We start from the raw sequence: 57,671 nt of genomic DNA, 5'->3' as shown, positions 1-57,671 counted from the left end.
GATAGTCGTCGGCGCCCATTTCGAGGCCGACGATACGATCGACGTCTTCACCCTTGGCCGTCAGCATGATGATCGGCGTACGGTCGTTGCTGCCGCGCAAGCGGCGGCAGATCGACAAACCGTCTTCACCGGGCAGCATCAGATCGAGCACCAGCAGATCGAAGCGCTCACGCACCCAGAGCTTGTTCATGGACGGCGCGTTCTCCGCGACGTAGACATTGAAGCCCTGTTCGCCGAGGTAGCGGCGCAGCAGATCGCGCAGGCGTGGATCGTCATCGACGACGAGGATTTTCGAAGGGTTTTTGGTTTCCATGGTCGGCATCTTAGCGCGATTAGAAAGTAGTGCGCGGCTGCATCGTTTACGGGGTTACAGTCAGTTACAAAATTTACCCGCACTGTGGCACGACGTAAAGCGGGGGCAGTTAGACTCCTTTACTGAATGCGGCTGTTCGGTGGATACTTCACTCGACAACAACTCTCGCACCCGGCTCGTTACCGGGGTTTGTATACGCATTTGAGGTAGCCGGTTGCCGCGCCACGAAGGGAACAACATGAAGGGAGGGGTTTGGCCGAATGTGCGCCTGAGCGTCATTGCACTGGCAGTAGCCGGTACGCTTGCAGGCTCACTGGGACCAACGCTCGCCCATGCCCAGCCTTCCGCCGACAGAGCTGCGAGCGCGCGCGCGCCCAGACCCGGCAAGCCCCGGGCTAACCACCGCAATACCCCGAGTACCGATCGCCCAGCATCAGACGTGATGTTGCGCACCGCAGTTCCCCCCGATCTTGATCAACGTCGTCGCGATGGTCATATGACGCCCGACGAACGGCGTCTGTTACGGCAGCACATCGAAGATGCTGTCCGTGAACTTTATAAGCGCTAGCTTTTTCGTGCTCGTCCTCGGCGCGCATGTCACGCAGCCTCCTCGCGTGAAAGATCCCGTTGCATTTCCATCGTCAACTTCCCCATCCAGTCTGCCGTTGAGCGGTCAGAGCGACGCGCGTATTCCCGCGCGAGTTTTTTTGTGACGTCCCGCCAACCCGGACGATCGATGATGAAATTGTCGCGACGTGGTAATCGCAGCCGATGGCTTGTAGCTTCGGCCACTGCGCTGAGCGCGGCGCTGTTCGGATTGCCGGCCGCCGCCGCGCCGCAGAGCGTCGCTCATGTTCCGCATGTCAAGCATCGTTCGGCGGTGGCGAGGAGTGCGGTTGCGCAGAGCGAGCAGAGCATCCTCGACGCCGACGATGCGCGTTTTTTCCTGACGCGGGTCGGCTTCGCGCCGGATAGCGCCGAGCTCGCGCAATACGCCGGACTCTCGCGGGACCAGGCCGTCGACAAGGTGCTGGCGAGCGCACGAACCGAAGCTGTCACGCCGTCGCCCGACTGGGTGCCCGCGCCCATCCCCACGAGAGAAATGCGCAAGGCCTGGACCGACGACCGGCGTCGTGAACAGCAGCGCATGCGGGGTCAGCGTTACGAATCATTACGCGCATGGTGGGTGCGCGAGATGTTGAGCACGCCGTCGCCGCTGACCGAGCGCATGACGCTGTTCTGGCATAACCATTTCACGTCGGGGCAGGACAAGGTTCCGTATCCGCAGCAGATGGCGCAGCAGAACATGTTGTTGCGCCGGGACGCGCTCGGCAATTTCGGCGCGTTGCTGCACGACATCGCGAAAGATCCGGCGATGCTGCAATACCTCGACGGCGCCAGCAATCGCAAGGGCAAGCCCAACGAGAATTTCGCCCGCGAGGTGATGGAGTTGTTCACGCTCGGCGAAGGGCATTACACGCAGCGCGACGTTGCGGAGGCCGCACGTGCCTACACGGGATGGAGTCTCGATCCCGACACGCAGACGTACGTGTGGCGCGCCGACCAGCACGACGACGGCGAGAAGACCGTGCTCGGTCAAACTGGGCCGTTCGATGGCGATCAGGTGCTCGACATCCTGCTTGCGCGGCCGGAAACGGCCACCTTCGTCACCGCCGGTCTGTGGCGCGAATTCGTCTCCGACACGCCGGACCCGGCGCGCATCGCGCCGATCGCCGCGCAGTTTCGCGCGAGTCACTACGACATCAAGGTCGCGCTGCACGGGCTATTCCTCAGCGACGCGTTCTGGGACGACCGCGATCGCGGCGTACTCGTGAAGTCGCCGGTGGAGTTCGTGGTCGGGACGCTGCGAGCGTTCGATATCGGCTATGACGACACCGCGCCGTTCGCCGCGCAGATCCGCACGCTCGGCGAGAACCTGTTCTACCCGCCGAACGTCAAAGGATGGCCGGGCGGCACGATATGGATCAATAGTTCGACGCTGCTTGCACGCAAGCAGTTCGTCGAGCAACTGTTTCGCGCAACCGGGGCCGCCGCGCCTTCGCGCATGAGTAGTCCGGCCAGCACCAAGATCGCGGCGAACGGTGCGCCTTCGTCCAGCATGCCGACAAAGGCGCCGCCGCAGCGCGCAACGGCGCGGGCCGCTCAAGGTGGCATACGCTTCGATGTTGCGGCCTGGCTCGCGCATTACAACACTTCGCCGATCGCGAAGCCGGGGCTGTCGGCCGAACTGCAGTTGCAGCACGCGGTCTTGCCGTTCACGCCGGTCGACGCGATCGCCACCGATTCGACCGCAAGCGCCTACCTGGAAGCATTGCTGATGGACCCGGCTTATCAGTTGAAATGAACGGACCGTCGGCGGCGGCACGGCTCGTGCCATCACAATCGAACGAGGTGCAGGATGAAACGACGCAGCTTTCTGTCGATGGGCGCAGCCGCCGGCGCGACGCTCTGGTTGCCGCGCTCGTTCGGCGCGCAGGTGGCAATGCCTCACGCGTCGTCAAGTCGTGGCTACGACAACCTGCTGATTCTCGTCGAACTGAAAGGCGGCAACGACGGTTTGAATACCGTGATTCCGTTTGCCGACCCGACCTATTACGAGCTGCGCAAGAACATCGGCATCAAACGCGAACAGGCGATTCAACTCGATGAACGCACCGCGCTGCATCCCTCACTGCAGCCGCTGATGCCCCTTTGGCGCAGCCAGCAACTGGCGATCGTGCAGGGCGTCAGCTACACGCAACCGAATCTCTCGCACTTCCGTTCGATCGAGATCTGGGACACCGCGTCGCGTGCCGATCAGTATCTTCGCGAAGGGTGGCTGACGCGCGCGTTTGCGCAGATGCCGGTGCCCGCCGGTTTTGTCGCCGACGGCGTGGTGATCGGCAGCGCCGAAATGGGGCCGCTCGCGAACGGCGCACGCGCGATCGCGCTGGTCAATCCGGCGCAGTTCGTCAACGCGTCGCGGCTTGCGACGCCGGTGTCGCTGCATGAGCGTAATCCCGAACTGGCGCACATACTCGACGTCGAGAACGAGATTGTCAAAGCCGCTGATCGTCTGCGTCCCGCGCAAGGCCAGGCGCAGTTGAAGACGGCGTTTCCCGGCGGCGCGTTCGGCAGCTCGATCAAAACGGCGATGCAGGTGCTCGCCGCCAGCGACGCTCCGAAGGAAGTCCCCTTGCGGGGCGCCCCGACGACCGAAGGAAGTCCGCGTGGGAAGGAAGCCCGCTTGGAGGACACGCCGCAAAGACCGCCGAAGACCGGGCAGGGTGTCGCCGTGATCCGTCTGACGCTGAACGGCTTCGATACGCATCAGAATCAGCCGGGTCAGCACGCCGCGTTGCTCAGGCAACTCGCTGAAGGATTGGCGTCGATGAGGTCGGCACTCGTCGAACTTGGCCGCTGGGACGACACACTGGTGATGACCTATGCCGAGTTCGGGCGTCGTCCGCGCGAGAATCAGAGCAACGGCACCGACCATGGCACCGTGGCGCCGCATTTCGTGATGGGCGGACGCGTGCGAGGCGGTTTGTATGGCGTGCCGCCGACGCTCGCGCGGCTCGACGGCAACGGCAACTTGCCGGTCGGCGTCGATTTTCGACAGCTATATGCCACAGTGCTTGGGCCTTGGTGGGGGCTCGACGCGTCGGCGATTCTGCAGCAGCGGTTCGAGCCGTTGCCGCTATTGCGCGTTTGATGACGGATTGAACTGGACCGTTGCGAGACGTCCGAGGCGATGCGTTGGATGACTGATCACATGATCGGGCGCAGCCCGAAACGCCGCGCCGCTTCAGTCCATCCCATCTATTTCGCGCGCCACGCGATCCAAAGTTTGCGGATCGGCGTCAACGCGATGCGCTGATGCAGCACGTGATAGCCGTCGCGTTCGATTTCATCCAGCAGCGCCAACGCCAGCGCCGCGAGCGCGAGCAGCGTGCGCTGCGCGCGGCGCTCATTCGCGGGCACCGCCGCAAGCGCGGTCTGCAACGCGGCGCGGGCGCGGTTGGTCTCGAAGCGCATCAACTCGGTGAACGCGTCGGTATATTTTCGATTGATCAGATCGGCAGCGGTGACATTAAAGCGCTGCATTTCGTCGATAGGAATGTAGATGCGGCCGTGGCGTGCATCATTGCCCGTTTCGACGACGAACTGCGCGAGCAGCAGCGCCTCTCCGAGCGGCGCCGACCAGTTCGATGCCTGCGCGGCGTCCTTCGCGGTGGCGCGCGCCACCAGTGACGCGAAGGAGCCTCCCACGCCCTGCACATAGCGCCGCAGATTCGGATAGTCGAGGTAACGCGCCTGGTCGAGGTCGATTTCGAAACCAGCGAGCAACGCCTGCAACGCCGGATATTCCGCCTTCACGTCGGGCAGATAGGCGGCCAGCGCGTTGGAAACCGGATGCGACGGCGAGCCCGATGCCAGTGCGGCGATCTCGTTTTGCCACCACGCGAGTTTCGTGCGGCCGATGGCCGGATCGCTCGTTTCCTTGACCGTTTCCTCGAACTCGCGGCGCAACGCGAACAGCGCGGTCAATTGTGGCTGACTTGCTGTGGGCGCCTGCCGAAGCGCATAGTAAGTGCTCGATCCGGGCGGCGCCGCTTTCTGCTGGCAATATTCGTCGAAATTCACTGGATTGGAAATGTGGGGAAGAGCAGGCGAAGAAGGGGCACGGGTTAGGTGCCTTACGTGCATCGAGCCCAAAATTCTAGCATCGGCGCCGCCTGACAGATGCTGAGCAGATGCAGACAAGCGTGAATCAATCAGTTAGAATCTCGCGCTTACGCTTTCGGGCGCGTGTTTCAGCGCGGCCGCGAGCAGGCAGGACATCGGGCAGAACGGACAGCGGCTTGCCCGGCTGCGAGGGTGGCGAAATTGGTAGACGCACCAGGTTTAGGTCCTGACGCCCGCAAGGGTGTAGGGGTTCGAGTCCCCTCCCTCGCACCATCTATCTGTAGCGAAGAACCCCGTTAAGTCTTTGGACTGACGGGGTTTTTTGTTTCTGGCGAGCATGTCGGGCAGAGTCTGCCCGACATCGCTCAGACGCCCGGCGTTGCGGATTGCGCCTGCGCGCCTGGCAGTTCTGCCTGAGCCGCGCCTTCGAGGAAACGGCGGGTCGATTCGAAAGCCTGCAGCATCTGATCCGGCCACGGCGTTTGCAGCATGGCCGCCTGATGGTTTTCAAATGCCGACGACAACAGTATTGCCAACTCGGGCGAGCGAAGATGACGCAGCAATACGCTGACCGCGATCGCCGTCGCCTGGCTCGCGCCGGCGGTCTGGAGTTCTGAAGCGGTGAGGGCCGCGACCTGTTTGTTGATGTCCACTGAAACTTCCTTGAATGAAAAGTGGGAGTGTGAAGGCTCGGTGGCCGAGCCCGAATTTTGACATGGTTGACGGGTTGTCGCGAATCAGAGGGTGTGGCCGCGTCGGCTGCGCGTGAGAATCGCAATGGCGTTTTAGCGCAGTTAGTCGATTGGGCGATACGCGTGCGTCGTTGGTACCTGTCCGCATTAACGGCGAAATGCAAATCGTCGACGCACGGATCAAACGCTCCTCACAGACGTGATTGGCGCAATCTGTGAATTTTGCTTGCTACCGTAATCGGCGTAGTCAGGCTGCGATATCCTCCGTGATCCGGTTTGCCGTATTGATGCTCGTGCGGCGAGCATGATGACGCTGCCGCAACTCGGCTTCGCCATTCCGCGCAATCAACAGATTAATGCGATGCCATTTCAACGGCGTCATGCGGGCGGAAAAATGCGCAAGCATTGCGGATGTGCCGTTGCAGGTGGCGGCAGGCACGACCGGATTCATCTGGCTCAACGCGCTGCTGCTGCGCACGCTGCATCATTGGATCGGCGTACCGTACCAGTTCGACACCATGTCGCATTCGATGCTCGTGCAGGCTTCGGTTTCGGTATTCTGGACGCTATGCGCGCTCGCGATGATGATCTGGGCGACGCGCCGGGCGAGCCGGCTGGTCTGGTTCATCGGCGGCGCGCTGCTGGCGGCGACCGTCGTCAAGCTTTTCCTGTTCGACCTGTCGCACGTCACGGGTATCGAGCGGATCGTATCGTTTATCGGTATCGGTTTGATGTTGCTGCTGATCGGCTACTTCTCACCGTTGCCGCCCAAGGTTGTGGTTCCGGAAACTGAACGATGAAGCGTGCGTTGAAACTGACCGGCTGGTGCTTTGCAATCGTCGCCGTGTGGATATCGGGACCCGCGGTCGCGGCCAATGATTTCGCGCAGCGTTTCGCGCTCCAACTCGACGACGGCGCCGCGTACTACAGCGTGACGCTGCCGGCGGCCGTCTACGCGGCGAGCAAGCGCGGCGATCTCGGCGACGTGCGCGTATTCAACGGCGCCGGCGAACCCGTGCCGTACTCGCTCGACGCGCCGCGCGAACCCGCGCGCACTCCGCCGACGCTGCGTTCGGTGAGCTGGTTTCCGTTGCCGCCCGCCGTTGCCGGCGGTAATGGCGCGCCGCTCGGGGTGACGATCGCGGCCGACGGATCGCTGCGCGCGACCTCGGCGCCGCCGCCGCGCGCCCAACACGACGTGGACCTGATCGATGTCGGAAGCGTGTCGCGCGCAGGGCGGCTCGGCGCGTTGCTCGTGCACTTGCGCGATGACAACTACCAGGGCCGTGTGAGCGTCGAGGCCAGCGACGATTTGCGTCACTGGCAACCCGCGGGCGATGCGCAACTGCTGAAAGTCAATTACAACGGCAGCACGCTGAGCCAGGATCGCATCGAACTGGACGGCATCCACGCGCGTTACCTGCGTTTGCACTGGCTCGACGGCGCGCCGTTTGTCGATTCGATGGACATCGAGGTGTACGCGGCCGGCGCAGAGCATGCGCCACGGGCCGACGCGCAGCGCGACTGGCGCGAAGGCATCGTCGCTCACGCGGGGCCGAAAGCCGGTGAGTACTTCTTCTCGACGGGTGGCCCTTATCCGGTCGACCGTTTGCGTCTGAATCTGCCTCAGCCGAATACGGTGGTGCCTGCGGTCGTCTACTCACGATCGGGTCTGGACGCGCCGTGGCGCGAGGTCTCCAGCGCGACGCTGTTCCGCCTGCATAACGGCACGGTGGAGCAGAACAATCCTTCGCTCGAAATGAAGCCCGACACCGATCGCCAATGGCGCGTGGTTGTCGATACGCGCAACGGCGGACTCGGCAGTGGGGCCTTGACCGTTGCGGCGGGCTGGCAGCCAGCGACGCTGACCTTCGTTGCGCGCGGGACTGCGCCGTTCACGCTGGCGGTGGGTAGTGCGGCGACGGTGTCGTCGGCGGTGAGTCGCGAGGCGCTGCTGATGGGTGCCTCGTCGGTTGCCGCGACGGCGCGATTGGGTGATGTGTTGTCTGTCGCGCGAGAGGCGAGCACGGGGTCTGCGGGCAGTGATCCGGATGCGTCGCGCCGCTATCTGCTGTGGGCAGCTTTGGTGCTGGCGGTCGGTTCGCTTGGAGCAATTGCCTGGCGGCTCGCGCACGTTGCGCAGTCGCGCGCGGGTGAGGTGGGCGGTGGTGTGTCCGGCGGTACTGGCGCAGCGAGCGCTGCGGGTGACGATGCGGGACCTGCCGATGCCCATGCCGATGGAACACGCAACGAGAAGGAGTGATTTGAGCGAGCGGATCGTTTGGCGCCAGCCAGTTACCAATGCAGAGGGCGCGCCGAGCCCCGCAATGTGTAGGGCACGGGCTGTGCGTGGCGGTGGTCCATGTGTTGAGTCGCACGGTTCCGCGTCAAGCCTTGGGCCGAATCGGGCGGCGCAGGAACGCAGCGAGCGTACGTCGCTTGCTACGAAGAGCGCGTTGTGCCTGGCGGTGGCGGTGCGCTGAGTCGCCGGGTTCGCATATCGCGAGTCGCGCGCAGAATCAGGCGCCGTGACGAACGCCAGAGGGCGCCGCTACGAGCAGTACGAAGACCTGGTTAGATGTGCAGCGGCCAGTTCACCGAGCCGAACGATTGCCGGGTCGAGCGCGCTGAGCGTTGAATCAAGTAGCGCGAAGAGCGAGCCGTATGCAACGCAGAACGACGCCAGGCATGCGCCGCCCACTCCACACGCCACGCCTCACTCCTCCCGCGCCGCCATCGTCTCGATGATCTTGTCGAGCGCATCGCCGAACGCAGCTTTTTCCCGCTCGTCGAGACAGTCGAACAAATCGCCGTTCCACTTGCGCGCGATCGGCATCACTTTCCTGTACAGCGCACGGCCTTCCGGCGTCAGCGAAACCAGCACCACGCGGCCGTCTTCAGCGCTCGGCTGGCGCTGCACAAGCCCTTGCCTGATCATCGCTTCGGCCGCGCGGCTCGCCTGGCTTTTGTCGAGATTGGCATGCCTCGCCAACTCCATGATCGAGAACGGTCCGAACGACCCCACCGACGCAATCACCCGCGCCTCAGGCAAGGTTACGCCGAGCTTGGCCTGATAGCGTTCGCTGATGCCACGCTCAGCGAGTTTGTTCAGCACATGCAGACGGTACGTGAGGAATTGTTCGAGTCCGGCTTTAACGGAGTCCTTCATGGTCATCCCGTAGTGAGTGGAGCGGTTGTGGCGATGTGATTGTTGCCGCAACCGTTCCGCCGGTCAACGCGCGCCGTATTTGAGGCGCGTCAATTGTTCGGCCGCGTCGGCGAGCAGGCGTGCCGCGTCGCGAATCGCGACTTCGAGAGTGATCGGTCCGGGCGCCGGCGAGAAGCAGCCACTGAAGTATTCGGCGAGGCGTGGCAAGGCCGCCGAGTCCACTGCGCCGGACAGCAGTGTGGCGGGCACGCCGGCCGCGCGCGCATGACCGCAGGCGATGAAGGGCGCCTTGCCGTGCAGCGTTTGCACATCCGAGCGGCCTTCGCCCGTGATCAGCCAGTTCGCACCTTCGAGCGCCGCATCGAGACCGATCTGCCGCGCGACGGTTTCCGCGCCCGGTTCGAACTGCGCGCCGAGCATATGCAGCGCAAAGCCGAGCCCGCCAGCCGCGCCTGCACCGGGTTGATCGCGTGCCGTGCGTCCGAGCGCGGCCTCCAGCAGGTCGGCAAAGCGGGTGAGGGCGGTGTCGATCGACGCAACCTGGTCCGGCTTGACGCCCTTTTGCGGACCGAACACCGCAGTCGCGCCATGCTCGCCGGTCAGCGGGTTGTCCACGTCCGACATGCCCACGAACTGCGTGTCCGCGAGCCGGGCGTCGAGCTGCGAGACGTCGACACGCGCAACGCGCGCGAGCTGTTCGGGCGTCCCTTCGAGTTCCTTGCCTTGCGCGTCGAATAGTTTGAGGCCTAGGCCGGCCAGCAGGCCGGCGCCGCCGTCGTTCGTGCTGCTGCCGCCCAGCGCGACGAAAAAGCGCCGCACGCCGGCGTCCAGCAGCGCGCGAATCGCCTCGCCCATGCCGTGCGTGCTGCGCGCTTCGACCGGCACGCCCATTCCGACCGGATCCGTAATGCCGACAATCTCAGCCGTTTCGATAATCGCGCTGCCGTCCGCGAGCAGACCCGTGAGCGCTTCGCGCAGCGAACCGGCCGCGCCGCGCACGCTCAGCTTGCGGCGTTCGCCGCCACTTGTGAGCATGGCGTCGAGCGTGCCTTCGCCGCCGTCGGCCATCGGGCAGACGCGCACGCTGGCGTCGGGGCGGGCGCGCTGGATACCGGACGCGATCGCCTGCGCGACCTGTTCCGCGCTAAGCGAGCCTTTGAAGGAATCTGGAGCAACGACGACGACGGGCGAGGACGGCGAATTCGGCATGGTGTCTCTTGATGGTTGGAATCGTTGCAAGGGCAGGTGAAAAGATCGGATGAGGGCGCAGCCCCGAGCGCGTCCACTAGCTTATCAGCATGGACGCGCGGACTGAATAGGTCGAACGGCATAGCCGGAATCGTCTGCGGTGCCGCGCGGGCCGCCCGTCGCTTGCCGGCGAGGTGTCGCCACTGCGAAGCGAGCGAACAGGACCCTCAAGCTGGACGCGCAGCAACCCGCTGGCAACACAACGGCCTGATCGCGAAAACAGCACGCAGCCTGGACGGAAACCGCGCTGAAACAGCCCGGAAAGCAGCCGGAACGCCGATAAAGACGCGCGCAATCATCGAATCCCGGCTAGGCGCGCAAATAGTTTGCTAAAATATTCGGCTCTTTGGACCCAACCGTGCTGCCGGCGGCCTGCAAGCCCGCGGCGCAGGCGCGCAATCGATGCTAAACGACGTAAGCGAACGTACGCGAGCGACATCGAAAAGCGGCACGGAGAAGATAACTGATTCGCTCGAATAATTTTAGGACGATTGAAGCCATGGCTAACGTTGTTGAAAACCTCGGCAAGCTCGAACGCCGCGTAACGATTTCCCTGCCGAAGGACGCCGTGCAGAAGGAAGTGGACTCGCGTATCCGTCAACTCGCGAAGAACGTGCGTATGCCGGGTTTCCGCCCGGGCAAGGTGCCGCTCAAGATGGTGACGCAACAGTATTCGGGCCAGGTGGAAGCCGAAGTGCTGAGCGACAAGGTCGGCAAGGAATTCTTCGACATCAGCCGCGCCGAAAACCTGCGCGTTGCCGGTCAGCCGAGCTTCGCGCCGAAGGCCGACGCCGTTGAAGGCGACTACGCGTTCGACGCGACCTTCGAGGTGTACCCGGAAGTGCAGCTGGGCGACGTCGCCACGGCGGAAATCGAGCGCACCACGACCACCATCAGCGAAGCGGAAATCGACCGCACGCTGGAAATCCTGCGCAAGCAGCGCGTGCATTTCCACGCTCGCGGCGAAGCCGGCGAGCACGGCGACGGCGGCGCGGATACGGCCGCGAAAGAGGGCGACCGCGTGACGGTCGACTTCGTCGGCAAGATCGACGGTGAAGTGTTCCAGGGCGGCAGCGCTGAAGACTTCGCGTTCGTGCTGGGCGAAGGCCGCATGCTGCCTGAATTCGAAAAGGCAGCGCTGGGCCTGAAGGCCGGCGAGGCGAAGGAATTCGATCTGGCGTTCCCTGAGGACTATCACGGCAAGGACGTGGCAGGCAAGACGGCGCAATTCACGATCACGATGAAGAAGATCGAGTGGCCGCACCTGCCGGAAATCGACGCCGACTTCGCGAAGTCGCTCGGTATCGAAGACGGCGACCAGACCAAGATGCGCGCCGAGATCAAAGACAATCTCGAACGCGAAGCGAAGCGCCGCACGCAAGCCATCGTCAAGAACCAGGTGATGGACGCGCTGCTGAAGATTTCGGAACTCGACGTGCCGAACGCGCTGATCGAACAGGATCAGGAACGCCTCGTCGCGATGGCGCGTCAGGATCTGGAGCAACGTGGCGTGCCGAACGCCAAGGACGCACCGATCCCGGCCGCGATGTTCAAGGAACAGGCAGAGCGCCGCGTCAAGCTGGGCCTCGTGCTGGCCGAACTGGTCAAGGCTAACGAGCTGCAAGCCAAGCCGGAGCAGATTCGCGCCGAAGTCGACGAATTCGCGAAAAGCTACGAAGACCCGAAGGAAGTCGTCCGCTGGTATTATTCGAACCAGCAGCGTCTTGCTGAAATGGAAGCGTACGTCGTTGAAGCCAACGTCGTCGATTTCGTCCTCAGCAAGGCCAAGGTGACGGACAAGGAAGTGAGCTTCGAAGAACTGGCAAGCGCAACGGCGCAAGCGTAAGCGTCGCTGCAACGGCGTGCCGGCTGTCGGAGTGACGGCCCGCACGCCGTTTTTTTTGTGCTGTTAGTGTGCGCTGCGTTTTGCATTCTGTTGCACAACGCGGTCGTACTGATCGCGCACTTGAATACGGGCTCGCCGCACACACCTGTCTAGCATCTAATATCTAGAATATCTCCAGACAAGGATCCATTGCATGACCTTTCGCGCTCAAATGCTGGACACGTTGACCTCCCAGTCGTCGCGGGATCTCGAAGCGCAGGCGCTCGGACTGGTGCCGATCGTCGTGGAAACGAGCGGCCGGGGCGAGCGCTCGTATGACATTTATTCCCGTCTGCTGAAGGAACGCATCGTGTTCCTGGTCGGCGAAGTGAACGACCAGACGGCCAATCTCGTCGTCGCGCAGATGCTGTTTCTCGAAAGCGAGAATCCGGACAAGGACATCAGTTTCTACATCAACAGCCCGGGCGGCTCGGTGTCGGCCGGCATGGCGATCTACGATACGATGCAGTTCATCAAGCCGGACGTCTCGACGCTGTGCATGGGTCTCGCGGCCAGCATGGGCGCGTTCCTGCTGGCGGCGGGTGCGAAGGGCAAGCGTTTCGCGCTGCCAAATTCGCGCGTGATGATTCACCAGCCGCTGGGCGGCGCGCGCGGTCAGGCGTCGGACATCGAAATCCAGGCGCGCGAAATCCTGTATTTGAAGGAACGGCTGAATCATCTGCTCGCGCACCATACGGGCCAGCCGGTCGAGCGTATTGCGCGCGACACCGACCGCGACAATTTCATGTCCGGCGATGATGCGCAAGCTTACGGTCTGGTTGACCAGGTCGCGCACAAGCGTCCTTGATCTGGTGCGGTTTTGCCCCGAATTGGGGCAAAACCGTGGCCGGATCGGTTGTGAAATAATCAATATTCGTCCGAGTGCCTGCGGCAAACGCCGTCACCTTGGCTCAAGCTCCGCCGCGCCCCAACTGCGAGGCGGGGGCAAACGGCGTATCATGTAATTGAGTGTCCGGAGGCTCACACATCTATGGCGGACAAGAAAGGTTCTAACAGCGAAAAGCTGTTGTATTGCTCGTTTTGCGGCAAGAGCCAGCATGAAGTCAAGAAACTGATTGCCGGCCCGTCCGTGTTCATCTGCGATGAATGTATCGACCTGTGCAACGAAATCATCCGCGACGAAGCTGCCGGCGCGGGTATCGAGGCGGGCTTGTCCAAGTCCGATCTGCCGAGTCCGCAGGAAATCCGTGAAATCCTCGACCAGTACGTGATCGGCCAGGAACGCGCGAAGAAAATTCTCGCGGTCGCGGTGTACAACCACTATAAGCGCCTCAAGCATCTCGACAAGAAAGACGAAATCGAGCTGTCCAAGAGCAACATCCTGCTGATCGGCCCGACCGGCTCCGGCAAGACGCTGCTCGCGCAGACGCTCGCGCGCCTTCTGAACGTCCCGTTCGTGATTGCCGATGCAACCACGCTCACGGAAGCCGGCTATGTCGGCGAGGACGTCGAGAACATCATCCAGAAACTGCTTCAGAACTGCAATTACGAAGTCGACAAGGCCCAGCGCGGCATTGTCTATATCGACGAAATCGACAAGATCAGCCGCAAATCCGACAACCCGTCCATCACCCGCGACGTGTCGGGCGAAGGCGTGCAGCAGGCATTGCTCAAGCTGGTTGAGGGCACGATGGCGTCGGTGCCGCCGCAGGGTGGCCGCAAGCATCCGAATCAGGACTTCATCCAGGTCGACACCACCAATATCCTGTTCATTTGCGGTGGCGCGTTCGACGGCCTCGAAAAGGTCATCGTCGACCGCACCGAGAAGACGGGTATTGGTTTCGGCGCGAGCGTGAAGAGTAAGCAGGACCGCGACGCGGGCGAAGTGCTGCGCGAAGTGGAGCCGGAAGATCTGATCAAATTCGGCCTGATTCCCGAGCTGATTGGCCGTTTGCCGGTGGTTGCCACACTCGGCAAGCTCGACGAAGCGGCGTTGATGAAAATCCTCGTCGAACCGAAGAATGCGTTGGTGAAGCAGTACCACAAGCTGTTCAATATGGAACGCGTCGAGCTGGAGATTCGTCCGGCTGCGTTGCAGGCCGTGGCGCGCAAAGCGATCCGCCGCAAGACCGGCGCGCGGGGTCTGCGCTCCATCCTGGAACAGGCGTTGCTTGATGTGATGTACGACCTGCCGCAAATGAAAGGTGTCAGCAAGGTCATCATCGACGACAACGTAATTGACGGCGACGGCAAACCGCTGCTGATCTACGAAGACGCGCCCAAGGTCGCGGGTTCGAACTGATCGGCTTTCGGGTTCTGCAAAAAAGCCGTTCATGGCGACGTGAACGGCTTTTTCGTTTATCGTGTGGTCAGGATGGTTGTTTTCACTATGGAGTCACTGAACCTTCGGAGTCACTGAACTTTTCCCACACGCGGAGGCTTGCAATATTTTCTGCTGGCCTCACCTATCGAACGAACTGATTCCACTCATGGGGAAATGAAATGTCAGGAACCCAACTCCTCCCGCCGGAACGCATTACGCTCCCGCTGCTCCCGCTGCGTGACGTAGTCGTCTTCCCGCACATGGTGATTCCGCTCTTCGTAGGGCGCCCGAAGTCGATCAAGGCTCTCGAAGCAGCGATGGAAGGCGGCAAGCACATCATGCTCGTCGCCCAGAAGACGGCTGCGAAAGATGAGCCGACCGAAAAGGACATGTACGAAGTAGGGTGTGTTGCCAACATCCTGCAAATGCTGAAGCTGCCCGATGGCACCGTGAAGGTGCTCGTCGAGGGTTTGCAGCGTGCGAAAACGCTTTCCATCGAAGAGCAGGAAACGCAGTTCTCGTGCGAAGTCATGCCGCTCGAACCCGACCATGCCGACAGCGCCGAAACCGAAGCGCTGCGCCGCGCGATCGTGTCGCAGTTCGACCAGTATGTGAAGCTGAACAAGAAGATCCCGCCGGAGATCCTGACGTCGCTGTCGGGGATCGACGAAGCCGGGCGTCTGGCCGACACGATCGCGGCGCATCTGCCGCTCAAGCTCGACCAGAAGCAGCACATCCTCGAAATGTTCCCGGTGATCGAGCGACTCGAGCATCTGCTCGCGCAACTCGAAGCCGAGATCGACATCCTGCAGGTCGAAAAGCGCATCCGCGGGCGTGTGAAGCGCCAGATGGAGAAGAGCCAGCGCGAGTACTACCTGAACGAACAGGTCAAGGCGATCCAGAAGGAACTGGGCGAAGGCGAAGAAGGTGCGGACCTCGAAGAACTCGAGAAGCGCATCACGGCTGCCCGCATGCCGAAGGAAGCCAAGAAGAAGGCCGACGCCGAGCTGAAGAAGCTCAAACTGATGTCGCCGATGTCGGCTGAAGCGACGGTCGTGCGCAACTATATCGATACGCTGATCGGCTTGCCGTGGCGCAAGAAGAGCAAGGTCAACAACGACCTCTCGAATGCGGAGCGCGTGCTCGACGAAGACCACTTCGGTCTCGAGAAGGTGAAGGAACGCATTCTCGAGTATCTCGCGGTCCAGCAACGTGTCGACAAGGTCAAAGCGCCGATCCTGTGCCTCGTTGGGCCTCCGGGTGTCGGCAAGACGTCGCTGGGCCAGTCGATCGCTCGCGCCACGAACCGCAAGTTCGTGCGCATGGCGCTCGGCGGCGTGCGCGACGAAGCCGAGATTCGCGGCCACCGTCGTACCTACATCGGTTCGATGCCCGGCAAGATTCTGCAAAGCCTGACCAAGGTCGGCGTGCGCAATCCGCTCTTCCTGCTCGACGAAGTCGACAAGATGGGTCAGGATTTCCGCGGCGATCCGTCGTCGGCCTTGCTGGAAGTGCTCGATCCGGAACAGAACCACACATTTGCCGATCACTACGTCGAAGTCGACTTCGATCTGTCGGACGTGATGTTCGTGGCGACGTCGAACTCGCTGAACATTCCGCCGCCGTTGCTCGACCGGATGGAAGTGATCCGTCTGTCGGGTTACACGGAAGACGAGAAGGTCAGCATCGCGCAACGTTATCTTTTGCCCAAGCAGAAGAAGAACAACGGCCTCAAGGATGGCGAGGTCGATGTGACGGAAACCGCGATCCGCGACATCATTCGTTACTACACGCGCGAAGCGGGCGTCCGTTCGCTCGAGCGTGAAATTTCGAAGATCTGCCGCAAGGTCGTGAAGATGCTTCTGCTGAAGAAGGCGGAAGGCGCGGTGAAGGTCGACGGCAGCAATCTCGACACGTTCCTCGGCGTGCGCAAGTACGACTTCGGTCTGGCTGCCAAGGAAAATCAGGTTGGCCAGGTCACGGGTCTTGCGTGGACGGAAGTGGGCGGCGATCTGCTGACCATTGAAGCCGCAGTGATGCCGGGCAAGGGTACTGTGATCCGCACGGGTTCGCTCGGCGACGTGATGAAGGAATCCGTCGAAGCAGCGCGCTCGGTCGTGCGCTCGCGCTCGCGTCGTCTGGGTGTCAAGGACGAAGCGTTCGAGAAGCAGGACATTCACATCCACGTGCCGGAAGGCGCGACGCCGAAGGACGGTCCTTCGGCCGGTATCGCGATGACAACCGCGCTGGTGTCGGTATTGACCGGTATTCCGGTGCGTGCCGATGTCGCGATGACGGGCGAAATCACGTTGCGTGGTGAAGTCCTGCCGATCGGCGGCCTGAAGGAAAAGCTGCTGGCGGCGCATCGCGGCGGCATCAAGCTGGTGCTGATTCCGGAAGAAAACGTCAAGGACTTGACGGAGATTCCGGACAACGTGAAGAACGCGATCGAAATCGTGCCGGTCCGCTGGATCGACAAGGTGCTTGAATTGGCGCTCGAACGTGTGCCGCAAGCGTTGCCGGAAGAAGAGCCGAAGCCTGCTGCTACGCCTGTTGCAGCGGAGCCAGGCAAAGACACCGCCGCAACTGAAGTCGTGAAGCACTAAAGCAGTCAGCAACGAAGCTCTTTGCTGGACAAAAACCCGCGGTCACGGCCGCGGGTTTTTTGTTGCCCGCGCGATTTTGCAGTGCGCTTAAGGGCGAATGTTTTCCCACGTTTTGAATAATATGCGAAGTGCATACCAGCCGAATACGTGTGCATTGATTACAGGCAATATCTGGTGATACAAACCTCCTTAAAAACGCCCAAAATCAGGCTCAACCCCGCTTGACATAAGGGTTTCGGCCAATTCTAATGAGGCGGCTCGGCGTTACCCGCCAGCCGCGTGATGCCAGGTGCTAAAGAGCACCGTCACGATTGCCATAAACATTCTCGGGGGTTGGAATGAACAAGACGGAATTGATCGATCACATTGCACAGCAAGCCGACATTTCGAAGGCTGCGGCAGGCCGTGCACTCGATGCAGTGATCGGTGGCGTCAAAGGTACGTTGAAGAAGGGCGGTTCGGTGACGTTGGTCGGTTTCGGCACGTTCGCGGTCGGCAAGCGCACCGCGCGCACAGGCCGCAATCCGCGCACCGGTGCTGCTATCAAAATCAAGGCGGCGAAAGTTCCTAAATTTAGGCCTGGCAAAGCTCTGAAGGATGCGCTAAACTAACGGGCTTGCTGCTTGGGAAGCATCAGGCCGCAACAGAAGCACGCTGAATCGCGAAACGGGTGCTTAGCTCAGTTGGTAGAGCGGCGCCCTTACAAGGCGTAGGTCGGGAGTTCGAGCCTCTCAGCACCCACCAGTTTCAGATTCAGAAGGGCGTCCTGAAGCGTTCACAGATGTCCGGAGTAATCCGCTCAAACCCGCATGGCTATTGGCTCTGCGGGTTTTTTATTACCTGTCGCCGATCAAGAAAACGTCCAATGAAATCCGGCAAAAGCCGGACTTTTATCGTTGTATTTTGAGTGCTGTCCCCCCGCCGTCGGCCACCGCGGTCCAGGCACACCCATTGTTGCCGGATGGACCGGTGGGCAGCGGCGAATCGCAACCTGTCCTGCGAGCCTCGTGTCGACTGTTGATACCCTGAGTGCTGAGGCGAGTGGTCCAGCGCAGATGAGTATCGAGTAATGAGGTCTGTTTCGCGTGTCGGGGCGTGTCGCGGCAATGCAGCTGGCTGAAACGAACTCCAACATCCGAGGAGCGTGTGCCGCGTGTTTTCCGCATCGCGCCTGAGACTGCAATCTCGAAGCTGCCAATACAGTCGGCTTCTGTCATGGCTGTACGACCCGATGGAACGCAGTAGTCGGTCAGCTTTGCAGATCGGGGAGGTTGCCTTGAGTCGACAGAAGAAATCCCGGACCCGCACGCGGTCAAGTGCATCGTTCGTCTGCCAGACGGCGACCATACGGTCGAGTTCGAAGTGCACGAGCCCGGCCATGGCGACGTTCACGAAGCCGCTGTCCGGGACCGCAACATTCGCTCTGCTTACATTCACGTCATGACGGACGCGGCCGTTTCGGTGCTGGCCATCATTGGTCTCGTGCTGGCACGCGCATCTGGATGGCTCTGGATGGACCCGTTCGCGGGCGTCATCGACGCGCTGGTGATTGCAATCTGGCTTCGAGCGCGCGCACTTTGGCCGCGCTCGATGCCTCGCGGTCGTCTTGATACTGAAACAGCTGGGTCATGACGATTCCTTTCTGTGCTGGTTAGATGGCGGGCCGAAGGTAGGCTTCGTACAGGTCCGCGTAGACCGTGGTCTTCGGTTCACTCTTGCCTTCGCCCCAGATGTCGGCGGCATCGAATGCGACCCGATAGACCGGCATCGGCGCACCAATTCCATCTACAGCAGTTGAAACGAAGTACGAGAATGCGCCCGGATAGACTTCCACCACCTTGCCGGTCTTGCAGCGCAGATAACCTGGCAAACGGGTGTGATCGACTGCCTCGGGATCACCAACTTGCACCGTGTCGCCGGCCGAGAAGCACGCCGGAGAGCGCGGCTCGTGAAAACCTGAATCGCCTTTCTCGAGGTACGCATCGAACATGACGCAATCGAGTTATCGTGCTCATGATCATGAGCATCTTCGGCTAGCAGATTGGGCTCAACTGACAGCAACGTGTCGAGCGAGAAGTGCCGTGTTCCAACGACTGTGCTCACATCAACCGCGCCATGATGCGCAACGTCGATCGCTGCCGTGGGATTAAGTGAACGGATACGCGCGATGAGATCCGCCACCTCTTCAGCACTGACCCGATCCGTTTTGTTGATAATGATGTGATCCGCAAACACGTCTTGCTCACGGGCGATCTCGTCGTCAAGCTGCTCATGGAAATGGCGCGCATCCACGACTGCGACCACCGACTCCAGTTCTACGTGTTCGCGCACGTCCGGATCGGCAAGGAACGTTTGCAGCACGGGAGCCGGGTCGGCCAACCCTGAGGTTTCGACGATCAGTCGCTCTAGCGGCTCACCTGAACGCGCCAGCAGCGGTCGATTCGGTGAAGATTGAAAATCCAGATACGTCCACAACTCACCAACCCGAACGCGTTCTGGTTCCGCCTGCGCAGCGACCGAGGATGAGATCGGGTTGGTGAATCGAGGACTGTCAGCTTGACTACTACTGGCATCGCCCGCAGGGCTCACTCGCCGGCAAACCGCCCATCGATTGCGTTGTCGAGTGGGCTCAAAAAGGTGAAACGATGTCTGTAAACCGCACACGTTAATGGAACATTCGAGTTGCTATTTCTCTGGCTGTTCCTGGAGGGCAAGGTGCGAAGAGAAAGGTGAGGATCCGAAGCCGTCGCCGTAGCTCAACCGCAACTGTGCAACAGAGCCGGTTTCAAGACCCGCTCAATGCATCTGCCGCCGTCCGTGCCCGACCAGTCCAGCGTCGGCGCTTGAGTTGTTCGAGTTGTGCGATCGTGTCCTTTGCGCCCATGAAGCGTGCAGCCGTGAGTGGCGTGGCACCATTGACGTCCTGAGCATTGGGGTTTGCCCCATGGGCGAGCAGCTGCTCAATGATTTCTGTGCGGTTGAACATTGCGGCGATCATTAACGCCGTCTTTCCGTCCGGTGACGCTCCTTCAACGTCAGCACCACCTTCGAGCAGCACACGAACGACTTCATTAAATCCCTTGTACGCTGCTCCTGCGAGAGGCGTTTGCCCCATTGAATTTCTAAGGTTAGGATCGGCCTTCAGCGCCAACAGCCTCGCGACGGCATCCGCGTGACCGTGATACGCAGCGAGCATGATGAGACTGTCACCGCGCTCATTACGCAAATTCGAAGGAACGCCCCGTTCAATTACGGCCTGCAAAATATCGGCCTCGCCACTGCGGGCGGCATCGAATATTTTGGCTGCCACCTCTCCCATTTCGTCGCTCGTGGGCGTTGCGCGCTCTTCGCCATCGGTGTCCATATATCCTCCCAAAAAGTCGTAAAAGAAGCATCGAAATCGGGAAAGCTGGTCTCTGTCAGAGAATGAAAAAATCATAGCAACGATAGTGATTTCGTTCCAATAGGGAGAACTTATACGTTCAGTAGGACGCGTGTCCTGGATATGGATCACGCCTGCCGGATAGATTCAAGTAGTTCGATGGCCGAGCTGAAAAGGCAGAGAAGCGGGATGCCGTCCTTCGCATCGAATACACATTAAATACACACGTGTCTGCGCGGGCCGCTGTTGCAGCGAATCACGTCGGCATCGCTTGCCGTTGCTGCGCCGTTGCGACCAGCAACTTGACGTGCCTAAGGCGGATGGCAGCTTACATTGCAAGCTTGGCAGAATTCGGTGGTCTATCTAAGTTGCCCGCCGCCGGGTGTTACTCAATACTGATTTCCATCGACACCCCATCGGAAGCGCGAGTAACACAACGCATCAGAGGCTATTCGCGGGTTGCTTTTCGCGATTCCGAAAGGAGAGGTTTGCGGATACCTGTGCCTATTGATGTGATAGTCGCTTTATATTTCGCACCAGTTCATCAGACGGGAGTCGAGGGAGTACAAAGCGGACGTCTGGAGGACACGTGTCTTCCACACACTAATCAGTGAAGGAATCGAAATGACCAATACGATCATCGCAGGCATCAAGATACCCGATAGCGCAATCGCACGTGCTGCCACGGAACTGGTACGCGATACCGAAACCGACTTGCTGTACAACCATTCGCGGCGGGTATTCCTGTTCGGAGCGCTGAGCGGAAACCGCAAGGGTCTGAAGTACGACCCGGAACTGCTGTACCTCGGCGCGATGTTCCACGACATGGGCCTGATGCCAGCGTACAGCAGCGAGCGTTGCCGCTTTGAAGTGGACGGCGCCAATGCCGCGCGCGATTTCATGACGCAGCACCGCATGAACGAGTACGACATCGAACAGGTGTGGGCTTCGATCGCACTGCATACGACGCCGGGCGTCCCCGAACACATGAAGCCGGTTGTCGCGCTCGTGACTGCCGGGGTCGAGATGGACGTGCTGGGTCTGGCCTACCACGAGTTCAGCGACGAACAACGCAGCCAGGTGGTCGCTGCGCACCCGCGCGAGAAGACGTTCAAGAACGGCATCATCGATGCGTTTGCGCAGGGGACGATCAAGAAACCCGAGACGACATTCGGCAACGTCAAGGCCGATGTGCTCGCGCTTCGTGATCCGTCGTACAAGCGTCTGAACTTCTGCCAGATCATTCTTGGCTCCGCGTGGGACGACAGTAACGCCGATCACGCTCATCATGGTGGCTGCACGTGCAACGCAGGCGCAGCGGCGCAAGGCGACTGATGCCGACCTTCGAAAATTTCATACCGGTCATGACCAAGGCTGTCATATCGGGTTGATACAGGATCTCTGATGAAAAAGCTCACTACTGTTTTTGGCGCACCCGTCGTCGATAATCAGAATATTCGCACCGCCGGTCCTCGCGGGCCGGCACTGCTTGAAGACGTATGGTTTCTCGAGAAGCTCGCTCACTTCGACCGTGAAGTGATTCCTGAACGTCGTATGCACGCGAAAGGATCCGGCGCATTCGGTACCTTCACGGTCACCCACGACATTACGAAATACACGCGGGCGGCGATCTTTTCCGAAGTCGGCAAGAAGACTGAGATGTTCGCGCGCTTTTCAACCGTTGCAGGCGAACGCGGCGCAGCCGACGCAGAGCGTGACATCCGCGGTTTCGCGTTGAAGTTCTACACTGAAGAAGGTAACTGGGACCTGGTGGGCAACAACACGCCGGTGTTCTTCCTGCGTGATCCGTTGAAATTCCCGGACCTGAACCATGCGATCAAGCGCGATCCGCGCACTGGTTTGCGCAGCGCGGAGAGCAACTGGGATTTCTGGACGCAACTGCCGGAAGCACTCCATCAGATTACGATCGTCATGAGCGAACGCGGCATTCCGAAGACGTTCCGCAACATGCATGGGTTCGGCAGTCACACCTTTAGCTTCATTAGTGCGGCGCAGGAACGCTTCTGGGTGAAGTTCCATTTTCGTTCGCAGCAGGGGATTGAAAACCTGACGGACGCGCAAGCCGAAGCGCTTGTAGGTCGCGATCGAGAAACGCACCATCGCGACCTGTACGAAGCGATTGAACGCAAGGAGTTTCCGCGCTGGACCTTGTATGTGCAGATCATGCCGGAGAAGGACGCGGGTAGCTATCCGATCAATCCGTTCGATTTGACCAAGGTCTGGCCGAAGAGTGACTATCCGCTGATCGAAGTCGGCGTGATGGAGCTGAACCGTAATCCAGACAATCACTTTGCCGATGTTGAGCAGGCCGCTTTTGCCCCTGCCAACGTGATACCTGGTATCAGTTTCTCGCCCGACAAGATGTTGCAGGGCCGTTTGTTCTCGTATGGAGACGCGCAGCGCTATCGCCTCAGTGTCAACTACCATCAGATTCCGGTGAACGCGCCGCGAGGGGCGAAGTACGTGCACAGCTACCATCGCGACGGACTGTTGCGCGTCGATGCCAATATGGGGGGCGCCACGCCGTATGAACCGAATACGCGGGGCGAATGGCAGGAACAACCCGACTATCGCGAACCGCCTTTGTCGATCGAAGGCTTGGCCGATCACTGGAACCATCGTGTCGACGACGATTACTATTCACAGCCGGGCGCACTGTTCCGCAAGATGACGGCAGAGCAGCAGCAGACCTTGTTCGATAACACGGCGCGAGCGCTCAACGGCGTATCGAAACCGATCCAGCAGTTGCATATCGCGCACTGCGCTAAGGCGGATCCTGCTTACGGCTCGGGCGTTGCCAGGGCAATCGAGACGCTTGAGAGTAAGTGATCGCGGCCGGCAGGATCAGACCGGAAGACACAGGGCGTCCAAGACACCCATTGGGACGCCCTGTGCCCGGTGCCATACCTGAACTACCGCGAATGTTTGGCGTAAGCCAAATGGGAAGCATCAAAGCAGTTGTAACGGCGGCAGTCGCCTTCATGATCTCAATGTGATGTGATGGAGTATAACTTTTCTTGACGCCGTGTTGAGCAGATGTCAAAGTGATGACGACTCACATTGAGTTGGAGACACAATGATCACCGAACCCATCGATGTCGTCGCGTCCAGCAATGCATATGCCGTGGCCAATTTCACTCCAATCGAAGTCGAACGAGCATCCGCGCGATCTCGGACCACGACTGTCTGGTTTTCAGGCCGAAGGGACCATCCTGGCAATTTGAAAGTCCGCGTGGTCCTATCGCGGTCGACGTGCCGCAGAAGCTGATCGCGAACGACAATTCCATGCTGTTTGCCGCCGCCTGCGCGGGCAACGGCATCGCTGTCCTTCCCACGTACCTCGCGAAGGCTGGGGTTGCCGACGGTAGGCTCGAGTCATTGCTTCTTGATTTTCCGCTGCGTGCCACGTGGCTTAAAGCGCTCCTTCCGAAACGACGGCAGCAACTGCCTCAGGTCGCTGCTTTAGCGGGGTGGCTGCGGGTCCATCTCGAGAATGCGCCGCCGTGGGGAAGGGACTAGCAGGAGCCGCCTGCGGTGGTTGCTTTAGTAGTATCGGATTTGTTCCCGCCGCCCCTGCGTGAAGCCGTCAGCGAACTTGCCCGCATTGACCCTCAGATGTGGCGCGTTTGGCCCTTCCAGTACAGATCGCGCAGTTTGCGCTTGAAGATCTTGCCAGTGTCTTCCCGTGGCAGCTATTGGTGGACGTCGACAATGCGAGGCACCTTGTAGTTCGCGATGCGCTCGCGCAGAAAGGCTTCAACCGCGGCAGCGTCGATCCGTGTGCCGGGATGCGACTGGACCGCCGCGGCGATTGCTTCGCCGAATTCGGTGTGGGGTATGCCGAGCACGGCGCAGTCGTCAATGTCGGGCATGGTGAGCAACACCGATTCGATCTCCGCCGGATAGACGTTGACCCCGCCGGAAATGATCATGTCGGCCTTGCGGTCGCAGATTTGCAGGAAGCCATCATCGTCCAGGTAGCCTATGTCGCCGAGCGTCACCAGCCCATCGCGCTCGATCGCCTGGCGGGCCTGCGGCCGGTTGATATAGGTGAAGTCCGGCAGCGCGTGATGGCGCACGTAGATCTGGCCGATCTCGCCTGGTGGTAGGACCTTGCCATCCTGGTCCGGGATGCGCACCTCGGCATCCGGCAAGGGGCGGCCAGCCGAACCCGGGTGGCTTGATGGCGGCTTTACCCGGATAAGGGGTGTGGGCCACCGGCGAGCGAAACACGATGTTGTCGGACAGCAGCGGGTCCAGTTCGTCCATCGCATTGCGTTGAAGAAGATGGTGCCAGGCTGACAGCGTGCGCTGCGCGGCGTCGGACAATCGGTTTTCTTCCATATAGGTCTCCTCAATGAGAGCCATCGGCGGTCGTCCTCGCTGCATGGCCGTTCTTGCTGCCGTGCATTGATGATTCCAGGAATCCACGCTGCCGCACGGTCAATTAATATGCAACTGGTTGCATAAAGAATAGCCGGCTGCTGTTCGATATGCAACTGGATGCACAAGATTTTTCCCGGCCCGACCGCTAGCCGTTAAAATAGCGGCCATGTCTATTCAACATGCCCTTCTTACTTCGCTGCTGGAAAGGCCTTCCACCGGCTACGATCTTGCGCGTCGCTTTGACAGGTCAATCGGCTATTTCTGGCATGCCAGCCATCAGCAGATCTATCGCGAACTCGGCCGGATGGCCGAGGCGGGCTGGATACTTGCGATCGACGACAACGAAGAGGGAAAGCGGCGGCGCCGGCTGTACCAGGTGCTGCCGCCGGGAAAGGCCGAACTGGCACGCTGGGTGTCGGAGCCAGTGACGGATGGCGATGCCAGCCGGGCCCTGCTGATCAAGCTCAGGGCGGAGGCCGTGATTGGCCCGCATGGGGTTGATCAGGAAATCCGCCGGCTCATGGCAGAGCACCAGGCCAGACTGGACACCTATCTCGAGATCGAACAGAGCGACTTTGCAGCGCGCCGCATGTCAACCGCGCAGAAGCTGCAGCATGCGGTGCTGCGCGCCGGCATCATGACAGAACAGAGTTGGCTCGAATGGGCCCACGAGGTGCTGCCCATCGTAGAGACCGCGAGGCGCGGCGTTCCCCGGTAGCAAGCCGGTCTTTAAATTGCCGTTAAGAGCTTTTGATGCCGATGACGCGTCAAATCCATCAAAGAGCAAGCTCCGCAACCAATGTGTCGAGCGGCGGTTCAACGAAACCGTCCGCCTTCAGCATCACCAGTCCGTGCAACTGCGCCCACACGGCCGTGGCCGACCCGTATGGACCGGTGCGGCCGCCGGCCGCGATACCCGCGAGCAGTAACTGGTAGCTTTCTTCCGCTGCCTTGCCAAGCGGGCTTTCCGGCGGCGCATCAGGAACGATGCGCGAGGCGAACATCAACCGGTAACGCTCAACGTTCTGCTCCCCGAACTGAAGGTAGGCGGCGGCCATCCGCCTGACGTTGCCGCGTTTGCCTCCTGACTCCATCGCCTTGCGTAGTGCCTTAGAGAGCTCCTGAAAACCCTCCATCGCCAGCTCAGCCAGCAGATCATCCCGGTCGACAAAATGACGGTAGGGCGCCGACTGCGCAACCCCAGCCCGGCGCGCAAGCGATGTAAGCGTCAGGCTCTGGGCGCCGTTTGCAGCGATCTCCTCACGCCCGGCGTCGAGCAATGCGCGTCGCAGATCGCCGTGGTGATAGTTCTGTCTGGTCCGGGGCTTCTTCTCGGGAGTTTTTGTCGTCATGCGGTTCATCGTCATGCCTTCATGGTGTCAATGTGATGGAGTATAACTTTTTCTTGACACCAGGTTAAGCAGGCGTCAAAGTGATGACTCATCACATTGGCACTGGAGAACATCATGAGCACCGAACCCGTCAATGCCGCTGCGTTCAGGAACGCGTATCTCGCCGACAATTTCGCTCCGGTCGAAGTCGAAACGACAGCCTTCGACCTGAAAGTGACCGGCACCATCCCCGAGGAACTGACCGGCCGCCTGCTGCGGATCGGTCCCAATCCGGCGAGTGTGCCCGACCCGCAGCGCTATCACTGGTTTCACTCGACAGGTATGGCGCATGGCCTGCGGGTTCGCGACGGCAAGGCCGAATGGTATCGCAGCCGGTTTGTGAAGGATGCGGCTGCGGTTGCGTCCCTGGGACGTGGGCCGATCCCTGGGCCGGGGGCGCAGCGGCGCGATGGACCGGTCAATACAAACTTCACGCAGGCGGGTGACAGGCTGTACGCGACCGTCGAAGCGGGCTCCCTGCCCGTCGAACTCGATTACGAGCTGGAGAGCGTCGCGCGCTCTGACTTTGGCGGCACACTGGAAACCGGCTTCACCGGCCACCCCAGGTTCGATCCAGTTACCGGCGAGCAGCATGCGCTGACGTATGAAGCCGGCGAGCCGGTGCGGTATGTTTCGGTCGGCCGGGACGGTCGCGCGACGACCAGGGCGCGCATCGATCTGCCCCACGTCCCGCTGATTCACGACTGCGCGTTCACGGCATCATTCATCGTGGTGCCCGATCTGCCCGTGACTTTCCAGCCGCAGATCGCGCGGGCGACCTTCCCGTGGATCTGGAACGAACGCCAGGATTCAAGGATCGGTCTGTTGCCACGGGATGGCGATGTTTCGCGCCTTCAATGGTTTGCCGCCCCGCGCTGCTTCCTCTTCCACTTCGTCAACGCCTATGACGAGGGCGACCTGACGATTATCGATCTGGTCCGCCATCCGCGCAGTTTCGACCGCGACCATAACGGACCCAACGAAGGCGAGACGGTGCTCGTGCGCTGGACCCTGGACCGCCGTAGCGGCCTGCTGAGCGAAACCGGACTCGACTGGCGCGGCCGGGAATTTCCGCGCATCAACGGCCGCTTCGGAGGACAGGCTTACCGCTATGCCTACACGTCGCCTTGGTGGGGCTCGGATGCCTCATCGGGTCCCGCCATGAAGCACGATATGGTGCGCGGCACGGCCGAGGTGCATGACTATGGCGCTGGCCGCATGACGCTGGAGCCGGTATTCGTGCGACGCCCGGACGCCGCCCAGGAGGACGATGGCTGGATCATGTCCTACGTCTACGATGGCAATCGCAACCTCAGTGACGTGGTCATTCTCCATGCACAGGACTTCGCCGGTGACCCGGTCGCGACGATCGAGTTGCCGGTACGCGTGCCGTTTGGTTTCCACGGCGGCTGGTCGGCGGATAAGGAGAGTCACGATCAATGAGACCGGCAGTGGCCAGGGGGGGTGTGCAAACGCCGCGTCCTGGCAGTCCACAACCTTGGAGGGCTGGGTCAACTTCCGGATACCCGCCAAATTTCAACGCTTTGGAGCGCAAAATGTCCTTCCCTGAGATGATCCCGTTACTGAATCTTGCGACGATAGCTTGTATCGGGCTGCTGGTCGGCTCTGAGACATTCCTGACTCTTTTTGCCAACCCGGTCTTGCTCGAGCTCGACGAACCGGCCCGGCTCAAGGCAGCGCACCTTCTGACTGCACGGCTTGCAACGCCACTGCCACTTTGGAACGTACTCGGCCTTGTGCTGCTTGTCGTAGAGGCGGTCGTGCACCGTACCGGGCCAGGCTTTTCTCTGCTCGTTGCGGCGTCCGTCCTGTGGGTCGCGGCTGCCGTGTTTACCTTGACGCTCATGCTGCCATTGAACAATCGTTTGGCACGCGCCGACTCAACTTCCTCACCGAAACAGTCACTGCTCGACTACAAACGGTGGTCCGTGCGTCACATGCCTCGTCTTCTGGTGCTGGCTGCGGCGCTGCTTTGCCTCTTGCTCGCAAGTTATGCCTGGAGCAAGGGCCGAACCGGCTGATCAAGGTGGAAATCGGAGCACTCCTCTCGGCGTCGATGTAGAACGTCGAGCGGAAAGCGTTTCAGCCGGTCTACGATTTGTCCCGGCCATATTTCGGACGCCCCGAATAGCGTGCAGGTCTGGGACGTCTTGCCGATGCAATCAGGAGAGCGCAGTTTATGAGCAACCTCGAAGACGAGCATGGCAGCGTCGTGGATGCGCGCGTGCTGGCGATAAGTGTTGGTGTGGGGGCGCCTCTCGACATTGGTGGTGCATCGCCGGAGCGCGTCGTCGAATCGGCAATCCGCAAAAGGCCTGTCAGTACGACTGATAATCCGGTCGAAATCGAAATCGGACGCCTTGGTCTGGCCGGCGACGAGCAGGCGGATCTTAGCCTCCATGGCGGACTCGAGAAAGCCGTCTACATGTACCCGGTGGAGCATTACGACTGGTGGCGGCAAAAACGTCACGAGGCCAACGCAGACGGCGCGGACGTGCCGCTGGCCTTCGGTGCGATGGGCGAAAATCTCACGACTACTGGGCTGCTAGAAGAAGAGTTGTGGGTCGGCGATCGTGTTGTGATCGGCCGCGTGGTACTGCGCGTAGAGGCGCCGCGCGGCGCCGCGCACACCCTGCTTCAAGTTCAATGCGATTATGGGTTACAAGCGTGCGGTTACCGATATGTTGCTCAGCGGATACGCCGGTGTCTATTTGAGCGTGGTCGAGACCGGCCGTGTCGATGCAGGATCAGCGATTCGGATCGTCCCAGGCTATCGCAAGAAATCGATTGCCGACTTGCTGGAGTGGCGCCGTAGTCGCGTGCGTCGAGAAAGCGTCGGGTGACGCTTTCTGAAACGCGACAGCGGCGCAGTGGGCAGCTTCGGAAGGAGAACGGGGACTCGCACCCCCAAGCTGGGCTTTATTCATCGCAAGGTTGGGATCACGGCTGCCCGAGCAACTCTCGCAAGTGGTCACCGTCTTGCGGACGCGAAGACGACGCCCTGTTTCCACAAAAACTAAAGGAAGCGGTGCGGTGGCGAACGACTCGCCAGATGATTGCACGAACTTTGGTGGATCATCTTTCTTTGCGACGTACTTGCTTCCGGCGTACTGATAGATATGGTCGGCAATGTAAGTCGTCTGATTCTGTACCTCGTAGGTCGGTACGACTTTTACCTCGTACGCATCTGCTTGCGAAAGTACGTGCGCACCGGGTACCGAATTGACCAACAGGCCCGGCGTTCGGTTTCCGCCAATTTCTTCCAGATGACACTCCGTTAAGCGCGACTTTGTCGGTGCATGTTTCGTCTATTGATTCATGTGGTCTAAGAGAATATCGACTCTACAATTCGAAAAGTAGATCTGGCCAGATTAGATACGTTGCCATCGACGCCAAGAGGCAGCAAAAAAAATGAGATTCCGTTGGAATAGACGTGGGGCTAGTATGTTCGCCAGATAGTTGTCACGCATTCAGGAACGTAGGAGTGAGTCGTCATGGAACGCAGATTCGGTCTTCCGTCGCGCCTGTTACTTGCACTTTCTGTAAGCACGTGCTTTGCCGTTGCAGGTATTCGCGCCAATGCCGCTTCACCGGCAAGCCCGAGTGCCGAGGAGTCGGCATTCCTCTCTGAGGACGACGTCGCCATGTCGAAGATGATGACGGACATGGATGTGAAGCCTTCGGGAAGTGTTGACGAGGACTTTGTTGCCATGATGGTTCCGCATCACCAAGGTGCTGTCGAGATGGCCCAGGCTGAGCTTCGACACGGGCACAACGAACAGCTTCGTCGTATCGCACAGGAAATCATCGTAGAGCAACAGCAGGAGATCGTAGCCATGCGCGTCGCTCTCGGGCAGCCGTTGCCACCGGCGGGGCCCGCTCCGGACCAGCAGTCGCCGCAAGGCAGCAGTGGCATGTCGCACACGACATTGAAAATGGCTGTGCCCAAGGAGCAATGATGATGAACGATTCAAAGCTGTCTGGCGTGTTCAGGACCAGCGCGATTACTGCTTTGGTTGCCTTGAGCGTAAGTGCGTGGGCTGGACAGGCCCCCGGTTCGCTGGCTGATCCGGATATTCCGGTTTCGCATCACGATCGCGTGTATGCCGCTGAGCAATTCTCCAATACGGTCTCCGTGACAGACCCGGCGGACAACCATTTGCTCGGTGTCATTCGACTTGGCGATCCGTCGCCCGGCAACTTCAGCCCTCTGTATCGTGGACAGCTATTGGTTCACGGGATGGGATATTCGCCGGACCACCATACCCTGGCGGTCGTCTCGATCGGTTCGAACTCGGTTACGTTCATCGATACGCAAACCAATGCGATCAAGGGCGTAACGTATGTTGGCCGTTCGCCTCATGAGGCGTTTTTTACGCCGGATGGCAGTGAAGTCTGGGTGACAGTTCGAGGCGAGAACTACGTTTCGGTTCTGGACGCGAAGACCTTCCAGGAAAAGACCCGCATCATGCTGCCGGCCGGCCCCGGCATGCAGATCTTCTCACCCGACGGTAAGTACGGGTACGTGTGTTCGTCCTTCAACCCGGAGACCGACGTCGTTTCCGTCAAGGATCATCAAATCGTAGGGAAAATCAGGCAGGCAAGTCCGTTCTGCCCGAACATCGCTGCGACGCCGGATGGCAAACAGGTCTGGTTTACGCTGAAAGACGTGGGTAAGGTTCAGGTGTTTGATGCCAGGCCGCCTTTCGCGCTTATCAAGACGCTTGAGACCGGTCCGATTACCAATCACGTGAACATCGTGCACAACGAGAAGGGCATGTTCGCTTATGTGACCGTAGGCGGGTTGAACCAGGTGAAAGCTTATCGCACGGACAATTTCGAGCCGGTCGCGACTATTCCGGTGGGGAACCTCCCGCACGCAGCGTGGCCGTCGGGCGACGGCACCCGACTGTACGTAGGTCTCGAAAACGGTGATGCGCTGGCCGCGATCGATACGATCACCAACACGGTGGTCGCAAATGTTCCAGTCGGCCAGGCGCCGCAAGCAATCGCCTATGTGCCCAACGCGGTGACGGAGGGCGACGGTACACAGAATCTGCAGCCACTGGGCGTCGCTGGTCAGGCTGTGCATCTGAGCTTGCATGCGGTCGGACAAAACGCAGGCGACGCCTCTGGCGCGCCGACGAGCGTCGCGTTGTTTGACCAGGGACTGCTTCAGGTTCTTCAGGCTTCCGTGACCGGATTGTCGCCGAAGCAACCGTACATCCTTGGCTTGTCCGATTCGCCGGATGGGACGGGTGGCATTGAACCGCTGGCCAACTTCATGACGAACCCCGCTGGTTCGGCGATTGTCAACGCACTTGGTCAAATCCGGCAGGTTGTGCAGCCGGGTACGGCGGGCACTGACAAACGTCGCTATCTGGTCGTGGCTCCGTCGGTAGCGGGTAAGCCGGGTGCTGTCGTCCAGGTGCAAACGCCGTGACAGAGGCTTGCATCAGGCGCATAAGAGATAGCAGCCTGATCTACAGGCTCTTATGGTGCGATTGCGCCACGGCGCACGTCACCAGGGGATTGGCCGAACTTTTCCTTGAAGGTGCGGCAGAAGTGGCTGATGGAATTGAAGCCGAAACGGTATGCGATTTCAGCGATCTGATAACGGTGGTAAGACGGGTCGGAAAGGGCCTGCCGGCACGCCATCAGTCGGCTGTGAATCACAAAGCCGGACACAGTCATGTCGCTGCGCTGGAAAATCATATGCAGGTAACGCAGCGAAATGCCGCACGACTCAGCGATGCGGGCCGGCGTCAACCCGTCCTCGTGAAGGTTCTGGAGGATGTAGTCCTGCACTTTTCGCAGCATCGCGCCGCTGGCGTCGAACCTCGAAACCTGCTGCTGACCTGATAGCGCGTTAGCCAATAGTTCAAGAGTCGATCGGCTCACGGAGCCCTGCGCGCTGGAGTCGAGCGTTGAGATTTCGTTGGACAACGCGAGCAGATGAACGGCAAGCAGAGAGCCGATACCGGCCTTGCTTTCGATTCGTCCCCCGCCTGGTGGCTGCCTGCGCTCGGGCATGCGTTCACGTATGAGCGACCAGGGCATCATCAGTGTCACCTTATGCAAACGCTCCATGACTTCAAATTGCATCACCTGGTCAGTCGTCCAGACCACGAGGTCGCCGGCGCGCACCTCAGTCCTGCTATCACCGATCTTGAAGCGTTCGCGCCCGCTCGTCGTGAGTTGAACACCGACGTACAGCTCATCGTCACGATGCACGTGTTGGCGGGTCCGCTCTCCGACGCAGGGGTCGCAAACCGTCTCCACAATCGCTGCCCCGGCGAAATCATGACGACAGAGTGCCGCGTGGAAGTTGGCCGGCACCCGCCTGGGGACCTGCCACTCACGATAGCTCCCGCTCAATACTTCCTGCCAGGCGTCGGTTTTGTCCGCCGCCGCCACCTTGCTGGTTGACCAGCTCGTCGATTGATCTAGCACAGCGCGTCTCCCTATCGGCGCCCCATCCGTCAATGTACACCGGCGTCAAAGCACCGGGGATTTGGAGTCGACGCCGCTGGCGGCGCCGCGTGAGCGTCACTGGCGTCTGAGTTGCTCGTCCTGCTCGAACAGCTCGACGATCCAGTCGATGAACACGCGAACTTTCGCGCTCAGATAGCGGTTCGGCGCGTAGATCACGTGCAGCGCGTTGGTCCGCTGCTGCCAGTCCTCGAGCAGCGGCACGAGTTTCCCGGCGGCGATCGCGTCGCGTACCGAGTAGGTCGGCGCCTGGATTATCCCGAGACTCGCGAGGCCCGCGGCCAGATACGCGTTCGTATCGTCCACGACGAGCCGGTGATTCAGCGCGAAATCACCTGTCTGATCGTCGTAGGAAAACTGGAACGACAGCGGGCGCCCGCCGCGCGACGGGGCCATGCCGACAGTCGGCAGATCGCGCAATTGCTCCGGCGATACAGGCGTGCCGTGCGCGTCGAGAAACGCGGGCGCCGCGCAGGTCGTGAAGCCGAAGCTGCCGATCTGCCGCGCGACCAGGAACTGCTCGTCGACTTCGCCGGCGCGGATCGCGCAGTCGATGCCTTCGGCGACCAGGTCGGTGCGCCGGTTGCCGAGGTCGAGCTCGATCTCGACATCCGGATAGGCGCGGTAGAAGTCGGCGAGTGCGGGCATGAGCACGAGCGTGCCGATCGCCGTCGGGGCATCGACGTGGATCCTGCCCGACGGCTTCCTCAGCGCATGGCTGGTCGACGATTCGATGTCGGCGAGCTCCGCGAGCAGGCGCACGACGCGTTCGTAGTAGATCGCACCTTCCGGTGTGACCGTCACCGAGCGCGTCGTGCGGTGCAGCAGGCGAACCTTCAGATCTGCCTCGAGCCTCTGGATCAGCCGCGTCACCGTCGCGTTCGGCACGTCGAGGGTGTCAGCCGCCTTCACGAACGTCCCGGCTTCGACCACGCGGACGAAAGCGTTCATCGCTGCGATGCGGTCCATGATGCGCGGCTCCGTTCGATGGGGGAGACGCCATTAGAACGCAATCCCGCTGCTTGCTGCTAGCGCCCGTTGAAATCCATTACCGGGCGCGGGCGGCCCGCGTTCAGCGCATCGACCGCGGAGCGGATTCCGCGCCGCGCGTCGTCGGTGTCGAACAGCGGCATCGCGATGTCGAACATCGCCTCGTCCGCCGCCGCGACGCCGCCGACCGCCCATGCGCGCAGCAACGCCTTGTGCGCGGCATAGGCCCGCGTGGGCCCGCGTGCGATCTTGCGCGCGAAATCGGCGGATTGCTTCAGCAGGTCCGCGTCGGCGACCACGTGGTTGACGATGCCGAAGCGTTCCATCGTCGCGGCAGGGACCTTCTCCGACGTCAGCGCCCATTCGGAGGCGCGCGAGCGGCCCGCGCGCTCCGCGACGCGGTAGATTCCGCCCAGCACGGTGACGATCCCGAGCGACTGTTCAGGATGCCCAAACGTCGCCGATTCGGCTGCGAAGATCACGTCCGCGCGCAGCGCGAGTTCGAGGCCGCCGCCGAAACACAGGCCCTGCACCGCGGCGACGACCGGCAGCGGCAGATGCTCGAAGCGATTGAACACGGTCATGTAATGGCCGAAGCGGGCCCGCAGTTCGCGGACGCTCGCATCGGGCCAGCTCATGATGTCGCCGCCGAACGAGAAGTTTTCGCCTTCGCTGCGCACCAGCACCGCGCGCGCGTCGCTGCGCTCGATCGCGGTGACGGCCGCGGCCAGCTCATCGACCATCTGGTCGTCGATGCGATTCTGCAGAGGGCGGTCGATGACGATGGTCGCGAGGCCTTCGTCGAAACTGACAGTCAGGTGAGACATGGGGAAGTCCTTTGTCGTGATAGGAGACGTTAGCCGAGGTGCTGCCTGAACCACTCGACTGCCGCTTCGCTGGAAACACGGAATTGCGACAGATACGGATCGAAGTGCCCGCCTTCGATCGTCACGAGCCGCTTCGGCTGCAACGCGCGTTCGTAGGCTGCGAGCTCGAGGTCGGTCAGCGTGATTGCGTCGCGCGTGGCGGCCACCATCAGGAGCGGCGTCGGCGATACGCGCGCGATCCAGTGGCCGGGTTCGTACATGCGCGCGGCGCGGGTCGAGCGGACCGTCACGTTGTTTTCCCACGCGCCGTCCGGCAGCGGCTGCAGATAGAAGTCGAGCGCGTCCTTCGCGCGATACGACGCGGGGATTGCGGGATCGGCACTGACGATCGCCTGGCGGCGAGGCGGCTCGCCGCGCAATTGAGCGCGATCGTCGTCGGCGAAGGCTTCCTCGATCGCTGCAACGCTCTCCGGCGCAATGCGGCGCAGCCCCTGTTCGTAGCCGCTGATGGTCGGCACCTGCGCGACGACGCAGCGCAGACGCCGGTCGGTCGCGCCGAGCACGATCGCATGGCCGCCCGCATAGCTGGTGCCCCACAGGCCGATACGAGCAGGATCGACGACGTCGAGACTTTCGAGGAAGCTGATCGCGCGTCGCCAGTCCGCGATCTGACGCCACGGATCGATGTCGTGGCGCGGCGTGCCTTCGCTCGCGCCGAAGCCGCGATGGTCGTGCAGCAGCACGACGAACCCGGCTTCTGCGAACGCGCGCGCGAACGGCTCGAGCCCGTGCTCTTTGACGCCGGCGTAGCCGTGCGCCATGGTGATCGCGGGTCGGCGTCCCTCGCCAGGTGGAACGAAGAGCCAGCCGCGCAGCTTGATGCCGCCGTCCACTTCGAATTCCACGTCGGTACGTTCTACCATTTCAATCTCCTGGATTTTGCATGGGCGCGCGAATCACGCGCCGCGATGAAAGACACTAGCGTCAACCTGCCCTTGCAGGACACGGCCGAGTTCGGCCGAGAATTTCAGCGCGCCGCCGAGCGGGCGATGATGGATCGCCACGTGAACGATCTTGCCCTGCGCGTTCTTCGTCAGCACCGTGATCCCGCGCATCTGCTCGCCGCCGAATGCCTGCACCTCCCATTCGAGGTAGTTGCGCAGCTCGTTACGCGCTTCGTGCGTGAATGAGAGCGCCTCGTAGATCTTGCTCGCCGCGCTCATCACGGTCTTGACCTGATCGATGCCGACCACTGGCTTCGCGAGCACGCTCGCTTCGAGCACGACGTTCGGATCGAACGCGTCGGCGAACGCGTTCGCGGACTTGTGCTCGAACGCGCGGGTCCAGCCTTGCGGCGCGACTGGCACGACCGGCGTGTCCGACGTACTCGAGGCCGCTTCGAGGTTCGCGAGAAACGATCCGACGCTGCGCGCGACCGCGTCGGGCTGCTCGACGTGAGGCCAGTGGCCGGTGCGCTCGATCGTCACGACGCCCGGCGCTTCGAAGCGCGGCGTCACGCCCGCCGAGATCAGTTCGGTGGTGACGAATGCGTCTTCGCCGCCGCGGATGATCAGCACCGGGCCGCGATATTGCGCAGGTTCGGCACCCGACGGATGGCCGTTGTTCCACAGATCGGCGAAGGTGCCGACCGCTGCGGCGTCGACGCGGTCGCCTAGCTGGCCGAGACGTTCGAGTTGCGCGTCGCCGAGCGTGACCGACAGGTTGCGGCGCAACTCGCGCTGCGCGGCCGGATTGCCACCGAGCGCGTGGAAAGTGCGCATCGCGTCGTCGGGCAGGCCAGTGCCGCGAAGTGGCACTGGCGTCAGCAGCACGAGGGCGCGGACCTGCGCGCCTAGCCGCTGGGCGACGAGTTCGGCGATCTGCGCGCCCATGCTGTGCCCGACAAGCACGACCGGCCGCGACCGCGCACGGACCTGGGTCGTGACGTCCGCCGCGAAGCGCTCGAGGCTGTATGGGCCGGGTTCGCCGGCGCGCCTGCCCATGCCCGGAAGGTCGACGCGCAGCGCGCCCGCCGCGCGGTCGCCAAGTTGGCGGGCGAGGCCATCCCACACGTCGGCGCCGTCCAGGAACCCGTGGATGAACACGAGCGCGGGCTGGGTCGGATGAGTCGGATTCATGCGTATCTCCTTGTCGACCAGAGTTAGCGCTTTAGCGCTTACTCTGGTCCCATGCGCGGTCGATCAGAGTTAGCGCTTTAGCGCTTACTCTGGTCCCATGTGCTGTCGACCAGAGCTAGCGCTCCAGCGCTTACTCCAGTCCCATGCCATCCGGAATTCAGCGCGTTGCGCCGGACGCGGACCAATTCGCCGCGTCGATCGGCGAGTAGCCGTCCTCGAACCCGTCGAGCCGGCCGATTCTGTTTTTTTGCAGCCGCGCAAGCGCCAGTGGATCAAGCGGCGTCGTGAACGCGTTCTGCACGACCGTGTATTCGGCGGCGAGGCGGGCGACCGGCTGCAGGCCGGCGGTGTCGATGCGGCCGCGATCGAGGTAAAGGTCGTCGCGGATCTGGAAGCGGAGCACTTCGCCGAATACCACGTGGTCGTTCTGGTCGCCGATCGGGATGATCCGGTCGACCTTGCATTCGAGCGCGATCGGCGCCGCTGCCACGCGCGGCGGACGGACCGTCAGCGACGGGGCCTTGTTGAGGCCGACTGCGTCGAACTCGTCGACTTCGGATGGGAATTCGAACGCGGTGCGGTGCATCGCGTCCGCGAGCTCGAGGCTCACGATGTTGATGACGAATTCGCCAGTGTCGCGGATGTTGATGAACGTGTCCTTCAGCGTGACGCCGTCGGAGCGCGGCTGCATCGAGATCGACACCATCGGTGGCTTGCGGCCGACTGCGGTGAAGAATGATATCGGCGCGAGATTCGCGACGCCGTCTTTGGAGAGTGTGCTGACCCATGCGATTGCGCGCGGCAGGATCGAGCCAATCAGCAGTTTGTAGTTTGCAGTGGCGTCCTGAGTGGAGGGATCGACGATCATGATGAGTTTCCTGGAAATGTATCGGGTGTCCGGCGTTACGCGGGCCGGCGCACGACGATCAGCTTTGCGCTCAGGTTCTGCACGACTTCGCCGTGCTGATTGATTGTTCTGGAGCGCAGCACCAGCACGCCGCGATCGGTGCGCGAGCGAGACGGGATCAGTTCCACGACTTCGCTTTCGACGTGCAGCGTGTCGCCGGGGCGTGTCGGAATCTTCCAGTCGATCTCGCCGCCGGCGCCGAGCACGCCGTTGGCCAGCTTCGGGCCACCGCAGACGAGCAGACGCATCGTGATCGCCGCGGTATGCCAGCCGCTCGCGGCGAGCCCGCCGAACATCGTGTCGCGCGCGGCTTCATCGTCGAGATGGAACGGCTGCGGATCGAACTCCGCGGCGAACCGTTTTATATCTGCAGCGCTAACTTCATACGAACCGGTGGTGAAGCTGTCGCCGACCTTCAGGTCGTCGAAATAGAGCGTCTCGTGACTCATGAGCGTGTCCTTTGAAGGATGGCGGCCCGACCGACTGATTTGGTTCGCTGTCCGGCGGGTATGGCGACTACTTTAGGGAATGTCTTCGAGCGGAGAAAGAGAGGGCGGATGAATGCATCATTTCAAATTGATCAATTATCGGTACGGCGGGCTGTACGCTGCTGAAATACTGCGCCTCACGGGAGCGTGTTGCCACTTTCGCCGTTGGCGCATTCGCTTCGGGAGGCGTGCCGACATTGAGAAAGCGCCGCTCGACAGAGGAGGGTAGTTGAAGACGGCTAGACCGGCACGGCCGTCCAAAGGGGGCGTAACGGCGAGACTCAGGGATACCCTACGTGGCGCGCGTTGATGGCAAGCCCGGTCTGCGGGCTTGCCGCAGACTTCTCTTAATTCTTTACGGTATATGGAACGTCGATGCGGGGGCGGGCGGCCACGGCTTTTTCCATCGCGTCGACGCGTTCGCTATCGAGCCGCAATGTACGAGCGGTAAACGCGGTGGTCCAGGTCTGCCCGTCGATACTCCAGGTCCCGCTCGGAATCTCCTCGATAATGCAGAATACTCGCGGGCCGCTGCCGTCACCCATCGTTGCGTCGACTTCAAGGATCGAGTCGGTCAGCTCGCGGGCGAGACTGTCGATCCGCTGTTGATCCATGAACCCGGCCATGACCCGAACATTGACTCGATAGATGTTCTGCCTGGGAGACTTTCCGGCGACGGTGATGTGATGTTGGGGGCGTTCGTCAAGATAGACCCAGGCGACGGATGCAGATGTCTCGTTAATTTCGATTCCTTCCCAACGAAGCGCGACGGACCACAGCTTCGCCGATAGCCTGCTTTGGGCGTCTGTGTTCAATGAACCTTGCGCGAAGGTAACATCCATAAGTGGCATGGCCAGTTCTCCTGAGATTGAAAGGCGGGTGCATCGAGGATTGCCTCGCATCTGGGCTGGTGAGGCATCTCACTTCCCGCAAGGCGAGCTTTGGCCCTCCGGGTCGACAGTGCGGAACCCGTGCGGACTGGTGAATTTGTCGTGGCCGTCGTGACGGAGTAGCCCATAAAGGCGGCAACGCGGTTTCAAAACCTTCCTTTCACGACTGCCTCATAGGTAGTGATCCTATCTAAAAGATCAGGTCGAACCTGTCCGGACCGTGCCTGCTGACTCATGCAAGTGACTCCTGGCCTGAGAAGGGGGTGAAGGTCTGGACCGCGATCTTTCCGTCCTTGACGACCAGCGTATCGGTGGCAAGCGTCACCCAGGGCTTCGCCTCCCACGCCAGATAGGCGACTTCGCCAGCCGTGCTTTTGCTTGTGATCCTGAATGCTGGCCAGAATCCGGGATCGGCGCTTTCGAGGAACGCCTTGAAGAAGGCGCGGATCTCCGCGCTGCCCCTATAGGTCTTGTCCGGCGTGATGATCGTCGAGTGGTCGTCATAGTCTTTCAGAAGTTCGTCCAGACCCTGAGCGAACGCGCCGAGATGATGGTCGAACACCTGCTGGGTGGCACCATCGGTCTGTGCTGAAGCGTTGGTCATGTTCAATGTCTCCAGAAGCCGGTTGCGGGTCCCGCAAACAGGCTATCGCGGGCCTTCGGCTCAGTGCCGGATTAGCCTGCGTAGGCGCGCTGCGCTTCGTCCCACGTGACGACGACGATCGGTGTGCCGTCTTCCTTGATGAATGCCAGCGGACCGAGGAACGTCATGTAGAACTCGCTGTCGACGGGGAAATACGTCTTGTCGTGCCGCGCGTTCGCGGATTCGTAGCCGTATGCGGGAGCGACGACGGTGTCGCCACCGTGCCCGGCACCGCCGCGGACATCCATGCGGCCTTTTGTCAGGAAATATTCGCCGGGCCCGACATGAAAGTGGGCATTAAAGGAGGAGCCGGCCGGGCAGTCGAAAATCGCCGTCCAGGCACCCATCTCGGGGGAGGCGTGCAGCATCTTCCAGCGGATGCCGCCATGGGAAAGCGCATCGGGGAACGCCTTCCAGGGGATATCGTTCAGTTGAACAGCTTCCTCACGGACCTTCGGCTTGATTTCCATCATCGTCTCCTTAGCGCTTCAGCGCTTACTCATGATCCCACGACCGCCGCTCCCCAAAAAGGGTGGACAGGTTTTGCGGGGTGACACAACGATATCGCGGACAAACCAGCTAGCGCTTGCCCATTAGCGCAGGTCCGCTTGCCTGCTAGTGCATGGATAGTGATGGGAGCACTGAGCGAACCACGATAACGACAGGATCGCAGCGTGCGCCAGCGAAGGTAACGGCCATTTCACGGCGTGAAGCCGCCTCACCAGCGCCGGCCTCCGAGTGGCGGCAACATGCAGTGAGCCAGTCCGTCAAGTGGTTCGAGCTGAAAGCGCTCGCGTCGCAGCCTTGGTGTGCTGCATCCTCCGGTTGATTCCGCAGCCAATTCCCGTCATTCGTCCACGCGACAGGACGGACATTCAGACGACAGGTCTTGTCGGCGCTTATCGCATCGCGCCTGCCAGGTTTTCCGCTTCGAGGCCGACGATCAGGTCGAACTCGCCGTTGGTCAGGGACTGTGTCGCGGGCACGCCGGCCGCCTTCAAAGCGGCGGTGTCGAGCTGTGAGGCGTCGGACAGCACGACGCGCAGGCGCGTGGCCGCAAGCGCCTCGAGCTGCTTGATGTTGGCGGCGCCGCCGAGCGCTGCGCGGATTTTCTCCGCCCGAGCGTTCTGCTGCGTTGGGTTGTGCGCCAAGGTCGCGGTGGACGCGGCCGGAGCCACGGCTTCGGTGACAGGCGTTCCGCCCGCTGCGAGGTCGGCTTCGCTGCCAGCCGTCTTCAGGTATTCCTGCATGTCGGTCTTCATGTTTTCCGACAACGGCCCAAAGATCGCCTGCACTCCGTTGCCGACCCGCACGACACCCGCGGCACCGAGCGCCTTGAGCTTGCCCTCGTTGACGAGTGCCGGGTCTTTCACCGAGATGCGCAGACGCGTGATGCAGGCATCCAGGCTGTCGATGTTGGAACGGCCGCCGAAGGCGAGCACCAGTTCGCGCGAGCGTCCGCCGACGCCGGCCGTGCTGAGCGCGGCGGTTTCGACGATGTCGTCCTCGCGACCCGGCGTCTTGAGGTTGAACCTCGTGATCACGAAGCGAAACACGCCGTAGTAAATCACCGCGTAGACCGGACCGAGGACGAAGACATACCACGCATGCGTCGCCTTGTTGCCGATCAGGTTGAACATCAGGAAGTCGATGCCGCCCTGCGAGAAGGTGAAGCCCATGCGCATGCCGAGCGTGTTGGCGACGAACTGCGCCGTCGCCACGAGACACGCGTGAATCAGGTAGAGGACCGGGGCGACGAACAGGAACGCGAACTCGATCGGCTCGGTGATGCCGGTGAGAAACGAGGTCAGCGCGGCGGAGACCATCATGCCGCCGACGGCGACCTTCTTCTCGGGCTTCGCGCAGTGCCAGATTGCGATCGCGGCGGCCGGCAGGCCGAACATCTTGAACAGGAACGCGCCCGCGAGGATGCCGGCGGTGGGGTCGCCCGCAAAGAAGCGGTTGATGTCGCCATGGACCGTCTTGCCGTTGGTCGGGTCCAGGTAGCTGCCCGCCTCGAAGAAGAACGGCACGTTCCAGATGTGGTGCAGGCCGAACGGGATCAGCAGACGCTCGACGAAGCCGTAGATCGTCGCCGCCGTGCGCGGGTCGGACACCGCCGCCCAGTGCGAGAAGGCCTTGATTACGCCGCCGATCGGCGGCCACACGAAGGACAGAATGGCGCCGAGCACGATCGAGCCGATCGCGGTCACGATGGGCACGAAGCGCTTGCCGGCGAAGAAGCCGAGATAGGCCGGCAGCGCGATCTTGTAGTAGCGATTGAACATCCACGCGGCGAGACCTCCGGCCAGAATGCCGCCGAACACGCCGGTCTGGATCGACGGAATGCCCATGATCGTGTCGGGCTCGATGCCCTGGGCCTTGGCAATCACGCCCAAGGTCGCGGTCATCACGAGATAGCCGATCGTTGCGGCGATGCCCGAGACGCCGTCGTTCTCGGTGAAGCCGAGCGCGACGCCGATCGCGAAGATCAGCGGCAGGTTGGCGAAAATCACGTCGCCCGCGTTCTTCATCAGCGCGAGCACCATGAGCGGCACGTAACCGTGGAAATCGGTCGCGCCGAGGCCGAGCAGCAGGCCGGCCACCGGGAGCACCGCGACCGGCAGCATCAATGACTTGCCGACTTTCTGCAAGACTCCGAAGGCATGCTTGAACATGGCGGCTCTCCTCTCGATCCGTTTATTCGGCGAAGGGGGCAAGCAGGGCGCGGACTTCAGCGGCGGTGCCGAGGCGCAGCGCGTCGGCGGCGAGCTGGCGCGCCTTGTCCATCGTCAGCCGCGCAAGCTGGGCCTTGATCGAACCGACCGCGGGAATGCTGACCGAAAGCTCGTCGACACCGAGGCCCGCGAGCACCGGCACGGCCATCGCATCCGAGGCGATGCCGCCGCAGACGCCGACCCATTTGCCGTGCTGGTGCGCGCCTTCGACCGTCATGCCGATCAGGCGCAACACCGCCGGGTGCAGCGCATCGGCTTGCCTGGCGAGCTTTGGATGCCCGCGGTCCATCGCGAGCGTGTATTGCGTGAGATCGTTCGTGCCGATCGAGAAGAAGTCGACTTCGCGCGCGAGCGGCCCGGCAATCAGCGCGGCAGCGGGCACTTCGATCATCACGCCGACCTTGACGCTGTTCGCGCGGTCGCCGGCTTCTTCCAGCAGGATCTTCTTTGCCGCGAGCACTTCCTCGATCGCGGCGACCATCGGGAACATCACATGCAGGTTGCCGATGGGCGCTGCGCGCAGAATCGCGCGCAACTGCGTGCGGAAAATCTCCGGACGCTCGAGGCTCACACGCACGCCGCGCAGGCCGAGGAACGGGTTGTCTTCCCTGGGTAGCGGCATGTAGGAGAGCGGTTTGTCGCCGCCCGTGTCGAGCGTGCGGATCACGAGCGGACGCTCGCGGCCGAGCGCTTCGGCCACCGCGCAATATTCGGCGGCCTGTTCGTCCTCGGACGGCGCGGTGTCGCGATCGTCGAAGAGGAACTCGGAGCGCAGCAGGCCCACCCCTTCGGCACCGGCCGCAACGGCATCGCGCGCCTCCGGCGCGTTGCGGATGTTCGCGACGACTTCGACGCGATGACCGTCGGCCGTCACTGCGAGCTTGTTCGCAGCGAGCTTCTCTTCTTCGCGCTTGACCGTCTGACGCCCGATGCGCTCGCGCGCCTTCTCGAGTTCCGCGGCGCTCGGGTTGCGCCGCAAGCTGCCATGCGAGCCGTCCAGCACGACGAGCGTGCCGTCGGCGAGTTGCAGCGCAGCCTCGTCGATCCCGCAGATGGCAGGGATACCGAGCGAGCGCGCGAGGATCGCGACGTGGCTCGTGGCACCGCCCGTCGTCGTGCAGAAGCCGAGCACCTTGCCGCGATCGAGCGAAGCGGTGTCGGACGGCGAGAGCTCCTCGGCGATCAGGATCGAGTCGGCGGGCACCGCGATCTGCGCCTGCTTCATGCCCGCTAGCAGCGCCAGCACACGCCGGCCAACGTCCCGGACGTCGCCCGCGCGCTCACGCAGCAGCGGATTGTCGAGCTTTTCGAGCGCGCTCGCCTGCTGCTCGAAAGCGGCGCGCCACGCAAAGCCCGCGCTCTTGCCTTCGCTGATGCGGCCGATCGCCATGCCGTTGAGATCGGGGTCTTCGAGCAGTTCCAGGTGCGCGTCGAGGATCTGCGCTTTCGACGGATCGGTGAGCTTCGCTTTAAGCGCCTCGATCTGCTGGCGCGCTACGTGGTGAGCCGCTTCGAGCCGCGCCCGTTCGCGCTGCGGCGCTTCGCCGGCTTCCTTGACGTCGATGACTTGCTGGCGGAACTGCACGATTTTGCCGACTGCGAGTCCAGGCGAGGCCGATACGCCGGTGAGTTCGTCAGCGTCGGCAGGCTGCGCGCGTTTGGCGACGGCGGGCTCACTGGCGGATGCAAGGTCCGCCGGTGCGGGGGCGGGCGCGTCGCCGGGCTGCTCGCCCGAACCTCCAGCGAGCAGACGCGCAAGCGCGCCAGCGGCTTGCGCCGCGTCGGGACCGGCGGCCTGGACGCGCACCTTGTCGCCGAACTTCGTCGCGAGCCCCATGATGGACACGATCGACTTGGCGTTCGCACTGTCGCTGCCGCGCAGCAGGCGGATGTCGGACTCGTACTTCTTCGCTGCACCGGCGAAGACCGCGGCGGGCCGTGCATGCATGCCCGCGGGATTGGGCAGGGTGACTTCGTCGGAGAGGATTGCGCCGGCCGTGCCGGTCGCGCCGGTCGTATGCTCTTCGACCGCTTCACCGACCAGTTCAACCGACAGTGCAACGTCCTTGCCCGCAGTGACGAGGCCTTTGGCGGCCACGTAGCGCGTTACCAGATCGCCGTTGGCGATCACCATCTGGGTCAGCAGGCTCGTCGCCTTGGCGCCGACGAAGACAGGATCGAAACGGATCAGAGGCTGGCCCGTCGCAACGATGTCGCCTTGCTTGACCAGCGGGGTGAAGCCTTCGCCACGCAGCAACACGGTGTCGAGCCCGATGTGGAGCAGCACTTCGAGCCCGCTATCGCCGGTGATCGTCACGGCGTGGCTGGAACTGTGCAGTTGCGTGACCTTGCCGGAGAGCGGCGAGCGCAGCTCATCCGAAGTCGGGTCGATTGAAACACCGTCGCCGACCATCTTCTGCGCGAAGACGGGATCGGGCACGCTTTCGAGCGGCACCATGACGCCCGAGAGTGGTGCCGACAACTCGATGCGTAGTGGACGCTGAGGAGCTTTCATCTGCGCGACTCCGTTTGACGCTCGGCTGAAACGTTGTGATCTGGGCGGCGCGAGCCCGGACTTCGCTGGCGCGGATGAGCATGGGATCAGGGAGCCATCGGTGTAGGGTGAAACCCTAGACTGGCCGGGGTTCTGCGCTGCGAGGTACTCGAACCGGCCTAGCTGAATCATAGGCAACGACTTTGTGATTTGCTGCCCAAATGACGCAACGTGCGCCGTCGCTACGCGAGCGCTGACGTTTGACGCGGCACGCATATTGAACGGTCCTGCTGCATTCAGGCGGCCGGCTATCCGCTTGCTGCCCACGTTCCAGAACGTGCTTGGCCACCGCAAAAAACATCCAGTCTGGGAGATCTGGCGCGTTCACAAAAAGTTCATCAAGGTCAAAGAACAATAAAACGTTCTGTGCTGCGCCATGGATAAGACGACCAACACAATTTTTCCGCTGCGCGCGGATTCTGCTCGCCGACGTCGAGACACTGCGTGGAACTCGCAAAACGTCAAATGGAAGACCGCGCTATTGAGCAGACTAAGGCCGACTGCTTTTATTATTTTACAGACTAAGTATTCCTTATCATCCGGACTGTCTTCGGGCCTCAAGCCATGTCGCCGCAGTACCTGTCGCACTTGCAATTTGCACCTCGTAAAGTATTCTGCGATGTTGAATGTCTTTCAGCTGCTCATGGCAATCTGGATGTAGAGAGACCGCCGACAGGCGCGACGCGGCCCGAGAACTCCAGAGAAGCGTCGATGCAGCGCGCCAGTTGCACAGCACAGTCCTTCGTATGAGGCTGCATGTTCAGGAGACTTCGCTATGGGCAAGCATCCCGCTTCGGGCGCTTCACAACAGGCTGCCCTCAACTCCAACGAACTTCGGCTGATTGATGCCTGGTGGCGCGCGTGCAATTACCTGTCGGTCGGCATGATCTACCTGATTGACAACCCGTTGCTGCGGGAGCCGCTGAAGGCCGAGCACGTGAAGCAGCGTCTGCTCGGGCATTGGGGTGCGAGTCCGGCGCTTTCGTTTGTCTGGGCGCATTTGAACCGGGTCATCAAGCGCGACGACCTGGACGTGATCTTCATGGCCGGCCCCGGACATGGCGCCCCCGGCGTGCTCGGCCCCGCCTATCTGGAAGGCACCTACTCGGAGGTGTATCCGGACAAGAGCGAAGATGCAGAAGGCATGCAGAAGTTCTTCAAGCAATTTTCGTTTCCGGGCCACATCGGCTCGCATGTCACGCCGGAGACGCCCGGCTCGATCCATGAGGGCGGCGAACTGGGCTACAGCCTGTCGCATGCGTACGGCGCCGCGCTCGATAACCCTGAGCTCATCGTTGCGTGCGTGGTCGGCGATGGCGAGGCGGAGACTGGGCCGCTTGCCACGGCCTGGCATTCGAACAAATTCGTCAATCCCGCTCGCGACGGGACCGTCTTGCCGATTCTCAATCTGAATGGCTACAAGATCGCCAACCCGACCGTCCTCGCGCGCATCAGTCACGAGGAACTCGAGGCGCTATTCGTGGGCTATGGCTACAAGCCGTTTTTCGTCGAAGGGTCGGACCATGCGGAGATGCACCAGAAGATGGCCAGCACGCTTGACGCCGTCGTTGCGGAGATCCGCGCGATCCATGACAAGGCGCGCGCTGGCGGCCAGGTCGAGCGGCCGCGCTGGCCGATGATCGTGCTGCGTACGCCCAAAGGGTGGACCGGACCCAAAGAGGTCAACGGCCACAAGGCCGAGGGCTCGTGGCGATCGCATCAGGTGCCGTTCTCCGACGTACGTGACAATCCTGCGAACCTCGGGCTTCTGGAAAGCTGGCTGCGCAGTTACAAGGCCGAGGAACTGTTTGATTCCGACGGGCGGTTGATCCCGGAACTGCGAGCCCTCGCGCCGGTGGGACCACGGCGCATCAGCGCCAATCCGCATGCCAACGGCGGAGTGTTGCGCAGGGAGTTGAAGCTGCCCGATTTCCGTGCCTACGCGGTCGACTTCAGTCACGCGGGCAAGGTGCTGCACGAGAACACCCGGCCGCTCGGCGAATTCCTGCGCGACACCATGCGCGAGAACATGACCACCTTCCGCGTGTTCGGCCCCGACGAGACGGCTTCCAACCGGCTCCAATCCATCTACGAGGTCAGCAAGAAGATCTGGATGGCCGACCTGCTGCCCGAAGACGAGGACGGCGGGGAATTGACGCGCGACGGCCGGGTGATGGAAATGCTCTCCGAGCATACGCTGGTGGGATGGCTCGAGGGCTACCTGCTTTCCGGGCGGCACGGTTTCTTCCATACGTACGAGGCATTTGCGCATGTGGTGGATTCGATGTTCAACCAGCATGCGAAATGGCTGGACATCTGCAAGAACCATGTACCGTGGCGCGCGTCGGTGTCGTCGCAGAACATCCTGTTGTCGTCGACCGTGTGGCGGCAGGATCACAACGGCTTCTCGCATCAAGACCCCGGCTTCATCGACCTCGTGACCAACAAGAGCCCGTCCGTCACGCGCGTCTACCTGCCGCCGGACGCGAATACGCTGCTGGTGGTGGCCGATCACTGTTTGCGCTCGACCGACTGCATCAACGTCATCGTGGCGGACAAGCAGAAGCACCTGCAGTTCACCACGATAGACGAAGCGATCGTGCACTGCGCGAAGGGTCTGGGCGTCTGGCGGCGCGCGAGCAGCGACGAGGGCGAGGAACCGGACGTCGTGATGGCCTCGTGTGGCGATGTCGCCACTCAGGAATCGCTGGCGGCGACGGCCATTTTGCGCGAGCGCTTGCCCGAGCTCAAGCTGCGCTTCGTGAACGTGGTGGACCTGTTCAGGATGCAGCCGGCGAGCGAGCACCCGCATGGCTCGACCGCGCGCGAGTTCGACAGTCTGTTCACGGTGGACAAGCCGGTGATCTTCAACTTCCACGGCTACCCGTGGTTGATCCACAAGCTCGCCTATCGCTTCCGCAATCACAAGCATCTGCACGTACGCGGTTACAAGGAGAAGGGCAACATCAATACGCCGCTCGAACTCGCGATCCTGAATCAGGTTGACCGGTTCAATCTGGTGATCGATGTTCTCGATCGCGTGCCGCGATTACAGGGCAGGACGGCGCATCTCAGGGAAGACATGACGAACGCGATTATCAGCAACCTGAACTATGCCCACACGCACGGCATCGACCGCGCCGAGATTACCGACTGGGTTTGGCCAGACTGAGTGTTGGAGGGAAAAGACCATGGCCGCCGACCCCACCGCCAACCCGTCCCACAGCGCCGGACCCGCGCGCAGCGCAATGGATGCCGACGCGCTGCAACGCGACATCGTTGATAACCTTATCTACCGGCAAGCCCGCTATCCGGCCATTGCCTCTGCGCACCACTGGTACATGGCGCTTGCCTACAGCGTGCGCGACCGTATGTTGGAACGCTGGGTGGCGACTGTCCAAACTTATGCCGCACGCGAGGTGAGGCTAGCCTGCTATCTGTCCGCTGAGTTTCTGATCGGGCCGCAGCTCGGCAACAACCTTGTCAACCTGGGCATCGAGGGCAACGCGCGCGCGGCCATGCAGGCGCTCGGTCAAGACTTCGACACTGTGCTTGCCCAGGAGGAAGAGCCGGGGCTCGGCAACGGCGGGCTCGGGCGGCTCGCAGCCTGTTACCTGGACTCGCTCGCCACGCTTGAAATACCGGCGATAGGCTATGGCATCCGCTACGAGTTCGGCATCTTCGATCAGGAGATCCGCGATGCCTGGCAGGTGGAAGTGACCGACAAGTGGCTACAGATGGGCAACCCGTGGGAGATCGTGCGCCCGGACGTGACGTACTATGTGGCCTTCGGCGGGCACACGGAGCACCAGACCGACGCGCAGGGCCGCCTTCGGGTGCGCTGGATCCCGGCGAACAAGGTCAAGGGCGTGGCCTGCGACATCCCGATGCTCGGCTTTCGCGTCAACACGTGCAACACGTTGAGGCTATGGAAGAGCGAGGCGGTCGAGTCGTTCGATTTGCAAGACTTCAATGCCGGCGACTACTACCAGGCCGTGCAGGAAAAGGTGATCTCCGAAACGCTCTCCAAGGTGCTTTACCCGAATGATGAGCCGGAAGCGGGCAAGCGCCTGCGCCTTGCGCAGCAATACTTCTTCGTCTCGTGCTCGCTGCAGGACATGCTGCGCCTGCTCGATCTCAAGGGCGAGACGACGAGCCGCTTCGCGGACATGTTCGCGGCGCAACTGAACGACACTCATCCATCCATTGCTGTCGCCGAGCTGATGCGGCTGCTGGTGGACGAGCGGCAACTGCCTTGGGACGACGCCTGGGAGATCACCCGGCGCACGCTGGCCTATACCAACCATACGCTGCTGCCCGAAGCACTCGAGACCTGGGGGCTGCCACTCTTTCAAAGCCTGCTGCCGCGTCTGCTGGAGATCATTGTCGAGATCAACCGCCGGTTTCTCGACGAGGTCCGGCAACGCTACGCCGGCGACGAGGCGCGCGCCGCGCGAATGTCGCTGATCGACGAGCGCGGCGAGAAGCTCGTGCGCATGGCCCACCTGGCGAGCGTCGGCAGCCATGCGGTGAACGGCGTGGCCGCGCTGCATTCCGCACTCCTTAAGCAGACCGTGCTGCGAGACTTTGCCGAGCTCTGGCCCGAGCGCTTTTACAACGTCACCAACGGCGTCACGCCACGCCGCTTCATGCTGCTTTGCAATCCGGAGCTCGCGCGGCTGCTGGACGAAACAGTCGGGAAGGATTGGATTGCCGACCTCACACGGCTTCATGGACTCGAAGCGCATGCCGACGATGCAGCCTTCCAGGAGCGGTGGCGGCGCGTCAAACTATCGAACAAGGAAGCGCTGGCGGCGCGTATCCGCAGCGCGATGGGCATCGTCGTCGACCCCGGCGCGCTGTTCGACATTCAGGTCAAGCGGATCCACGAGTACAAGCGCCAGCACCTGAACGCGCTCTTCATCATCGGCCTCTATCAACGCCTGCGGAACAATCCCCAACTGACGCACGCGCCCCGTTGCTTCGTGTTCGGCGGCAAGGCGGCACCGGGCTACGCGATGGCCAAGCTGATCATCCGCCTGATCAATGGCGTGGCCGAAGTGGTCAACAACGACTCCGCGGTGAACGATCGACTGAAAGTCGTGTTCATTCCCGACTTCAACGTCAAGAACGCTCACTTCATCTATCCGGCGGCGGACCTCTCCGAGCAGATCTCGACGGCCGGCAAGGAGGCATCGGGCACCGGCAACATGAAGTTCATGATGAACGGTGCGTTGACAATCGGCACGCTGGATGGCGCCAACGTCGAGATCCGCGAGGAAGCTGGCGAGGAGAATTTCTTTCTTTTCGGTCTGAATGCGGATCAGGTCGAACGCGTCAAGCGCGACGGCTATCGCCCTGCAGACTATGCGAACGGGAACGCCGAATTGCGTGACGTGCTGAAGCTGATCGCCGACGGCCAATTCTCGCGTGGCGACCGCGAGATGTTCCGGCCGCTGGTGGACAACCTGCTGCAAGCCGATCCGTTCCTCGTGCTAGCCGACTACGCTGACTACGTCGCGTGCCAGGAACGCGTGAGCGCCGCATGGCAGGACGCGCGCCGCTGGACCCGTATGTCCATCCTCAACACTGCACGCGCGGGCAAGTTCTCGTCGGACCGCGCAATCGGCGAGTACTGCGAGCAGATCTGGAAGATCCGCCCGGTGAGAATCCCCCTTGAGCAACGCTGAGCCTGGCCAGGCCCCGGGCTATTCGGTCGGACCCGGATCGCGGTTCCCACCGGGTGCCACGGTGGTGCCGGGAGGCATCAACTTTTGCGTCTTCGCCCGCCACGCCACACGGGTGGAACTCCTCTTGTACGCCACCCCGGGCAGCCCTGAGCCGTTTCAGGTCATCGCGCTGAAGCCCGAATGCAACCGGACGTTCTTTTACTGGCATGTGCTGATGGTGGGCCTGCCATTGCACACCTGCTACACATGGCGCGTTGACGGACCTCAGGACACGGAACACACGGGCTACGCGTTCGATCCGCGCAGGGAGCTCCTCGACCCGTATGCGCGTGCGGTGTGCGACAACCTGTGGAAGCGTCCTGGTGCCGCCGAACCATTCGAAGCCGGCCACGCGTCGCACCGCGCAATTGTGGCGGAGCCTGTATCCGCGTGCGGTCCACGGGTTTTCCGCGGGCTGGACGACGCAGTCGTCTATGAACTGCATGTTGGCGGCTTCACCCGCGATCGGTCGAGTGGTGTGAGGTATCCCGGAACCTTTGCCGGCTTGATCGAGAAGATTCCCTACCTCGAACAGCTGGGTGTGACCCACGTCGAGCTTCTCCCGGTGATGGCCTTCGACGAGCAGGATGTTGCGCCGGCGGCCGCAGCCAAAGGGCTGACCAACTACTGGGGTTACAGCACGCACAGCTACTACAGCCCGCATCCCCGCTATTGCGTCGAGCCGGCACGCGCTCCCCGGGAATTCCGCGCGCTCACGGACGCACTGCATGGCGCGGGCATTGGCGTGTTGCTCGACGTGGTCTTTAACCACACGGCGGAAGGGGGCGCATCCGGGCCGGTAATCAATTTCAAGGGCCTCGCGAATGACATCTTCTATCACCTGGACATCGGCGACCGGCGCCGCTACCGGGACTACACCGGCTGCGGCAACACCGTCAATTGCAATCACCCTCTGGTGACGGCGTTCATTGTCCGGTGCCTCGAATACTGGGTGGAAGAACTGGGTGTGGACGGCTTCCGCTTTGATCTGGCCAGCGTCTTCGCGCGCGATCAGCGTGGCGATCTCATGAGCGATCCGCCGCTGCCTTGGGCAATCGAGTCTTCGCGGATACTCTCGCACGTGCCGCTGATCGCCGAAGCGTGGGATGCAGGCGGGCTCTATCACGTCGGCGCTTTCCCAGGCATGGCCTGGGCCGAATGGAACGGCCGCTACCGGGACGCGATCCGCCGCTTCGTGCGCGGTGACCCCGGAATCGTCGGCGAGCTTGCCACCTGCATCGCGGGGAGCTCGGACCTGTATGCGGACAATGGCAGGTTGCCGGCCAACAGCGTCAACTTCGTCACCTGCCATGACGGTTTCACGTTGAACGATCTCGTGAGCTACAACGAAAAGCACAACGAGGCCAACGGCGAGGAGAACCGCGATGGCAGCAACGACAACCTGTCATGGAACTGCGGTGCCGAAGGCGAAACGGACGACGCGGAAATTCTTCGCCTGCGTCGTCGGCAGGCGCGCAACCTGATGGCCATCCTGTTTCTGAGCCAGGGCGTGCCCATGATCCTGGCTGGCGACGAAATGCTGCGCAGCCAGCGCGGCAACAACAACTGCTATTGCCAGAACAACGCGCTCTCCTGGATCGACTGGCGCTTGACGGACGCGGCCTCGGGCATGCCGCGTTTCGTGCGTGAGCTGATTGCGCTGCGCAAGCGCCACGCCAGTCTGCACCGGCGACGTTTCCTCACTGGCCGGCCGTCGTCCGGCCAAACGCAGCCGGATGTGGTCTGGCACGGCGAACGCCTGAACGAGCCCGGCTGGCATGATCCGGGTACGCGGTTGCTGGTCTTCACGCTCGGCGGCGAAGTGCGTGGGGAGCCTGCGTTGCACGTGGTTCTGAACATGGACGATTGCGCGCGCCAGCTTGACTTACCCGTGCTCAACGGGCGACGCTGGCGCCGGATCGTCGACACGGCGCGGGATAGTCCTCATGACATCGTTCCTGTCGTGCAGCAGGCTACGATCGAGTCCGGAGAGTGTCGTGCCGAGGCGCGCAGCGTCGTGGTCCTCGAAGCAATCTGAACGGGCTGGCAGCGGCGTCGCCGCGCAAGCGGGCGTCGCAGTCGAGAGGCCATGCGCGGATCCGTTCTCCGTTCAGCACGGCTCGATAGCATCTTGGGAGACGCAACCCATGGCCACACGAGAATCCCCGGCATTCACCGCGCCCCTGCCAGTCAGGTTGGTACGCGATGCCGGCAATGACCCGGAGAGCAGCCTACCCGAAGCTTCCGCAGTCGGCATCCCAGCTTCGACGGTCAAAAGCGCACGGTCTTTTTCTTTCAGCCAGGATGGCGAAAGCTTCCTGCTCGACGGCGAGCCATTCCAGATTCGTAGCGGCGAAATGCATCCCGCCCGTATCCCGGCCGAATACTGGCAGCATCGCATTCTGATGGCGAGAGCGATGGGGATGAACTGCATCGCCCTCTACGTCATGTGGAACTACCACGAAACGAGTCCGGGTATGTTCGATTTCCGCACGGGGAACCGCGACATCGAAGCATTCATTCGGCTGTGCCAGCAGGAGAAGATGTGGGTGTTGCTGCGGCCGGGGCCCTATATCTGCGGCGAATGGGATCTAGGCGGTATTCCGTCGTACCTGTTGAGCTATCCGGACATTCAACTCAGGACCGACTCCGCTCACGATCCTCGCTACATGTCGGCGGTGGCGCGCTACATCAGGGAACTGGGGCCACGCATCCAACCACTGCTGGCGAGTAACGGCGGACCGATCCTGATGATTCAGATCGAGAATGAATTCGGCTCGTACGCCAGCAACCCGGCTTACCTCGAAGAGATACGGCAGCTCTGGCTTCAGGAAGGGATACGGGGGCCGTTCTATACCGAAGATGGCATCAGGCAGCTCGAACAGAATCGCACCAACGTCATGGGCGGCGCGATTGCATTGAGCAATGGCGATGCCGAGCAAATCGCGGCCGTCCGGCGGGAATTTCCAGCCGTTCCGGCGATGGCCGGTGAGGTGTATCCAGGGTGGCTCACCCATTGGGGTGACGAAACGCTCAAAGGTACGGCCGTCGATATTTCCAGCACGCTAGACGTGCTCATGCAGCTGAAGCTGTCGTTCAACCTCTATGTCATTCACGGCGGCACCAGTTTCGGCTTCTATGCCGGCGCCAACGTGGATGCGGATTCAGGCGAATATCAACCCGACATTACCAGTTACGATTACGCAGCACCCATCAGCGAGCAGGGCGTGGCGACACCGAAGTACATGCAGTACCGCAGCGTCATCGCCCGTTATCTCCCGACGCCGCTGCCCGATATACCCGAACCTGTCCCGACGATCAGCCGCAAAGGAGGGCAGGCCTTGATGCCGGAACTTTGCGCGTCCATCTGGGACAACCTGCCGGCCGCGCTGCCGGCCGAGCAAACCGTGCACCCACAGCCGTTCGAACGGTACGGCCAGGCGTCTGGTTTGGCGCTGTATCGCAAGAAGCTGCAGGGCTTTCGCGGTGGCGTGCTGGATCTCAGGAATGTCCACGATTACGCCACCGTTTTCATCGGCGAGCAATACGTAGGCGCAGTGTCGAGAGCTTTGATGCCTGAGCACTGTGCGCAGCCGCTGCATGTCACGCACCACGCACCGCTGACGCTGGCGCACGTGTCGTCGCCGACGGACGGCGACGTCGCATTGGATATCCTCGTCGAGGGCATGGGGCGCGTCAACTATGGCCACGCGATGATCGACCGCAAAGGCATTCTCGAACCGGTCACGCTGCAGGATGCGGGAGGTGCGAGCGACCCGCTCACCCAGTGGGAAGTCTTCCTGCTGCCGATGGATAGCGCATTTATCGCGAACCTGCGCAGCGTCTGCGCGAACCCGCGTAAGCCCGGACTGTTTTTCAAGGCGATCCTGGCGTTGGACACCGTCGGCGATACCTATCTCGACATGCGTCACTGGACCAAAGGCGTGGTCTGGGTTAACGGGCACAATCTGGGGCGCTACTGGAATATCGGTCCGCAAAAGCGCTTGTACTGTCCTGCTCCCTGGCTGAGGCCGGGTGACAACGAGATCCTCATCTTCGATTTGCACCGGGTGCAGGCGAAACCGGTTGAACTTGCGCGCACGCTATCGTAAAGAGGCACCGGAAGCCATTAGCGAGAAATCCGCGATCACTTCGATTACCCTTCGCCATCGACCGGCACCAGTTCCAGCGTGAGCACTTCGAAGGGCGCGAGTGGGATAGCGTGCGGTCGGCCTGCGTCCAGCACCGGCGGAAAATGCGAGGCATGGCCGTGCCATAAGCTGCGCGTCTGAAATCGTCCCGCCGCGTCGGCTGGCAACTCCAATTGCCGCCGCAAATCGAGCACGAAGCGCTGCGTCCGGCTGTCGGGATTGCGCAGCGTGATGATCGCCTTGACCGGCGACCATGCAGCCCAGCCGTACACCTCGAGTCTGTCCGGCGCACCGCCGATCCAGTGGCTGTCGCGCAGCACGTCGGCGTTCGCCCGGGTCCATCGGGCGGACTCGGCGAGGACGTCCCAGTCGCCGTGGCCCAGCAGCGACGGCGTGATGTACAGCTCCTGCAGTTGTGCGCCGCTGCCGAAGTACGAATGCACTTCATTGGCGAAGTCCTGGCCTTGAGCTGTGTTCAACCGATCGTTGCACTGCGCGTAGATGATGCCGTGGAGCATCAGCGAGTTGAGCGGAAACAGCGGACTCCTGACTACGACGTTGCGGTAGGTCTGTGCGTCGCGATAGGTAATCCAGCGCTCGCGGTTACTGCCGACGCCTTCCAGGTCATCATCCTTGCCACCGCGCCAGATCGAGTCGGCGTAGCGCAGCCAGAATGGCGACGGATAGGTGCCGACGGTCAGGTTGATGAAGATATCGGGCCTGGCCTCGCGCATGTCCTCGATCAGTTGGATCGCCGCGTCCCAGTCGCTGCTGAAGCGGCTGCCCGGGACCACCTTGCCGGCATTGCCGAGGCCATCGAATTTGAACTGATTGATGCCGTGCTGCGTGAGCAGTTCCATCACGGCCTCATGGAAGCGTCGATAGTATTTCGGCCCGGACAGCGCGAAGCAACCATCGATGATCTCGTATCCTGCGGCACGACCCCGTGTCACGCGCTCCTGCCGCGTCGAGCCATAGCCGCCCCACGGTGATAGCCATACGCCTGGCGCCGCGCCGTATCGGGTGGCGGCGTCGCGCAGCGGTATGAATCCATGCGGAAAATCCTTGCCGAAATACCAACTGCCGCTGTAGTCGTCCCAACCGTCATCGAACAGGAAGGAGTCGAGTTGTACGCCGCGCTTGTCGTACAGTTCGCGGCCAATGTCGTCGATGCGTTCGAGCGCTTGCCGCTGCGTGTACGGCGCGAGGTAACCGATGTCGTACCAACAGTTGTAGTTCAGGAACGGGCGGTAAGGATGGGCTCGTTCGCGTTCGAGATAGGCCGCGAAATCGCGGCGTAGCTGGCCGTCGCGCGCTACACCCGCCACCGCCGGGAAGACGCTGGTCTTGCCCTTTCCCAGCGGCAGGGCTTGCGACAGGATGAACCTGACGGTGTCGCCGCGTACCTGGCTTTCCGACAACGGGAGCTCGAAACCGAAATAGACGTTGCCCGCGATCACAGGTGTTCCCTTGAACTCGCCGCAAGTTTGCGCACCGGGCGCCTGCGTCTCCAACAGTGCAACGGTGGCAATGTGCTCGTCCTTGCTGAGTGCGGTAATCGCCACTTGCAGGCGCAAGTACTGCGAGCCTTCGCGTTGCTCCACGCTCCACTCCACCCGCAGGCGATCCTGCTCGTCACCGAGGATGGCACGCACGCGTCTGCCTGCGATCCGGTCGGCCAGGCGGGACGCCGTGGGATTGACCGTCAGCATTTCTTCGCGCAGCGGCGCCAGCAGCTTCAGGTCGGCAATGCCCATTGTGCGACCAGCGGCCAGCGATAGCGCAAACGGCGCGGTAACCTGCAGCGTGCGCGCGTGCACCCGGTCGGTCAGGACGAAATCAGCCAGATGCTGATGCCTGACAGTCCAGTTCAAGGCGATCGCCGCGTTACCGAAAGAATGCCAGTCACCGTTCGTCTGGAACGCGGGCATGCCCGGATGCGTGGACACAATTTCTTTGCCGTGCATGGAAGAAGCCCAGGATGAGGCGGGTGCCTGATCCATAGAGTACTTCGGGCGGATTCAGCGAGTGCATTCTTTCAGGTCGTAGAAGGCACTGTCGCAGTCATGTGCGCGCCTGTAGATGGCGTGTGAACCCGGGTCGCATCGCGTTAGCGCGCCCGGCTCGGCTCGGCTCGAGAAACAGGCCGCCGGCATGGTGCGGTGCCGGCGCGGTGTGCCACCTGCCTATTGTTCCGTCTGCTGGCGTTCGTACTCCTTGTATTTCATCTGGAGATATTCCTGCCGGCTGACCTCATGCAGCTGTCGCGGATACTGTTCAGTTGCATTGAACCAGTTGGTGAGGCGTTGCTCCAGACGCCTGGCGGCCGGGCTGGACAGCGCGCCAAGATACGAGTCTATCGCCAGGTAGTAGCGCATGGTATTGCGTTCCACCAGGCCGCGAACTCCGCCGATGTATTCAGCCTGCCCGGACGACGGGCCTCCGGCGGTGGTAAAACCGACCTTATCGCTGCCAATGGTCGCCAGATAGGTTTTCATGGCGATGCGCCCCGCCATGCCGTAGCCGTACGAGTAGGTCAGGTGCAGAAAGGTCCGGTTGGCATCGATGCCGACCGCTTCGAGCACGATACGGTAGTCCTTGGTGCTCAGCGGACCGCGGTCGGCGTCGAGGTCCACCTGGAAGTATTCCAGGCTTGTGGCTGCCGCGCGGTAATTGAATTGCACGCGGTAGGTGTCCGCGAGTTTCTGTTCGACCTTTTTGCCAATATTCACGCTCAGCATGTCGCCGTTGGCGCTGGTTGACGCATGACAATACTTGGTATTGAGGTGCAGTATCAGCACATCGCACCAGTTGGCAGGGCCGTGCGCGGGGTCATCGAGCGCGCCGCTGACCGTAGCGAACGGGTAGTCCACCACGGCGTAAATGTCGCCCTTGAGCGCGGACGGTGACTCCGCCGATTCAAGATACAGCGGACGCTGGAACTGATTATGTTTGAGCTGTTGCGTGAGGCTCTGGTATTTTTCGCGCAAGCTCGCAGCATCGTCCGCCGCCCGCGCGAGCAGGCCGTGGCACAGGC

47 protein-coding genes, 2 tRNA genes and 3 pseudogenes (2 of these 52 cut by a window edge) are annotated in these 57,671 nt (G+C 61.8%); 27 read left to right on the top strand and 25 right to left on the bottom strand.

Annotated elements, in window-relative coordinates:
- Nucleotides 1-322, bottom strand: partial view of an osmolarity response regulator transcription factor OmpR gene (gene ompR / locus HV744_RS07345; RefSeq protein WP_006048917.1) — the start only. It extends 413 nt beyond the left edge of the window; 322 of the gene's 735 nt are visible here — the first part of the coding sequence; the start codon lies at nucleotides 320-322; its stop codon lies off the left edge, out of view.
- A gap of 229 nt (nucleotides 323-551) precedes the next feature.
- Here ompR and HV744_RS37190 point away from each other — a divergent pair, with 229 nt between their 5' ends.
- From HV744_RS37190 to HV744_RS07335, 3 genes are all read left to right on the top strand, one after another.
- Nucleotides 552-881 carry a hypothetical protein gene (locus tag HV744_RS37190; RefSeq protein ID WP_246278973.1) on the top strand — a complete coding sequence of 110 codons (330 nt, stop codon included), beginning with the start codon at nucleotides 552-554 and terminating at the stop codon, nucleotides 879-881.
- A 168-nt stretch (nucleotides 882-1,049) separates the two neighbouring features.
- Nucleotides 1,050-2,678, top strand: a complete 1,629-nt coding sequence (locus HV744_RS07340) for a DUF1800 domain-containing protein (protein ID WP_175148867.1) — start codon at nucleotides 1,050-1,052, stop codon at nucleotides 2,676-2,678.
- Nucleotides 2,679-2,732: 54 nt separating this feature from the next.
- On the top strand, nucleotides 2,733-4,028 hold the full coding sequence (locus HV744_RS07335; RefSeq protein WP_175148866.1) for a DUF1501 domain-containing protein: 1,296 nt from the start codon (nucleotides 2,733-2,735) through the stop codon (nucleotides 4,026-4,028).
- Nucleotides 4,029-4,135: 107 nt separating this feature from the next.
- Here the strand turns inward: HV744_RS07335 and HV744_RS07330 are convergent, their stop codons facing one another.
- The gene (locus HV744_RS07330; RefSeq protein ID WP_175148865.1) at nucleotides 4,136-4,960 is read right to left on the bottom strand and encodes a squalene/phytoene synthase family protein; all 825 of its coding nucleotides are present in this window, start codon (nucleotides 4,958-4,960) and stop codon (nucleotides 4,136-4,138) included.
- Between the two features lie 228 nt (nucleotides 4,961-5,188).
- On the opposite strand from HV744_RS07330, the gene HV744_RS07325 reads away from it, so the two are divergent.
- A tRNA-Leu gene (locus tag HV744_RS07325) sits at nucleotides 5,189-5,275 on the top strand.
- A 92-nt stretch (nucleotides 5,276-5,367) separates the two neighbouring features.
- On the opposite strand, the gene HV744_RS07320 is transcribed toward HV744_RS07325, so the two are convergent.
- Both HV744_RS07320 and HV744_RS07315 read right to left on the bottom strand, forming a co-directional pair.
- Entirely contained in the window at nucleotides 5,368-5,655 is a 288-nt protein-coding gene (locus HV744_RS07320) for a hypothetical protein (protein WP_175148864.1), read from the bottom strand.
- Between the two features lie 286 nt (nucleotides 5,656-5,941).
- Nucleotides 5,942-6,100, bottom strand: coding sequence for a hypothetical protein (locus HV744_RS07315; protein ID WP_175148863.1), 159 nt, complete (start codon nucleotides 6,098-6,100; stop codon nucleotides 5,942-5,944).
- Between the two features lie 7 nt (nucleotides 6,101-6,107).
- Here HV744_RS07315 and HV744_RS07310 point away from each other — a divergent pair.
- Nucleotides 6,108-6,494: pseudogene (locus HV744_RS07310) on the top strand (DUF2339 domain-containing protein); the annotation flags it as partial.
- Nucleotides 6,491-7,957 carry a DUF3999 domain-containing protein gene (locus tag HV744_RS07305; RefSeq protein WP_175148862.1) on the top strand — a complete coding sequence of 489 codons (1,467 nt, stop codon included), beginning with the start codon at nucleotides 6,491-6,493 and terminating at the stop codon, nucleotides 7,955-7,957. The pseudogene HV744_RS07310 and the gene HV744_RS07305, both read left to right, overlap by 4 nt.
- Before the next feature lie 453 nt (nucleotides 7,958-8,410).
- Here the strand turns inward: HV744_RS07305 and HV744_RS07300 are convergent, their stop codons facing one another.
- A complete protein-coding gene (locus HV744_RS07300; protein WP_175148861.1) occupies nucleotides 8,411-8,863 on the bottom strand; it encodes a MarR family winged helix-turn-helix transcriptional regulator in 453 nt (150 codons plus the stop codon).
- Nucleotides 8,864-8,926: 63 nt separating this feature from the next.
- A complete protein-coding gene (locus HV744_RS07295; protein ID WP_175148860.1) occupies nucleotides 8,927-10,072 on the bottom strand; it encodes a glycerate kinase in 1,146 nt (381 codons plus the stop codon).
- 538 nt (nucleotides 10,073-10,610) lie between these two features.
- Between HV744_RS07295 and tig the strand changes: the two genes are divergently transcribed.
- The 7 genes from tig to HV744_RS07260 all read left to right on the top strand — a co-directional run bounded on the left by tig (nucleotide 10,611) and on the right by HV744_RS07260 (nucleotide 18,518).
- Nucleotides 10,611-11,957 carry a trigger factor gene (tig, locus tag HV744_RS07290; RefSeq protein WP_175148859.1) on the top strand — a complete coding sequence of 449 codons (1,347 nt, stop codon included), beginning with the start codon at nucleotides 10,611-10,613 and terminating at the stop codon, nucleotides 11,955-11,957.
- A 193-nt stretch (nucleotides 11,958-12,150) separates the two neighbouring features.
- The gene (clpP, locus tag HV744_RS07285; protein ID WP_007182010.1) at nucleotides 12,151-12,804 is read left to right on the top strand and encodes an ATP-dependent Clp endopeptidase proteolytic subunit ClpP; all 654 of its coding nucleotides are present in this window, start codon (nucleotides 12,151-12,153) and stop codon (nucleotides 12,802-12,804) included.
- A gap of 183 nt (nucleotides 12,805-12,987) precedes the next feature.
- Nucleotides 12,988-14,259 carry an ATP-dependent Clp protease ATP-binding subunit ClpX gene (gene clpX / locus HV744_RS07280; RefSeq protein ID WP_006048928.1) on the top strand — a complete coding sequence of 424 codons (1,272 nt, stop codon included), beginning with the start codon at nucleotides 12,988-12,990 and terminating at the stop codon, nucleotides 14,257-14,259.
- A 200-nt stretch (nucleotides 14,260-14,459) separates the two neighbouring features.
- Nucleotides 14,460-16,886 (top strand): endopeptidase La, encoded by a 2,427-nt coding sequence (lon, locus tag HV744_RS07275; protein ID WP_175148858.1) that lies wholly within the window; start codon nucleotides 14,460-14,462, stop codon nucleotides 16,884-16,886.
- Nucleotides 16,887-17,224: 338 nt separating this feature from the next.
- Complete coding sequence (locus HV744_RS07270) at nucleotides 17,225-17,497, top strand: HU family DNA-binding protein (protein WP_007585907.1); 273 nt, start codon at nucleotides 17,225-17,227, stop codon at nucleotides 17,495-17,497.
- A gap of 57 nt (nucleotides 17,498-17,554) precedes the next feature.
- A tRNA-Val gene (locus HV744_RS07265) sits at nucleotides 17,555-17,630 on the top strand.
- 618 nt (nucleotides 17,631-18,248) lie between these two features.
- A complete protein-coding gene (locus HV744_RS07260; RefSeq protein WP_175148857.1) occupies nucleotides 18,249-18,518 on the top strand; it encodes a cation efflux transmembrane domain-containing protein in 270 nt (89 codons plus the stop codon).
- Nucleotides 18,519-18,537: 19 nt separating this feature from the next.
- Here the strand turns inward: HV744_RS07260 and HV744_RS07255 are convergent, their stop codons facing one another.
- From HV744_RS07255 to HV744_RS07245, 3 genes and pseudogenes are all read right to left on the bottom strand, one after another.
- Complete coding sequence (locus HV744_RS07255; RefSeq protein ID WP_175148856.1) at nucleotides 18,538-18,876, bottom strand: SH3-like domain-containing protein; 339 nt, start codon at nucleotides 18,874-18,876, stop codon at nucleotides 18,538-18,540.
- A 203-nt stretch (nucleotides 18,877-19,079) separates the two neighbouring features.
- Nucleotides 19,080-19,475: pseudogene (locus tag HV744_RS37185) on the bottom strand (GTP-binding protein); the annotation flags it as partial.
- 196 nt (nucleotides 19,476-19,671) lie between these two features.
- Complete coding sequence (locus tag HV744_RS07245) at nucleotides 19,672-20,250, bottom strand: ankyrin repeat domain-containing protein (protein WP_175148855.1); 579 nt, start codon at nucleotides 20,248-20,250, stop codon at nucleotides 19,672-19,674.
- Between the two features lie 642 nt (nucleotides 20,251-20,892).
- Here HV744_RS07245 and HV744_RS07240 point away from each other — a divergent pair.
- The 3 genes from HV744_RS07240 (at nucleotide 20,893) to HV744_RS07230 (ending at nucleotide 23,808) form a co-directional block, all read left to right on the top strand.
- Nucleotides 20,893-21,603, top strand: a complete 711-nt coding sequence (locus HV744_RS07240) for an HD domain-containing protein (RefSeq protein ID WP_175148854.1) — start codon at nucleotides 20,893-20,895, stop codon at nucleotides 21,601-21,603.
- Nucleotides 21,604-21,672: 69 nt separating this feature from the next.
- Nucleotides 21,673-23,118, top strand: a complete 1,446-nt coding sequence (locus tag HV744_RS07235; RefSeq protein ID WP_175148853.1) for a catalase — start codon at nucleotides 21,673-21,675, stop codon at nucleotides 23,116-23,118.
- Nucleotides 23,119-23,349: 231 nt separating this feature from the next.
- Entirely contained in the window at nucleotides 23,350-23,808 is a 459-nt protein-coding gene (locus HV744_RS07230; RefSeq protein WP_175148852.1) for a LysR substrate-binding domain-containing protein, read from the top strand.
- A 173-nt stretch (nucleotides 23,809-23,981) separates the two neighbouring features.
- On the opposite strand, the gene HV744_RS37180 is transcribed toward HV744_RS07230, so the two are convergent.
- On the bottom strand, nucleotides 23,982-24,443 hold the full coding sequence (locus tag HV744_RS37180; protein ID WP_343056416.1) for an AMP-binding enzyme: 462 nt from the start codon (nucleotides 24,441-24,443) through the stop codon (nucleotides 23,982-23,984).
- Nucleotides 24,444-24,841: 398 nt separating this feature from the next.
- On the opposite strand from HV744_RS37180, the gene HV744_RS07220 reads away from it, so the two are divergent.
- The gene (locus HV744_RS07220) at nucleotides 24,842-25,393 is read left to right on the top strand and encodes a PadR family transcriptional regulator (protein WP_175148850.1); all 552 of its coding nucleotides are present in this window, start codon (nucleotides 24,842-24,844) and stop codon (nucleotides 25,391-25,393) included.
- Nucleotides 25,394-25,451: 58 nt separating this feature from the next.
- Here HV744_RS07220 and HV744_RS07215 read toward each other — a convergent pair whose 3' ends face one another.
- Nucleotides 25,452-26,042, bottom strand: coding sequence for a TetR/AcrR family transcriptional regulator (locus HV744_RS07215; protein ID WP_246278972.1), 591 nt, complete (start codon nucleotides 26,040-26,042; stop codon nucleotides 25,452-25,454).
- Between the two features lie 99 nt (nucleotides 26,043-26,141).
- Between HV744_RS07215 and HV744_RS07210 the strand changes: the two genes are divergently transcribed.
- The 6 genes and pseudogenes from HV744_RS07210 (at nucleotide 26,142) to HV744_RS07190 (ending at nucleotide 31,530) form a co-directional block, all read left to right on the top strand.
- Nucleotides 26,142-27,509: a carotenoid oxygenase family protein gene (locus HV744_RS07210; protein WP_175148849.1), complete on the top strand. Its 1,368-nt coding sequence runs from the start codon at nucleotides 26,142-26,144 to the stop codon at nucleotides 27,507-27,509.
- A gap of 113 nt (nucleotides 27,510-27,622) precedes the next feature.
- Entirely contained in the window at nucleotides 27,623-28,108 is a 486-nt protein-coding gene (locus HV744_RS07205) for an anthrone oxygenase family protein (RefSeq protein WP_175148848.1), read from the top strand.
- A 158-nt stretch (nucleotides 28,109-28,266) separates the two neighbouring features.
- Nucleotides 28,267-28,656 (top strand): annotated as a pseudogene (locus HV744_RS38230) (MOSC domain-containing protein); the annotation flags it as partial.
- Between the two features lie 85 nt (nucleotides 28,657-28,741).
- A complete protein-coding gene (locus tag HV744_RS38225; protein ID WP_343056415.1) occupies nucleotides 28,742-28,930 on the top strand; it encodes a hypothetical protein in 189 nt (62 codons plus the stop codon).
- 651 nt (nucleotides 28,931-29,581) lie between these two features.
- Nucleotides 29,582-30,046, top strand: coding sequence for a DUF305 domain-containing protein (locus HV744_RS07195; protein WP_175148847.1), 465 nt, complete (start codon nucleotides 29,582-29,584; stop codon nucleotides 30,044-30,046).
- A 2-nt stretch (nucleotides 30,047-30,048) separates the two neighbouring features.
- Nucleotides 30,049-31,530: a YncE family protein gene (locus HV744_RS07190; protein ID WP_175148964.1), complete on the top strand. Its 1,482-nt coding sequence runs from the start codon at nucleotides 30,049-30,051 to the stop codon at nucleotides 31,528-31,530.
- A 50-nt stretch (nucleotides 31,531-31,580) separates the two neighbouring features.
- Here the strand turns inward: HV744_RS07190 and HV744_RS07185 are convergent, their stop codons facing one another.
- The 12 genes from HV744_RS07185 to ptsP all read right to left on the bottom strand — a co-directional run bounded on the left by HV744_RS07185 (nucleotide 31,581) and on the right by ptsP (nucleotide 44,715).
- A complete protein-coding gene (locus tag HV744_RS07185) occupies nucleotides 31,581-32,540 on the bottom strand; it encodes a helix-turn-helix domain-containing protein (protein WP_175148846.1) in 960 nt (319 codons plus the stop codon).
- Between the two features lie 96 nt (nucleotides 32,541-32,636).
- Complete coding sequence (locus HV744_RS07180) at nucleotides 32,637-33,548, bottom strand: LysR family transcriptional regulator (protein WP_175148845.1); 912 nt, start codon at nucleotides 33,546-33,548, stop codon at nucleotides 32,637-32,639.
- Nucleotides 33,549-33,607: 59 nt separating this feature from the next.
- Entirely contained in the window at nucleotides 33,608-34,396 is a 789-nt protein-coding gene (locus tag HV744_RS07175; RefSeq protein WP_175148844.1) for an enoyl-CoA hydratase/isomerase family protein, read from the bottom strand.
- Nucleotides 34,397-34,425: 29 nt separating this feature from the next.
- Nucleotides 34,426-35,319, bottom strand: a complete 894-nt coding sequence (locus tag HV744_RS07170; protein WP_175148843.1) for an alpha/beta hydrolase — start codon at nucleotides 35,317-35,319, stop codon at nucleotides 34,426-34,428.
- 33 nt (nucleotides 35,320-35,352) lie between these two features.
- A complete protein-coding gene (locus HV744_RS07165; RefSeq protein ID WP_175148842.1) occupies nucleotides 35,353-36,534 on the bottom strand; it encodes an alpha/beta fold hydrolase in 1,182 nt (393 codons plus the stop codon).
- A 157-nt stretch (nucleotides 36,535-36,691) separates the two neighbouring features.
- Nucleotides 36,692-37,402 carry a flavin reductase family protein gene (locus tag HV744_RS07160; protein WP_175148841.1) on the bottom strand — a complete coding sequence of 237 codons (711 nt, stop codon included), beginning with the start codon at nucleotides 37,400-37,402 and terminating at the stop codon, nucleotides 36,692-36,694.
- A 35-nt stretch (nucleotides 37,403-37,437) separates the two neighbouring features.
- Nucleotides 37,438-37,890, bottom strand: coding sequence for a MaoC family dehydratase (locus tag HV744_RS07155; protein WP_175148840.1), 453 nt, complete (start codon nucleotides 37,888-37,890; stop codon nucleotides 37,438-37,440).
- A gap of 386 nt (nucleotides 37,891-38,276) precedes the next feature.
- The gene (locus tag HV744_RS07150) at nucleotides 38,277-38,780 is read right to left on the bottom strand and encodes a tautomerase family protein (protein ID WP_175148839.1); all 504 of its coding nucleotides are present in this window, start codon (nucleotides 38,778-38,780) and stop codon (nucleotides 38,277-38,279) included.
- A gap of 271 nt (nucleotides 38,781-39,051) precedes the next feature.
- On the bottom strand, nucleotides 39,052-39,423 hold the full coding sequence (locus tag HV744_RS07145; RefSeq protein WP_175148838.1) for a nuclear transport factor 2 family protein: 372 nt from the start codon (nucleotides 39,421-39,423) through the stop codon (nucleotides 39,052-39,054).
- 71 nt (nucleotides 39,424-39,494) lie between these two features.
- A complete protein-coding gene (locus tag HV744_RS07140) occupies nucleotides 39,495-39,935 on the bottom strand; it encodes a cupin domain-containing protein (protein WP_246278971.1) in 441 nt (146 codons plus the stop codon).
- A gap of 426 nt (nucleotides 39,936-40,361) precedes the next feature.
- Nucleotides 40,362-42,140 carry a PTS glucose transporter subunit IIBC gene (gene ptsG, locus HV744_RS07135; RefSeq protein ID WP_175148837.1) on the bottom strand — a complete coding sequence of 593 codons (1,779 nt, stop codon included), beginning with the start codon at nucleotides 42,138-42,140 and terminating at the stop codon, nucleotides 40,362-40,364.
- Nucleotides 42,141-42,162: 22 nt separating this feature from the next.
- On the bottom strand, nucleotides 42,163-44,715 hold the full coding sequence (gene ptsP / locus HV744_RS07130; protein WP_175148962.1) for a phosphoenolpyruvate--protein phosphotransferase: 2,553 nt from the start codon (nucleotides 44,713-44,715) through the stop codon (nucleotides 42,163-42,165).
- Nucleotides 44,716-45,529: 814 nt separating this feature from the next.
- Between ptsP and HV744_RS07125 the strand changes: the two genes are divergently transcribed.
- From HV744_RS07125 to HV744_RS07110, 4 genes are all read left to right on the top strand, one after another.
- Nucleotides 45,530-47,926 carry a phosphoketolase family protein gene (locus HV744_RS07125; protein WP_175148836.1) on the top strand — a complete coding sequence of 799 codons (2,397 nt, stop codon included), beginning with the start codon at nucleotides 45,530-45,532 and terminating at the stop codon, nucleotides 47,924-47,926.
- Nucleotides 47,927-47,945: 19 nt separating this feature from the next.
- On the top strand, nucleotides 47,946-50,444 hold the full coding sequence (locus HV744_RS07120; protein WP_175148835.1) for a glycogen/starch/alpha-glucan phosphorylase: 2,499 nt from the start codon (nucleotides 47,946-47,948) through the stop codon (nucleotides 50,442-50,444).
- Nucleotides 50,431-52,521, top strand: coding sequence for a glycogen debranching protein GlgX (glgX, locus tag HV744_RS07115; RefSeq protein WP_175148834.1), 2,091 nt, complete (start codon nucleotides 50,431-50,433; stop codon nucleotides 52,519-52,521). The genes HV744_RS07120 and glgX overlap by 14 nt, the downstream gene beginning before the upstream one ends.
- A gap of 109 nt (nucleotides 52,522-52,630) precedes the next feature.
- On the top strand, nucleotides 52,631-54,595 hold the full coding sequence (locus tag HV744_RS07110; protein WP_175148833.1) for a beta-galactosidase: 1,965 nt from the start codon (nucleotides 52,631-52,633) through the stop codon (nucleotides 54,593-54,595).
- 44 nt (nucleotides 54,596-54,639) lie between these two features.
- Here HV744_RS07110 and HV744_RS07105 read toward each other — a convergent pair whose 3' ends face one another.
- Nucleotides 54,640-56,601, bottom strand: coding sequence for an alpha-galactosidase (locus HV744_RS07105; protein WP_175148832.1), 1,962 nt, complete (start codon nucleotides 56,599-56,601; stop codon nucleotides 54,640-54,642).
- A gap of 219 nt (nucleotides 56,602-56,820) precedes the next feature.
- Nucleotides 56,821-57,671 carry the 3' portion of a hypothetical protein gene (locus HV744_RS07100; protein ID WP_175148831.1) on the bottom strand. Its footprint extends 79 nt past the window's final position, so 851 of the gene's 930 nt are visible here — the last part of the coding sequence; its start codon lies beyond the right edge, outside the window; it ends in the stop codon at nucleotides 56,821-56,823.

This window comes from Paraburkholderia ultramafica, assembly GCF_902859915.1.
In the GTDB taxonomy this organism is placed as follows: domain Bacteria; phylum Pseudomonadota; class Gammaproteobacteria; order Burkholderiales; family Burkholderiaceae; genus Paraburkholderia; species Paraburkholderia ultramafica.
This window is presented reverse-complemented; position numbering and strand designations above follow the sequence as displayed.

Coding starts and splice junctions, on each gene's coding strand:
- lon (WP_175148858.1), top strand. CDS start 14,460: ATGTCAGGAACCCAACTCCTCCCGCCGGAACGCATTACGCTCCCGCTG.
- HV744_RS07335 (WP_175148866.1), top strand. CDS start 2,733: ATGAAACGACGCAGCTTTCTGTCGATGGGCGCAGCCGCCGGCGCGACG.
- HV744_RS07160 (WP_175148841.1), bottom strand. CDS start 37,402: ATGATCGTCGATCCCTCCACTCAGGACGCCACTGCAAACTACAAACTG.
- HV744_RS07155 (WP_175148840.1), bottom strand. CDS start 37,890: ATGAGTCACGAGACGCTCTATTTCGACGACCTGAAGGTCGGCGACAGC.
- HV744_RS07235 (WP_175148853.1), top strand. CDS start 21,673: ATGAAAAAGCTCACTACTGTTTTTGGCGCACCCGTCGTCGATAATCAG.
- HV744_RS07240 (WP_175148854.1), top strand. CDS start 20,893: ATGACCAATACGATCATCGCAGGCATCAAGATACCCGATAGCGCAATC.
- HV744_RS07215 (WP_246278972.1), bottom strand. CDS start 26,042: ATGACGATGAACCGCATGACGACAAAAACTCCCGAGAAGAAGCCCCGG.
- HV744_RS07125 (WP_175148836.1), top strand. CDS start 45,530: ATGGGCAAGCATCCCGCTTCGGGCGCTTCACAACAGGCTGCCCTCAAC.
- HV744_RS07180 (WP_175148845.1), bottom strand. CDS start 33,548: ATGGACCGCATCGCAGCGATGAACGCTTTCGTCCGCGTGGTCGAAGCC.
- tig (WP_175148859.1), top strand. CDS start 10,611: ATGGCTAACGTTGTTGAAAACCTCGGCAAGCTCGAACGCCGCGTAACG.
- clpP (WP_007182010.1), top strand. CDS start 12,151: ATGACCTTTCGCGCTCAAATGCTGGACACGTTGACCTCCCAGTCGTCG.
- HV744_RS07295 (WP_175148860.1), bottom strand. CDS start 10,072: ATGCCGAATTCGCCGTCCTCGCCCGTCGTCGTCGTTGCTCCAGATTCC.
- HV744_RS07255 (WP_175148856.1), bottom strand. CDS start 18,876: ATGTTCGATGCGTACCTCGAGAAAGGCGATTCAGGTTTTCACGAGCCG.
- HV744_RS07110 (WP_175148833.1), top strand. CDS start 52,631: ATGGCCACACGAGAATCCCCGGCATTCACCGCGCCCCTGCCAGTCAGG.
- HV744_RS07150 (WP_175148839.1), bottom strand. CDS start 38,780: ATGCCACTTATGGATGTTACCTTCGCGCAAGGTTCATTGAACACAGAC.
- HV744_RS07315 (WP_175148863.1), bottom strand. CDS start 6,100: ATGCTTGCGCATTTTTCCGCCCGCATGACGCCGTTGAAATGGCATCGC.
- HV744_RS38225 (WP_343056415.1), top strand. CDS start 28,742: ATGGGTTACAAGCGTGCGGTTACCGATATGTTGCTCAGCGGATACGCC.
- ptsG (WP_175148837.1), bottom strand. CDS start 42,140: ATGTTCAAGCATGCCTTCGGAGTCTTGCAGAAAGTCGGCAAGTCATTG.
- HV744_RS07270 (WP_007585907.1), top strand. CDS start 17,225: ATGAACAAGACGGAATTGATCGATCACATTGCACAGCAAGCCGACATT.
- HV744_RS07190 (WP_175148964.1), top strand. CDS start 30,049: ATGAACGATTCAAAGCTGTCTGGCGTGTTCAGGACCAGCGCGATTACT.
- HV744_RS07165 (WP_175148842.1), bottom strand. CDS start 36,534: ATGAATCCGACTCATCCGACCCAGCCCGCGCTCGTGTTCATCCACGGG.
- HV744_RS37190 (WP_246278973.1), top strand. CDS start 552: ATGAAGGGAGGGGTTTGGCCGAATGTGCGCCTGAGCGTCATTGCACTG.
- HV744_RS07170 (WP_175148843.1), bottom strand. CDS start 35,319: ATGGTAGAACGTACCGACGTGGAATTCGAAGTGGACGGCGGCATCAAG.
- HV744_RS07305 (WP_175148862.1), top strand. CDS start 6,491: ATGAAGCGTGCGTTGAAACTGACCGGCTGGTGCTTTGCAATCGTCGCC.
- HV744_RS07220 (WP_175148850.1), top strand. CDS start 24,842: ATGTCTATTCAACATGCCCTTCTTACTTCGCTGCTGGAAAGGCCTTCC.
- HV744_RS07245 (WP_175148855.1), bottom strand. CDS start 20,250: ATGGACACCGATGGCGAAGAGCGCGCAACGCCCACGAGCGACGAAATG.
- HV744_RS07300 (WP_175148861.1), bottom strand. CDS start 8,863: ATGAAGGACTCCGTTAAAGCCGGACTCGAACAATTCCTCACGTACCGT.
- HV744_RS07340 (WP_175148867.1), top strand. CDS start 1,050: ATGATGAAATTGTCGCGACGTGGTAATCGCAGCCGATGGCTTGTAGCT.
- HV744_RS07145 (WP_175148838.1), bottom strand. CDS start 39,423: ATGACCAACGCTTCAGCACAGACCGATGGTGCCACCCAGCAGGTGTTC.
- HV744_RS07140 (WP_246278971.1), bottom strand. CDS start 39,935: ATGATGGAAATCAAGCCGAAGGTCCGTGAGGAAGCTGTTCAACTGAAC.
- HV744_RS07105 (WP_175148832.1), bottom strand. CDS start 56,601: ATGCACGGCAAAGAAATTGTGTCCACGCATCCGGGCATGCCCGCGTTC.
- clpX (WP_006048928.1), top strand. CDS start 12,988: ATGGCGGACAAGAAAGGTTCTAACAGCGAAAAGCTGTTGTATTGCTCG.
- HV744_RS07120 (WP_175148835.1), top strand. CDS start 47,946: ATGGCCGCCGACCCCACCGCCAACCCGTCCCACAGCGCCGGACCCGCG.
- HV744_RS07210 (WP_175148849.1), top strand. CDS start 26,142: ATGAGCACCGAACCCGTCAATGCCGCTGCGTTCAGGAACGCGTATCTC.
- HV744_RS07195 (WP_175148847.1), top strand. CDS start 29,582: ATGGAACGCAGATTCGGTCTTCCGTCGCGCCTGTTACTTGCACTTTCT.
- HV744_RS07175 (WP_175148844.1), bottom strand. CDS start 34,396: ATGTCTCACCTGACTGTCAGTTTCGACGAAGGCCTCGCGACCATCGTC.
- HV744_RS07205 (WP_175148848.1), top strand. CDS start 27,623: ATGTCCTTCCCTGAGATGATCCCGTTACTGAATCTTGCGACGATAGCT.
- ptsP (WP_175148962.1), bottom strand. CDS start 44,715: ATGAAAGCTCCTCAGCGTCCACTACGCATCGAGTTGTCGGCACCACTC.